This is a genomic window from Succinimonas amylolytica DSM 2873, from assembly GCF_000378405.1.
Lineage (GTDB): Bacteria > Pseudomonadota > Gammaproteobacteria > Enterobacterales > Succinivibrionaceae > Succinimonas > Succinimonas amylolytica.
This window is the reverse complement of sequence record NZ_KB899637.1, coordinates 31,851-89,521: the sequence shown is the minus strand read 5'-3', so window position 1 is coordinate 89,521 and position 57,671 is coordinate 31,851. Positions and strand designations below refer to the sequence as shown.

Genomic DNA, 57,671 nt, shown 5'->3' with positions numbered 1-57,671 from the left:
GGGATGTAATGCCATTTTAAATCCTTAAAAATAGGTCTGATTCTGCACTTTAGGTCTGTAGTCAGCTTAAGCAGCCGGTTTCAAAGGCTTTCCGAAAAAAGGTTTTCATACCGGCCGCCGATTATTGTTGTAATGCGCTAAATATACCACATCGGGGATATTCTGTAACATAGTATCCGGACTCCGGGGCATCAAAAAAACTTTACAGGCCCCGCAGAACGGAGTTTTCAGGAACTCAGCTGGTCAGCTTCCGGAAGCCGTCCTGGTTTTCCTTTCCCAGCCGGCCTCCTCCATATTATGAATGTTTTCACGGGAGGGAGAAAGCCGTACCGGTGCCCCGCCGTCATCATCCTCAAGAACAAAGTCCTCTCCGGCATTGGCCTTGGGATACAGGCTTCCGGCACATTCCTCGAAGCATATCTGGGCTCCGGCCGAGAGATGATCCGTCAGAGTAACAAAGGTATCTTCAAACTCCTCGCCGTCCTCCGCCTCGGACGAGGCCCGGCAGTAGCCGTCCAGATCCGACAGAAATTCCTGTGCCTCCCTGGAAAGCTTCCTGCCGCCGGGCTTCCGGCAGGAAAACCCGGTCAGAAAGCCGTGAGCCAGTTCTATCAGGCATGCCGCCCGATCCATAGCCGGAGTTCCGTCCCCGGGCAGCAGAAGATGCATCCCCTCTCCGGAAAGATACTGCTCTATGATGCCGCTTACGGTTTCTCTCAGCCAGGTCCGGACATTCCTGGGAAACTGTTCGCCGTCATTGACCAGATTGCGCACCAGCTCCTCAAAATCCCGTCCGTCCTCCCGGAACCCGGCCGCTATCAGTCCCATCAGGAGGCCGTAAACATCGGAAGGAGAGCCGTATATTCCGGCGCCCCGCATAAGATCCTCGGCATCCCTGTAGTTAAGAACAATTTTCATGAAGTAAACAACTCCGCTTTTTCCGCTGCATATGTCTTTATGCATCCTGTGCCGTCCCATTATAAAGCATCTCAAAAAAACTTAGTATAATTTGCTCAGGATCACATTATTCATGTATAATTCCGGCGGTGGTCAATAACTGTCCATCCGATCTTTAACCGTTTTTAATCAGCATCGAGTTACTATCATGGAAGCAACGTCCAAAGATACCCGCGGTTCCTTTGCCGCAAAGAAAACCCCCGCCACTCCGAAGGGACTTTTAAATATTGCTGTCAGAGCTGCCCGCGCCGCCGGCGAAATTATCAACAGAAACTTTGAGGATCGGGATCATATTACCGTACAGGAAAAGGCCAAGGACGATCTGGTAACCAATGTTGACCGGGAATGCGAGAACGCTATTAAAGGCGTGATTTCCCGCTATTATCCCGAGCACGGCATTCTTGCCGAAGAAAGCGGCAGCTCCAAAAACACCGCAGATTCCGACTATCTCTGGGTTATTGATCCCCTTGACGGCACCACCAACTTCTGCAAGGGCATTCCCCACATTGCAGTTTCCATCGGCGTCAAAATCAAGGGCATCACCTCTGTGGGCGTGGTGTACGATCCTATAAGAAACGAACTCTTTACCGCCACCAAGGGCGAAGGAGCCATTCTTAACAACAGAAAAATCCGGGTAAGCAATATCAAGGGGCTGGATACCGGTATTTTCGCCACCGCCTTCCCCTGCCGGAACCGGGAGCATCTGGAACATTACCAGAAGATCTTAGCCAGAGTATTCAGCCGCTGCGCTGATATCCGGAGAGCCGGTACCGCCAGTCTGGATCTGGCCTACGTGGCAGCCGGCCGCATGGATGGCTACTTCGAGCTCTGCCTGAAGCCGTGGGATTTCTGTGCCGGAGAGCTTCTGGTGCGCGAGGCCGGCGGTGTGGTTACTGATTTCGAGGGCAAGCCGGATTATGCCAAAAACGGCAACATCGTGGCAGCCAATCCCTATGCAATTCAGAATCTGCTCCGGGAAATCAAGGCAGCCGGCTGATAATTAAGCACTTGCGAACAAGGCCGGATCTTCCGGCTTTTTATTTGTCCCCTTAATCCGTCCTTGCCGGCATTTCCGCCTTCGGCTGCACAAGATACCGGATCAGGATATCGTTCTGGCGATTATCTGAGCGAAAAGCTTCTGCAAAAGCTGCGGCACTGCCTTCCGTCCTCTCCTCCGGGCTTCGTCTACAATAGCCAGTGCCATTCCAGGCTTGGTCATTTTCTTAAGAGCAGTTTCAATGATCCTGCTTTCCGTCTCCCCTCTTCCGGTAAGCCGGGAGGCCTGGCGGTAAACGGACTCGAAGCCGTTCTCGTAAAGGAAATGCTCAATGTCCCGGCACGGCAGCAGGGTCACCTGGTTGTTATGGCCGCCCTGAGAAGCCTGGGAGGCATACTTGATTCCGGCTTCGTCGCCGTCCGCCACCAGATGCCAGAAAATCCCCAGATGATTGGCCAGCTTGATAAGGGGGGCGGCACCGCACTGGGCGTATTCCACCAGCCGCACCCCTTCCGCCGGCAGCGAAACCCCGACGATGGAGGCGAATTCATTAAGAAGCCAGATTTCCGTTTCCCCTTCCACAAACACCCAGGATCTGGCAAACAGCGTCATGGGGCGGTTCAGGCGGACATGAAAGGCGATCTTCCGCAGATCGTCGCTGGTAAACTTCCGCTCGTCCACCTGGTAGCAGGCCGTCATATCCGATTTACGGGCACAGCGCCTGATATCCTGAAGGCTGACCGTGGAAAGAATGTCCCCGGAATTGGTAGTGATAATCTGCTGCATCGGAAGAAGATCCAGAATATTCCAGACATTGAAAAGCACCGTGGGATGCAGCCGGCTCTCAATATCCTCAAAAATCACAATGGGCTTGGCCAGTCTGTCAATCTTCCTTCCTCCGGCGGCGTCCAGCAGGGAGCCGGCCACATATGCCAGCAGAATACGCACCTCCCGGGGATTGGAATTCCGGATCAGCTTTTTAAGAGATCCCAGGGATTCACTGGAAATCGGTTTGGCAACAATATCCGTCAGAGTACGGTGGCGGACACCGATTCTCTTGCCCATAAGAGGCGGTATAAACGAAAAATAGTGGTCAAACAAACTGCTGACGGCCTGAATCCCCTCCTTGATAATCCTGACCGGAATCACTTCCCCGTCCGTGGTGCTTACTGCCCTGAACAGCTCCATCAGCTTTTCCTCGCTGGCCGGAAGGCCGTCAGGAATGCCGTCATCCCGGGAAAGGGGCTCGTCACCTCCTCCCTCCGTCAGGGTAACCTGCCTGCTGTCCCGAATCCGGAATACCGGGCTCAGGGACAGCAGGCAGCGCACCTGTCTCATGGTATTCCCGGGAATCATGACGCCGTTCCGATCCAGAAAGCCATGGGTGGTAAAAATGGTGCCGTTGGCATTCATGGACGCTCCGGCGTAGTAGTAGACGCGGCAGAAGCAATCCTTTCCCCGCACCCAGCACGGTTTCAGACGCGTCAGCTTCGGAGAGTTCATGGCGGAACCTAGATGCCCTTCACGGAAGGTCAGCACGAAGCTGAGCTGCCGCTCCCGGGGGATCATTCCGCCCTTGCGGTACTCCTGCCGGTATTCCTGATAATCCTTGTGAAAATCATCCTCGGTAAATTCATAGGGAACGTCTCCGTTTCCCAGAAGCGAAGCCAGTCCCCTGAGCAGCGAGGTCTTGCCCCAGGCGTTTTCCCCGATAAACACGGTTTTTTTGTTAAAGGGGACGGACATTCTTGCGATGCCGCGATAATTCTTGATTTCAATGCGTTCCAGAAACATATCGGCCCTCCAGAATTTCCCGGTTCCGGGATCCGTACCGGCAAACTCCGGAACCGGAGTTACAGCGACGGGAGATCACTTCAATTCTATCACGTTACTTACCCACAGCAATTTTCCGGAGCCGCCTCCGGAAACGGGAAAGTCGCGGCCCCGCTTCCGGAGACCGGAAGAACCGTTTTTCGGGGACTGCAGAACAGAGACTTCGGAAAACTTAAAAAGTGACAGACAAAATCGCCTTATTTCTTAAAAAACAACAGCAATTTTGATATACTTTCCAGTGTACCGTAAGAGGTACGGTCGGCATCTGGCTATCAGACTTAAAATGTCCCCGCTGTCGCCGATATTCTGGAGAAACGGATACGGATTCTCATTTCTCATAAAAGGTCATCATGAAGATTATTTCATCATTTTTAGCGGGCTGTGCCGTACTGGGACTCTCTCTGTCTGCTGAAGCCGCAACATTTGCCGCTCCGAAAAACTACAGTATCATCATCGTGGACGGAGCCAAAACCGGCGGCGTGATCTCGGATCCCCGGGAGATTGAGCTGACTCCGGGACAGCACCAGATCGTTGTTTTTTTCAAGGGGCTTTTCAAGCACGGCGGGGATCAGATTATCGCCTCGGCCTCGGATCCCATCGTAATCAATATTCCCGATGTTCAGGAAAACGACTCCATCACCTTTACCTACCCCCGAATCCGCGACTACGGCAGTGCCCAGGATTTTGCCGATCACCAGACCATCACTATCACCAACAACGGGGAAAGCGTCTCCAAGGACAAGGCCTCGTATTTTATTCTTCAGTCAGACAAGGGATTTCAGCTGGATCGTGATTTTCTGACTGAACTTAATTCTCTGGGGCTTCTCTACGTATCTCCGGAAAACACTGCAAAGCAGAATCGCAACGATCAGAAACTCTCAAACTGCCGGGACAGCGGCTTCAAGGATTGCCCGGACACCATCAGATCCACTGCCGAGGCACGCAATACCTACCTCAAGAATACTGAAGGCAACAGTCTCCGGACTCAGGACGGCATCCCTCTTACCTCTGAAAACGCCCTGGAATCTGCACGCAGAAATGAACCCCTGAACAAGCCGGCCGAAACCCCGAAGGTCAACGGACAGATGCTTGACGGACTGAAATCAATTTACAATAGTGCCGATCCCGCCACCAGAAAGGCTTTCCGGGAATGGCTTGAAAAGAACTGATTTCTGACAGCATTCCCCCCGTATCCCGTTCCTCAGGAACGGGATTTTTTATTTCCGGACCGTCCCGGATCAGCCACAGCTGTTCTGCATTTTTTCGTATTCGGAAAACAGCATCTTCTGGCTTTCGGTGGCGTAGAAGATCGCGGTTTTTACCAGTCTCTCCGCCAGGGCCGCCAGATTATCATCGTGGCGATCCAGCCCCATCAGCCGCTAATAATCACCTGAAGCTCCAGAACATCAATCCCAATACGGAATTTTTCCGGCAGGAAATCCACCGCATTCATGCTGAGAACCTTTTTCTCCAGCTTTTTAAAGAGCGGATCGTACAAATCATCAATGTCCATGATAACTCCGCTGACCAGAAGACTTTTAAGGTCTTTCGAATAAGTCAGGGACACATGGATTCCGTTAAGATCGTTTTCGGAGATTCCGGTCTCCCGGTCAAAGGGGCTGAGCGGAATCCCGGCTTTGGCAAATATCCCGTTAAGGTAATCTATCATCGCATTCCTCCTCCCCGGGGTGCCCCATCATAAATATATTCTCATGGGGCTTTCTCCGGAGACTTCCACTCTCCCTGCTCTTAAAACTCAACCTCGTAGCTCTTTGTGCTGTTTAAGGTCTCTTCTGCCGACAGACTGAGCTTGATAACTCCTCCCGCACTGATTCCGGCAGAGGTTTTGTCAATCTTCTTAACAGTATTGAAGACAATCTTCAGCGGAGTAAAATCCGCATCCTTCATGGAATCAACCCTGGAGCCGAGCTTTGCCGCAAAGCTCCCTCCTTCCCGGTGCAGCTTTCTGGATATTTTGGCCAGAGACGCCTTCTTGCCGGCCCGGACAATCTCAATGGACTCCAGGGACTCGTCGCCAAGCTGGATAACATTAAGCTGCGCAATGGCCTTTTCCATCTGTCTTTTGGAAAAGCCCAGCTTTTTCATGGTCTGGGACAGGAAACGGACGTTATTGGTTTTCTTGGTACTGGCACTTCCCTTTTCCTCAGGCTCGATCTTGGTCGTCTGCTCAACGGATCTGAGCTCATTCTGCATGAGATTCGTCTCATAGGAAGTGGCAGTCTCGCATATGTAGCTGGCACCCACATTTACCGCCAGAAGCTCACCGGAATCATCTCCAAGCTTAAGCCCCAGATCATACCTGAAGTTCGGAGTATCCAGCTTGTTTATCAGCCCTTCAAAAGAGGTTACCAGCTCGGAAATCTTCTCCTTGAATTCCAGGGCCTGACTGATACCGGGGATCTTCTTGCCCAGATAGGTCAGAAAGCCGTCAAAATCAGCTACTGCCTTATCAGTTATGTTGGTTTGCGCAAAATTCACAATGCTTTCCGCAATGTAGCGTCCGGGATCATGCTGGTATTTCTCAAAGTCATCCTTGGCTTTCCAGCTGCTATTGTCCGTGGGCAGATATTTTCTGCCGGAGAAGCGCTTCACAATCATCTCCGAAAAGAACTGATCATTAAGCGCCTTCTTATGATTGGTAAAAAGGTGCGCAATCTTATCCGCAGAACCGATATCCTTGCTGTCATCATTGTATTTCAGAAGCTCCGGATCGATCTCATCACGGGATTTCTCCCCCAGATTCCTGGTATCAGTGCCGTCATCTTCGCCGCTGTCATCTCCCATCTTTTCGGGATTAGCCCCGTCCAGAAGCTTGTTTTTCAGCGAAAATATCGCTTCAACTCCGACAGAAGCAGTAACGGTGACATTCTTAGTAAACTTATGGGAAGAGGTGCCAACTTCATGAGCCCATTCCCTGGACACCCCAAATTCCGCACTGGCACTGAACTGCAGCGGATCATAGCCGCTGGAATCATCATTCCCCGTTATTACCTGCGCAGAGCCCTTGGCATTTCCCTCTGCCGCAGCGCTGAAATCAAAGTTTTTAACAGTCTGCTTTCTGATATCCTTCGAATTCCGGAAATCCCCCTGATTCAGATTGCTGGCCATGATTTTTGCCAGAAACTCTACGGCCTCTTCTTCTCCGAAAGTTACGGAATAGCCCCGCTGGTAATTGCCGCCGAATTCTACCTTGGCAGCCAGGGTGGGATCAGCAACCGACCCCAGAGTGGCGCCAATGCCCAGACTGGCACCGAGAGAAGCGGACATCCGGAAAGTATATTCCCGGGCGGAAGTGCGCTCAACTTCAAGATTGGAACCGGCACCCAGACTTATTCCGGCACTGGCCCCCACCTGCAGATTTCCCACATTGAAGTTCTTCCCGGCCTCAACGGAAACCTTGTTGTCCTTGGTATGTACCAGGGTCTGCCCCTCCGCCAGGCTGGTCAGCACCTTACCGGAAATCGCCTCATAGACCTTCGCATCCCTGGGGGTACGGGTGAACCAGGATTTCATCGCCTTATATCCGGCGGAAACAGAAGATACGACCTTAGTTGACATAAAGGCTCTTCCGAAGCTTCTGACGGCCCTCCTGGCATATTTGCTCTTAGAAGTGGTGTCATTGCTGTACAGGTCTGAAGAGGTAAGCTGCCTTATCATCTTCTCGAGCACCACGTCATCAACTGCCAGATCTGCCTTCAGATAGCCTACGGCCTCTTTGATAACAGCATCGCGCCCCTTTCCGGCAATATTCGGGTTCTGTGAAAACTCAAACTTGAAATCGGCATAGGTACTGAAGTTATTGCTGTAGGCCACCCGGCGCAGAGCCTTCTCCGCCATCATGGAAACCAGCTCATTCTTCATAAGCTCGCTGACCGCCGCATCCCCGCTCCGGCTGCCGGCACGGAAGGTGCTCATCATCCCGGTAATACCGCGGGACACCTCGGCGGAGGTGCTGACCAGAGAGTCGCGCAGTCTTTGAACCGTTTTGCCGGAAGAAAACATATCATTGAATTTCCGGGTGATAAAGTTCTGGTGACTTTCTATCTTTGCTCCCTGGAACTCCTTCTCAAAATACGGGGTCAGATATACCAGGGCACTCGTAACGTTATGAGTGTTATCCCGGGCCAGACAATTCGAAATCTGGGTATAGAGCTTCCTGAGAACAGTATGAACACTGGCATTATCGTCCTTCAGCGCCTTTCTGGCATTGTCTATCGCCTGCTGAATTTTGCTTCTGATAGCCTCTCCCTCAGCCTTGTTGCCTACAAAAATATTGTTCTCCGGAACAAACATGTCATCAGTCAGAGTGAGCTTCTTAAGAGCTTCCCTGCGATCATTGTCGGAAAAATGCGCATCATTGATACAGAATTTCAGGAGCGTATCCTCGCTGACATAGTTATTGTCCAGCACAGCGTATGTCCGGAGAACCGGATCGTTGACCCCGTTCCGGTTACCGCCAACAGGGGCATCGGCACGAATACTGTTAATTAGCTCCCTGACCTGACGCTTGCCGACACGGGCATCTATCAGCTCCTGTTCAGAAAACTCTGCCTTGCCCGGGTTTCTGGCTGCCAGCCGTGACAGCTTTGCATAGCTCAGGAAGGCAAATTTGAAATCAGCGGTTTCCCGCAGATCCTGGGGAACGCTTCTGAGGGCACTGGCAATATCATTAAGCCTGGCAGGCTTCCTGAAATCATCCGCGGACAGGCCGAAATAGGTGTGTCCCTTGGGCAGGATATCGATAACCGTCCGGGCAAACAGATTCTCCACCGAGGCTGCCAGAAATCCCAGTCCGGCACTGCCCTGCATCTTTGCCACCTCCTGGAGAAGCTCCTCAGTGCCGGCTACGGATTTGATTTCAGCTCCCACCTGGGAAGATGCGGCGCGGCTGAATTTCACAAGATCATCCAGATGGAGATTTTCCATAAGGCGCTGACTGTCCCGAAGAGCAGTCTCGTTATGCTGTTTTATGCTGTCCAGGGTCAGTTTGTTGGAAGCAATAAAGAGCTCCGTAAACTTCTGCGTGTTGTTCTCGAAAAACGTCATGAGCTCGCGGGAGGTATTGCAGCGCTTGAATGCCGCATAGAATTCGTTAAAGCTCGCAGGATTAATGGCGGCTCTAAGCTCCCTGAGCTTCGCCTCGTCGCCGTTTGCCTCCTGCTTTTTAGTGTTATAGAAGCTGATAATTCCCTTAAAGAATTCCTTCATCCTGGGGCCTAGAGACTCCGTAAATCTTTCCGTAAGGTGCACGGCAGGAATTTTGGCACAGCTGTCAATAAAGTCGCTGTGGCTCATCATGACATTGAAGCATTTCAGGAACGTGGCCATCTCGGTATTTCTGATATTGACGGCTGTGGGATCGAAACCGTTATATCTGGCAACATTGATCTTCCCGCCCATATCGGTATCCGAAATATTCATGGCCTGCTGGAACCGGACATTGTCCTTAAAGGGCAGCCGGAATCCGTCAGTTTCGTCCTGCGCTGTCGGATGATCGGCAAGAAACTGATGATAGGCCGCCTTGATGATGATATTTTCAACAGTTCTGAGATCCTGCTCGCAGTGATTGTCCCTGAGAAGCTTCACAAGTCCGGGACCCGGATTGCACACTCTCCGGTATGCTTTCTGCAGATCCTTCATACTGATATTGAGCGGAGAACGGTTTTCGTCATGGCCGCTGACAACATAGTTGAGACAGGAAAGAACGTCCTTAGTAAGCTCTATCCTGACCGGCAGGTTTTGCATGATAACCTGGGCCGACGCCGGAAGCTCCTCCTGTGAGATGCCCCCCAGCAGGGAGGCAAGCATCATACTGTCAAAATCACTGTTCGGACTGTGAATAAACTGCGCCAGGGTATTAATGCTCTGTCTTACGGTGTCATCGGAAGGATTATCCTGCCTGAGAGCCAGAAGAGCATCCACGGCTCCGGCATTTCCCAGAAACTTAAACAAAAGAGCCGGCGCATAGTCAAAGGTTTTAAGGACATGCGCAAAAAGCTCCGTATCGGCACCCAGCTTTTCCAGGGAGGTTCCCTGCGCCCCTCCCAGGGCATCGTAGATATATTTGAGACGCGCAACCTCGGCTGAAATCCGCTCCTCATGGGAATGTCCGGCCCCGGCATAGAGCTTTTCGGCATCGGTTCCGGTAAGGAATCCTTCCGCATCCTCCTTCACCAGATTAAGCAGCTTTACACGCTCCAGCACGTCGGCAGTGAAATCCCTGATATCCCTCCTGGCCTCCGCATTTTCGGTCCAGTTATGGGGAATGCGATTCCGTAAAGCGATTTTTTTGGCTTCGAGGCCGCCGGAAGCTTCATCCAGATCCCCAAGCTCTTTCTGGTATTTTTCAAGATTTGCCTCGGAAAACTCATTCATAAGAGTACGGCATCCGGGGCTGTTGCTGATAGCCTCCCGGACACTCATTTCACCGGAGGTTACCTTCTCTGTAAGATCGCTGACCCTGATTCTGGGCATGGTGGCCACCTTTTCCAGATCCACCTGGCACTTTTTCAGGAGACAGCCCATTCCGAGAATATTTTCCGGGCTGTTAAAGCTTACTTTGATATTTGACTTTAGCGCCTTAGAAAGGTTTTGCAGCGCGATACTACGGTTTTCGACAATAGCCGCAAAACGGTTTTGGATATCGTTCAGAAGAGCGAGAGCTTCATTCTTTCGCTCCCCGTTTCCGGAAACAACCATGGCCTTTACCCGATCCACCGCAGACGCCAGCTCGGAAAGCACCGCTTTTCTGTCTATATTCCGGTAATTCCCCTTCATTATCTTCGCAAGAACATTGTCAATTTCCGTTTTCAGAGGGGGAACCTGATTAGGAGCGTGCCCGCCAAAACAGGTGGCGCCTACCAGCTTTTTAACCATGTCCAGCATGAAATTATCCAGAGCCACGGACTCTTTGGCATCCCTGAAAAGCGCCTTGTACTTTCCGTCCTGGGATTTTACATTCTCGGAATGATCCAGAAGAAGGCGTGTCAGATCCGCCAGGGTCATGTTCGCCCGGTCGGCAACAGCGCTGTCAACCTGACTTTCAATAGCAGCAAATTTTCTGCTCAGGGTCAGGGAGGATACGGAACGTTCGCTGGCCTTTATCTTGCCGTTTTCCATAAAAACATCGAAGCCCAGTCTGAGAGCTTCGAGTTCGTTATTTCTGACATTATTATTGATTCCTCCGGCATTATTGCCGTTTCCCGGAGCATTAACAGGTATCTGATTCAGGACGTTTCCCGCACCGTTATTATTTAAGCTGTTGACTCCGGTCATACCTTCCCTCTGTTTTTGTCATAATCCAAGCTGTTTCTGCCTGCAATGGACAGCACATATTCACACTTCCCGGTTTATTCTCGGGAATTTCCGATTTCGGTTAGTCCGGGATTAATTCCCGGTACCCCTGGTTAGTCATAAAACGATTATTTTCTGTAAGAAGTTACAGCATTGAAAAAAGTGCTTCCGATTTTGCCTCCCGGATCACAGATAACTGGCACTTTTGCCGCGGAGAGACAGCGGAAGCAGAATTCAGGCCTTTCTGCTTCCGAATATATGGACATACCTTCCCAGACTGACGAAATCGGGATGCCGGCACATTTTCAGCTCCCAGGAAAGAATTTCCTCCCCCGGAATTTCCGCAAGATGATAACGGGCCATATAGTCATGAAAAACCCGGACTCCGCTCATTTCAGTATCCGGAAATCCCAGACCGGACAAGGCCCTTCTTACTTCCTCAGGCACCAGAGGATTCGGAGGAGTCATTCTCATTTTGCTTTTGCGGCGCAGAGGGCGCATGCCGTTTTCAAGATAACGGTAATTTCCTACCACAAGACTTTTAAAAAGGAGAGCTGTGCGGTTATACACCAGAAGAGAGAGCCAGCCGGACTCCCGCACCATGCCGGCAAGCACCGGAAGCGCGTCAAAGGGAGCCGCCAGCCACTCCAGCACGGCATGGCAGATAACGATATCGAATGTTCTCCCGGGGAAAAGCACCGGAAGATCCTGAATGGCTCCCCGCTGAAAAACGATAGAGCCGCCGGTTCCGGAAAAATCGTGTCCCGCAGTATCCCGTCTTCCGATTTCCAGCATTTCCTCAGAAATATCGATGACGGTTACCCGGTGCCCGGCATACGCCAGCTCCCGGGAAAAGGCTCCGAATCCGCCGCCGGCATCCAGGATATCCAGAGACCCGCCCTCCGGAAAGGCCCGGAGAATTTCCTGAAAATCCTGTCTGAGAACGGCAAGTCGGATAAGCCCTCTGTCGGAACCGTATATGCGTTCCCGGAATTCCGCCGCCCGGTCGTCAAAGGACTGATCGCCGCATGTGCTCAGTTTCATTAAAAAAATGCCCGGACTATCTGGGAGAGCCGCATTCCTGCTCGAAAATCTTTTTCAGATCGTGAATATCGCGTCCCTTGAGAAGAGCCAGAGGCTTTAAGCATTTCCCCTGCTTTTCACACCAGCTGAATCCCTGACCGCAGCGATTGTTCGGAGTAATCACTCTGCCCTCTGGAAGCGCATCTCTGCTGATCTCGGGCTTTGCCGGAGGATCTTTCTCATTTCCGAAGCATCCCGCAAGAGCCCCGGCCAGTAATAGCACTGCTGCCATAGATATTTTTGCTTTCATTCCGTATTCCGCCGTTTTCCTGTTCATCCCGGCAGCACCGTCCATCTCCTGTACCTGGTATGGCTCAGCTCTCCTGCCGGCGCAATGTCTGAACATCTGATTGCCTTATGACTTGCTTCTTCTATTCTATCACCAGATATCACTGTCGGGCTACAGGTTCGACTGGGTCTGAAATCACCCCCTAAATTCATTCCGATTCAAAAAATTTCGTTTCAAACGATCTGTTATCCCCGATACTGCGGTATATTGCGCTATATTTTAATTCTGATGATCTGACAGTTCTCCCCGGACTCCCGGAAAAAATTTCCGGATCCGGCACTGATCTTCAGGTTACGTCCCTGCAGAAATGTCACTCCGAAAATGAATATCGCCGAACTGAAAAAGCTGACCGCAAGCCCCCTCTCCCTGGAAGCCCGGCTTCTTTATGCTGTAGGCATAAAGCCCCAGAGTCTGAACGGCCGCATTACCCTTGACTACAACAGACTGACCCCGTCCCTCACTGTTTCCGGCAAAGGAGAACGGGGCACGATCCGGGAATATCTCCCCCGGGCCGGCGATCTCAACAGCTTCGTCTGCGAGCTCATAAATGCCGGACTGATCCGCCCGGCCCCGGGAGCGCGGCTGCAGTTTGAAAACTGGTGGGACGGGGTACTTATGATTCTTCCGCTTCACCAGCAGTCCCTGGTCACGGATCGGCACACCTACCGGATGCATGACAGCTGGCATCCTGACAGTACCTTTCCGGACACCGCAAGACTGGCAGGGCTCGCCGATATCAGCTATACTCCGGGGCAGCTGGCAGAATTCACCTCCTACTGGACGGGACGGGACGATCTTCTGGACAACCACCGCTGGAATCTGCGTTTCATCTCCTTTCTGAAAAAGGTTCACAACAAGTAGCATTTACCGGGGATCCCCAAAATGCTCCGGAGTCCTCAGCCGGATGCATCACCACTGGCGGTTTTTGGTATAATTTCGATATTGATACGGCATGCAGGCTTTAATATGCGCGATAATATTTTTGCAACCAAACAGGAACGTGTAGGGGATTTTGTCTTTGACGAAACGGTGGCCAGCGTTTTTCCCGATATGATCAGAAGATCCGTTCCCGGCTATCCTAGCATCGTAAGCGCGGTGGGGATGCTGACACGGAGGTACGCTCAGGAAAACACCTGTCTTTATGACCTCGGCTCCAGCCTGGGAGCCTGTGCCATGGAAATGGCCGGAAACGCTCCCGACAATACCCGGGTCATCGGCATCGACTGCTCCGCAGCCATGGTACAGCGCTCCAGGGAGATCATCTCCTCCTACAAATACCGGGTGCCGGTGGAAATTATTCAGGACGATATCGCATCCTGCAGTCTGGAACCGGCTTCAGTGGTAGTTATGAACTTCGTGCTTCAGTTCATCGCCCCGGAGCAGCGCCTCCCTCTTCTGGAAAAAATCTCCCGCTCTCTGGTTCCCGGAGGGGTTCTTGTGCTCAGCGAGAAATTCTCTTTTACGGACTCCTTCATGATGCAGGCTCTTACCGATCTGCATCTGGATTTCAAAAAGGCCAACGGCTACTCGGATCTGGAAATCAGCCAGAAGCGCGCTTCACTGGAAAACGTTATGATTACCGAATCTCCCGCAAAACGGCTCCGGGATCTGGAGCTTTCCGGTTTCAGTCATGCCGGTCTCTGGTTTCAGTGCTTCAATTTCGGCTCCATTCTCGCTGTAAAGGAATGAACATGAACTGCTATGCCCCCTGGGATGAATTTCTGGCCCTGATTGCTCCGGACGAAAATCTGGCCCCCTGGCTAAGGGTACTTCCTGCCCAGCTGGAAAGGTTTATGGAATCCGGAGAAGGCAAAATCTACCGGAACCTTACCAGAAGACTCCGGCGCTTCAACGGCAGAAAGGCCGCCAGGCTCGATCTGAACTCCCGGACAGTCACATTTCAGGGACCGGAGGATATCTCGGAAGGTGAAAAGGCAGGCATCCGGAAGCTCCTTCAGGAGTTTATGCCCTGGAGAAAGGGCCCGTACGAAATCTTCGGAGTTCCGGTTCCCACAGAATGGGAAAGCTGGATGAAATGGGAAAGGCTGGAACCGCATATCACCCCCCTCCGGGACCGGCTGGTTCTGGACGTAGGTACCGGGAACGGCTACCATATGTGGCGGATGCTGGGGGCCGGAGCCCGCACGGTTATCGGCATTGATCCCTCCGGGATTTTTCTGTCGCAGTTCGCAGTCTTTAAGAATCTTATTCCGGATCCGGCTCTCCGCGCGAGGATTCATCTGCTCCCTCTCATCACTGAGGATCTGCCCCCGCTGGAAGCCTTTGACACCGTGTTTTCCATGGGTGTGCTGGATCACCGGAGAAGTCCGGCGGATCACCTCATCCAGCTTCTGAACCTCCTGAAGCCCGGAGGCGAGCTCGTTCTGGAAACGCTGGTTACAGAGGGGGATCGCCATACGGTTCTCCTTCCTTGCGACACCTACGCCAAAATGCCCAATGTCTGGTTTATTCCGTCTCCGGACTATCTGAAGGTGCTCCTGCACCGGGCTGGTTTTGCTTCCGCCGCCATGATCAGCATGGAAAGAACCACCCCGGAGGAACAGCATAAAACCGAGCTTATGACATTCGAATCTCTGGAGGATTTTCTGGATCCCCGCGATCCGTCCAGGACCGTTGAAGGGTATCCGGCTCCTGCCAGAGCAATTTTTATTGCGAGAAAAGGTTAACTAAAATATGAAGCTTAAACTATCTCTGCTGAAGTCAGCAGTCCTGTGCATCGTCCCGCTGGCTTTTTTTGCAGTATCAGGCTGTCAGAGCACCAGAGCCCCGGCAGCAGCCGGAGACGGCACCGACCTGAAAAACACAGTTGACGAAAACACCCGTCTCATATCCGAACTGACCCGGGCCCGGGAGGAGGACGCCAGAAACATGAACGAGCTCAAGGCCGCCATGCAGGAAAACACCGAAAAATCCGTCAAAACCCTGGAGGCCTGCACTGCCGTCTCCAGAAAACTCGAACAGGAAAACCAGAGTCTCCGGCAGGAAATCGGTGTTCTTTCCGGAGAGGTCCGGCAGAACCGGAGCCATGCTCCCAGAACCAGTGCCGGAGACACGGCAAAAGTCAGCAGCGATGCTACCCGTCTGGACAACGGCAAGATGATATTCGGAAATCAGGAATGGGTTTACATCGCCGAGGCTGACGCTTCCTTCGCCAGCCGTATCGACACCGGCGCCAGCGTTTCCTCCATCAATGCCATCAATATTGAAAAAATCGAGCGGGACGGCAAGGTCTGGTATAAGTTCGACATTCCTCTGGATGACGGCAATGTCATTCACCTCTCTGCCCCCCGGGTCAGAACTGCCGTCATTGTCCAGGCCTCATCCGACACCCCGGAGGAGCGTCCGGTGGTGAAGCTTACTGTGAAAATCGGCTCCTACACCGGAGTTAACGAGTTCAGCCTTAAAAACCGTGACAAGATGCAGTTCCCGCTTCTGGTTGGCCGGGAGTTTATCCAGGATATAGCCGTAGTGGATGTTTCCCGGGAAAACGTACAGAAAAAAATCGACGGTGGCGTGGCTGTGGAAGCCTACAAGGACGCAGGCCCCAAAAACCGGCAGAAGAAATCCTCCGGAAGCGCCCAGAAGAAGCCCGGGGCCGCTCCGGAAAAGCAGCCCCAGATCCTGGCCCATCCCAAGGATGACTCCGAAGACGGGGACAGCCAGGATTCCGATAACGGAAACAGGTAGCTTCCGGTTCCGCGCTCCCCGGATAAAACTCCGGAACGCGGAATTTTCCGCATGATTTTCAACAAGAGTCAAGAGGCAGAATTTATATATGATTAGCCGCGGAGTTTATTATATCGTAGTGGCCCTGCTCTTCATTATGGGCATATCCCTGATGATCTACGAGCATGTTACCTTCGATGTGCCATGGTTTCCTTCCTCCAAAAACATTGCCTGGGATATCGAGGCCAAAATCAGCTTCAACGCCCCCTACGATGAGAGCGTGCCGGTAAAGGTATCCTTGGCGATACCTGAAAGCCAGCCCGGTTTCAAGATCGTTTCGGAAAACACCGCCAGTCCGAACTACGGACTTTACTTCAATGACCGCGCCGGACATACCCGTGCGGAATGGTCCAACAGAGCGATTTCCGGGCATCAGATCCTGTACTACCGCATCGGGATACTGGCGGACAACTCCACCAAAAACAGCATGGTTACCGTCCCCAAGGTCGCCAGGGTAGTGCTGGAGGAGCCCTATCTCACTGCTATAAACCAGATCGGAAACGCCGCCTGGAGCAGAAGCTCTGACCCCATGTCCTTCACCCAGGCGGTATTTCAGGAAATCAGAACCCAGGAGGAAAACGCCCGCCTCCTGCTAACAAAATTCACCAGGCAGGATCTGCTAGTAAAGCTGCTGAACCTGCATGACATTCCGGCCCGCATTATCAGAGTGGTAAAGCTGGAGGACGGCCGCCGGAATCAGCATCTGATTCCCTACATCGCCATTTTTGATCCCGACAACTCCTACCGCATCATCGATCCGGAATCTGCAAAGGAACCGCAAAAAGGAACCTACTTTATCTGGGAAAGCAACGCCCATTCCCTTCTGGAAATCTCCGGCGGCGAGGATTCGCAGGTGGTATTCTCCATCATCAGGAACAACGTCAGCGAAAAGAAGGCCTTTGCCATGCGGCAGAACAGCCCGGACGCTGTGAGCCAGGACAAGTTCGATCTGTCGGTAAACGCCCTGCCGATTGAAGAGCAGGCCGTGTTTAAAAACATTCTCCTCCTTCCCATCGGCGTGTTCATCGTCGTTTTCCTGAGAATCATTGTGGGCATCAAGACCTCCGGAACCTTTATGCCGGTACTGATTGCTACCGCCTTCCTGCAGACCAATCTCGCCGTGGGACTTATCGGCTTTCTGACCATCGTCGGCATCGGACTTATCATCAGATCCTGGCTTTCCTACCTGAATCTGCTTCTGGTAGCCCGCATATCCACAGTAATCATTACCGTTATCGCCATCATCGGCACACTGAGCTTCATCACCTACAAGGTGGGGCTTACTGACGGCATCAAAATCACCTTCTTCCCGATGATCATCCTCTCCTGGACTATTGAAAGAATGTCCGTGCTCTGGGAGGAGGAAGGCTACAAGGAGGTGCTTATCCAGGGCGGCGGCTCCATGTTCGTGGCAGTAATGGCCTATCTCGCCATGTCCAGCCCCGCCATCCAGCACCTCTCCTTCAATTTCCTGGGCCTTATGCTGGTGATTCTCTCCGGCGTGCTGATCATGGGTAACTACACCGGATACCGTCTCACCGAGCTCAAGCGCTTCCGTCCGCTGGCCGAGGAAATCGCCCATCCGGTAAAAGAGGGAGAACTGGAGGCCGATCGGCTTAAAAAAGAAACCAAAGCCGTGAAGAAGGAGGCCTGAAATGAACCTCTGGCCGTTTAGGAAGTACTGCTCCCCGTTCAAGCTCAGCCGGCTGGGCATTATGGGGATGAATCAGCGCAACGTGAACTTTATCGGGAGATACAACCGGCGGGAGCTTTATCCTCTGGTGGACAACAAGCTCCTCACCAAGGAAATGGCCATGAAAAACCATGTCTCCACCACCGCGCTTATCGGCTCCATCAAGCATCAGTACGACGTAAAAAACTTTCCGGAAATCGTGAAAGGCCGGAACGGCTTCTGCATCAAGCCCACCCACGGCTCAGGAGGCAAGGGGATTCTGGTAATAGTCAGATCCGAAAACGGAGTCTACTACAAGCCCAACGGCCAGGGACTCACCGCTCTGGACGTGGAACGCCATATCACCAACATTCTGGCCGGACTGTTTTCTCTTGGCGGCAAGCAGGATTTCGCCCTCATTGAGGATCTGATAAACTTCGACGATGTCTTCAGGGACTACAGCTACGAAGGGGTGCCGGACATCCGGGTTATTGTATTCTGCGGCTATCCGGTAATGTGCATGATGCGGCTATCCACTGCCGCTTCCGACGGCAAGGCCAATCTGCACCAGGGGGCGGTGGGAGTAGGGATCTGCGTCCGCTCCGGAAAGGCCATCCGGGCGGTTCAGAAAAACGAACCTGTTCATATCCACCCCGATACCGGAGCCGACCTCTACAAGCTCCGGGTTCCCCTCTGGCAGCAGGTGCTTAATCTGGCCTCCAGCTGCTATGATATGTCGGGACTGGGCTATATCGGCACAGACATTGTTCTGGACAAAATCCGGGGCCCCCTGCTTCTGGAGCTTAACGCCCGCCCGGGGCTGGCCATTCAGACGGCAAACTCCGCCGGTCTTCTGCCCAGACTGCGCTTTATTCAGGCCTATATCAAAAAACACGGCAGTCTGCCTGCCGCGGAACGGGTAAAGGTATCCCAGGAGCACTTCGGAGTACTGGAAAACGATTAGCGGCTAATTTCCGGAAGTTCGTGCCCTGCTCTCAGTCCGGACTGTCTGCGCCGCGGGAGATTACTTCCGGAGATCCGGCGCCGCTTTCTGACTGCCGGATAAGATCCCGGATTTCCTGCACCGCCTCAAGAAAGCCCGGAGTCAGAAAATGCCTGTTATCACAGGACCATTCCGCGCCGTTCTCCCGCCGGAACAGATAATAACGGTTTTCCCGGTCAAGGATTTTAAAGGGAATCCGGGGGGAATACCTGAGAAGCCAGAAGACCTTTCGGTCAAAGATTTCCTGAATCCGGAGCAGACATCCTGCTGCCGCCGGAAGCCGCGTCTCCGTTATTTCCGGCTCCTCCCGGGGCATCCGGCTTTCCTCCCTGAAAACAGTCTCTGTGCCGTCCGGATTCCGGGAAACAGTTACCGCACCGTATTTTCCGGTCATCCCCCCGCCCCAGGATTCACGGTAGAATACCAGCCGGGAGCCTTTAAAGCTGCATAGTCCCATAATTATCAGTTACCTGTCATGCCCGGGTATCCCTATCAGTGCTTAGAAACCCCCGTCCTTCAAACAATGATTCTCCGCGGAACAGATAACCTCGTTCCGGATCTGAGTTCCGGCCTTCAGCCCTTCTTCAGCAATGCTTCTGACTTCCTTCATGGTGTTTTTAAAGCTCCGGGGCAGCACCCGCGCGGTGCTTACCGACCAGCTTACACCGTCCGAACACCGGAAATAATAGCTGGTATCCGGAGCATCCAGTACCTGGAATTCAGGATACGGGGCATCCTCCAGACGATAATCCACCCGGTTCCGGAAGATCTCTTCAATTTTTTTAAGATAGGCGATGTCAGTCTCATACACGCTTATGTGCTGCGGGGCACTGTGCCATTCTCTGACATCCCTGGTAATCCGGGCCCTGTCGGGGGAAATCCTTTCAATTTCGGTTCTGTCAAAGCCGCCCCGCATTCCGCCGCCGCTAACCACACGGAAGGCTATAACCTCGCTGTCCCTGGAACAGTAGTGTGCCGGCTTTCCGAACCGGGTTTTCAGGAGCCGGTACCCTATCATAACCGCTGCACGGTGCACCTCATAGACCGCCCGAAAACCGGCCGTCTCCTCCGCATGAGCCGGCAAAACTCCGGAAACCGCCATTCCCAGAACCCCCGCAAGGCCCAGAACCAGTAACCGTTTCATAGAACACTCCTGCACTTCACATGCGCCTTCTCCGGAGATCATCCGGGGCTGCCGGAACAACTACTGTTTATTGAAATACCTTATGCCGTTATTTGGCCGGAAATAGGTACGGATATAGCCATCCGCGGAAACCACCACAAAATCATTCCCGGATTCCAGATAGTAAACATCATCTCCGTCCTTTTTCTGAATTTTATGAAGGGCTGCCGGGTTTTGCACTACCCCCCGGGCTGCCCGTTCATACTCCTTCGGGGACGAAAACCCCATGGCCCGGCCATGGCGGCTGAAATGATCCTTGAGAAGATGCTCGTTTCTGAAGCGGAGCCCACTGGTTTTCCGGGAGCCTTCCTCTGCCGCTGCAGCCTTCGGGGGAGCACTGCCGGAAGCGCCCTCTCCGGTCAGATACTCCCTGGAAATGTTCTCCCGGGTTACGGGTGAAATGTAGAAATGGTACCCGAGAAAAAAAATTATCACCCCGAAAACCAGATAAATGCCATATAGAATCTTGCGCATGAAATTTCGAGCCTCCGGACTCTGAATCACTGCATGGCCGCCACGGAACGGCTCTGGCCAGAATACGCAAATTCTAGCACGGACAGGAAAATCCGGCCGGAAACAGTACAGAAGGAGCGGAGAACTTGAGACTGCTGTCGCATGAAAAAACCTCTTTTCAGGATATTTCCGGTTTATCCCCGAACCCGCCCAGCTTTGGAACTCCGCTTGCCGCCGGATCTCCGGCTTCTTAGGGAATGTGCTTTATCTGATTGTTTATGTAACCGGAATCAGGCAACACCGTTAACACGGTAAATAACGCGCCGGCTTCCTTTCAGGGGGCGAGCGGCACCCAGAAACTTCAAAAGGAGCCTATCATGTTCAATACCGATATCAAACTGGGAGATGTTCAGTCCCTCACCGCCAGTGACCTTGCCGTAAAAATGGACACTATCCGCGTAGACAGGGAAGGACAGAAACCCATGTTTGGCCAGACCGGCCGCATCATTATCGGCAAGAAGACCTATAACGTGTATATGAATGCGGATGCCAGCAAAATCACGGTATCCAGAAATTACGGCTTTTTCGGAACTCTTTTTGGAAAGAACGACCATACCAATACCGCTCTGGCCCTGGAAAGAAAAATTGCCGACCTGGTAAAATCCCGGGAGTACACCATTCTCCAGAACAATCTGACCCGGTTCAGACAGATTATCAGGGATAATCCCGATAAGAAGATCATCGAAATCGCCGACTACGGCTTCAAGCAGAACCGCGATCTGATTGCCGGATCCAGCATGATCACCCGGCTTAACGACTGCCTTGCCAAGGAAGGACGGATGATCCGCTTCAACAAAATCGACGAATACAACACCCGCTCGAACATCAGGCCGGACACCCTGACGATGGACAAGTATTTTCAGACAATGGACAAAATCGCCAGCAAAAAACTCGAGCTGAAGCCCGGAACTGCCGATCTGGAATACGTGCAGCAGGATCAGCTGGAAAAGTGGACTTCCTTCCTGGCAAAACCGGAAAATCTGAAAAAGATCAACATCCCTCTGAAAATCTACAGCCTGCTCCACCCGGAAAAGCCGGAAGACAGCGGCAAAGCCACCGGATGGCAGGCCGCCTTCAGCAAGGACAGCAAAACCGCCTTAAGAAGCTTTATCATCAAGAATCTTAGCTACAGCTACCGTAACCGGGTCTCTCCGGAGAAGATCCAGAAGCTGGCCGACAAGCTGGAGCAGTACGCTGAGCTGGCCGCCCTCCGCGAAAAAGATCCCCAGGAATACGAAAAGAAGCGGGCCGAATTCCTGCTAAGAAAAAACTGGGCCAGCAAAGATGAAGCCCTGGCTCATCAAAAAGACTCCTCAAAGTTCAAAAAGGTGGACAATATGGAGCTTTTCCAGATGTTCCAGAATGTCATTATCTATGCTACCTTCAGGCAGACCAGCAAGCTCGGACTCTCCTTCTTCAAGGAACAGCAGGTGCCGGTAATGTTCCAGTTTGCCGATTTCCACGGCAACACTCTCAAGGGTGAGGGCATAAACAAGGTTGCCAGCGACGATTTCTGGAAGGAGGGCAAATACGAGACAAACAGGATCGGATCCCCGATAACCCATTCCGAACTGAGACATGCCAGACGGATACAGCTCTCGGAAAAAGAAAACCATGTTAACGACGGCAGGCTTATTATAAAGCTCCCGGAAGGCGGCTCCATACCGGAGAATGCCCTTCCGGTATAGTAAAAGCTGTGGCCCAGCTTACGGTTCAGTCATATTTTTCTTTACACCAAAAGCCCCCGGACTATGATACCCGGGGGCTTTGCCGCATCCAGGCGACCGGCTTTAAGTCCCGAAAGCATAAGACCGGAAAGTTCCCGGAGCTTCCGGAGTCCCCTCCGGAAAACACGTTAACTGATTATACGGAAATCCCAATGACTGATATTATTAGCACACTTGCGAAAGCAAATGATTTAGATCCTGATGATTTCATCCTGAAAATTTCTGACCCAAACGGGAATTTCAGCGTCCCTGGCACTACCAACAAAAAAAGCGGTATTGTCATGGTAGGCGATAAATCCTATAAGGTCACTGTCAATACCGATTCAAAGAAGGTGCAGGTACTCAGACAGTTCGATAACTATCGGGATTTTTTCAGCCAAAAAACCAAAACTGCAATAGCTCTCAAGACACAAATAGAATCTTTTGTCAGGAGCTATAAATTTTCATTGATTACCAATAATCTTGCCAGATTCAGAAACATAATCACTGCCCCGCAGTATAAGGACGCTGACTCCATTGAGATCGCCAACTACGGATTCAGTAACTGTCGTTCCAATGTTAATGCGCCTCAGCTCATCAAACGTCTTGACCCCCAGAAGGAGATCAGTTTCAACAAAATTGACAGGTACAACTCCGGTATTAACATCAGCAGCACAACCCTGAAATTAGACAAATACTATAAAACTCTTGACGCGATAGCTCTCATTGCCTCAGACCAGCCTAGTGATGACAAACCGCAGCTTAAAGAATATCTAAACATTGATGAAGGTTCAAAAATCAGCCCAGAACAGCTTAAAAAATGGGCCACCTTTCTGTCCAAACCCGATAATTTCAGTAAAATCGATATTCCCCTGAAAATCTACCACTGGCTTCAACTCAATAATAACAATAATACGGCCACCGGAACCAAGGCCACAGGATGGGACGCCGCCTTCAAAAGTGACCCTGATAAAGCTCTTATGAGCTTTATAGCTAAAAACATTTCTACAAAAGATTGGCGTATTTCTGTCGACCAGGACGTTATCAGGGTAATCATAGATAAAATTAAAGAATTCGCCCAACTTTCAGCCATACGCAAAGATGACCGTGAAACCTATGACCAAAAATATCAGGATTTTATGAAATACGAAAGCTGGCTTCCAGAAAAAAATAATGAGAACGCTTCCAGTTCCAAAGATCAGACCCGCCGCGTCACAAATACTCCGACCTTCATGATGGTTCAAGATGTCATTATGTACGCCACCTTCAGAGAGACCAGTAAACTGGGACTATCATTCTTCAAGGAACAGGGGGTGCCGGTAATGCTCCAGTATTCTGACAATCACCTTAAATCGCTCAGGGGAGCAGGCTTTAACAGCATAATCAATGAGAATTCCTGGAAAAAAGGCACCCTAGATGGCGACAACAAGAAATCTCCCATCACCCACTCCGAGCTGAGACAGATTTACCGGATGCAGCAGCAGGAAGGCGTCAACAATAACGGCAATCCTGAACTCCAGGAAAACCTGGACGATAGCAACAGACTCCAGATACAGCTTCCGGAAGGGCTGACGGTATAGTTTTCCTTCTGACACCTTTTTAGAGAATGCGGGACAGCAGCAATCTGCCGCCTCATAATTACGCAATTTTTTTAATTTTCAGGTAATTTTAAATGCTTAATAACAATCATAAAGAAATATTCCAGAGTCTTTCCGAAAAGCTCGGCTGCGAGCTGGTTTTTGACGAGCAGGGGATCTGCGAGCTCACAGTCGGCGAGGAATTTATCGTTACCGTCGCCAGCAGAGAGGATGACGGACTCATCATTCTGTCCTCGGTGGTTGCTCCGGAACTTCCGGATCCGGTGGATTATCCCCTGGTGCTGGATCTTCTGAATTTCGGAATCGGTCCCTGCGTGTCCGGCGGCGGGAATTCTCCGGTAATCTCCCGGGATCCTGAAACCGGACTTCTGGTGGCCTACGAAGTTCTGACAGCCTCAGTGCTCGCAAGCCAGGACATTACTGAACTGTTTACCGGTTTTCTGGATTTCTGCATCGCGGCCTCCCAGAAAATCGCCGGGGCCGAAGAACAGGAAATGCCGGAGGATAGCGGCGAGGATACCGTACTCCATCCCGATCCGGCTGTCCCGCCCTCAGAAAACACCCCCTTCATGGAGGTGTGATCCCCTGTTCACCTGATGAAGGCTTTCGGGAAGGACGGCGTCTTTTTCCGGAAGCCCCGCCGGAACCGGTCCTCCGTACCGAAAATCCGGCTTCCGTCCGGAAGCTCCCGGATCTCCGGGAGATTTACCGGAAGAGCACCCTGAAGCTCCCCTTTCCCGAAAATCCGCTCCATGGCCGCAATCGCATTGCAGTTTCCGTCTGTCCGATCCGCGGTACCGCCTTCCCCGGCATCCGGAAAAATCCCCAGTCCCGATCCCATGTACGTGAGAATTATGGCATCGGCCTCAGGATAAAGAACGGCATCATAGGGGAGATGACCGCTTATGAGCACAAAGCGGCCGCCGCCGGAATGAGTAGCGGCAATGGCCCGGGAAATAGCCTGATATGAGGGGCTGCTGCGGTCCGGGAGTCTGCCGTTCCTAAGAGAAGAATAGCCGATAACAATATCGGACTCTGAAAGACTCTCCGCAAGCTCCGGAGGATAGTGAAGCTCGCTGCCCTCCGTTCCCTGCTCCAGGTAGTAAAAGGCGGCCAGCGCGGCATCCGGGCCGAGATACCCTGCTGCCTGAAGATTTTCTGCCGCATGGTTAAGCGTTGCCAGCGTCTCCCGGTCCGGAGCCAGCAGCGTCACCCGGTCTGCCCCGCCGTAGACCGGAATAAGGCCGGAGCGGTTTTTAAGGAGCGTGACCGCTTCCCCGGCAATACCGCATGCCGCCTCCTGGTGCGTCCGGGAGCCGACAGCAGCACCCCGTTTCCGGGGAAATCCTTCTGAAAAAAACGGCTGTCCGGAAGCCGGATTCCGGATATCAAAAAGCCCGTATTTCACCTTCAGCCTCAGAACCCTCCTGACGCTCTCGTTAAGCCGCTCCTCAGGAATAATTCCGGCCGTAATTCTGTCAGAGATGGCCGCAATGTAGTCATCATAAAATGCGGCAACCTCCGGATTTTTAAGGTCGGCCGGAAGAAGCAGCATATCGGATCCCGCATTGAGGATCGCTGCTGCAATATTGGCCTGGTATTCCACCGATCCCGGCGCCCCGGGCACCAGTCCGGCATTCAGAACCGCCTCCATTTCCAGAGCATCGGAAATCACCACCCCCTGATACCCCAGATCCCCGCGCAGAATATCGGAAATCATCACCTGAGACATGGTGGCGGGATAATACCCGACAGTAACACCGTCTCCCAAAACCTGAGGCTTATCTGCGCCGGGACAGGAAATATGCGCGGTCATAATCATCTCCGCGCCGTTACGCACCGCTTCCCGAAAGGGCAGAAGATCCGTTTTCATAAGCTCCGCCCGGTTTTTGAAGGACGAAGGCAGCCCCCGATGGCTGTCCGACACGGTATCGCCATGTCCGGGATAATGCTTGAAGGCGGGAATGACACCGCGCCCGGAAATGCCGCGGGCATAGGCAATTCCCAGTCCGGCAACCACTCCGGGGTCATCTGAGAAGGATCTGGTGCCGATCACGGGATTTCCGGGATTGCTGTTGACATCGATAACCGGCGCCAGATTCACGTTAAATCCCAGAGCGGAAAGCTCCTCTCCGATAATATTCCCGGTAAGCTCTGCATTCGCCACAGCTGCGGAAGTGGCGCCGATAGCCATGTTGCCGGTCATTCTGGTACCGTGACGCAGGCGGGCCACCTGTCCGCCCTCCTGATCCAGAAGCGTGAAATACGGAATACGCACGGCGGCCTTTCTCTCCCGGCCGTTTTTCTGAATATCCCGAAGCAGCCTGGCGGCATGTTCATTGTCCTTCAGGTTGGCGGCATAAAAAACAAAGCCGCCATAGCCATGGCGGTTAAGGACCTCTCCAAGCCCGGAAGCTGCAGCAAGCTCGGTAACCGGTTTATCGTTCCAGGATCTTGAGGCCGGAATAATCAGCTGCGAAATCCGCTCATCCAGGGACATCCCGCTGACCAGATCCGCAATCAGCTGTTCGGTTTTCTGATCCAGACGAAACAGGCTGCCCGATTCCCCGGTTCCGAATTTATCCAAAGTCTCGCGCTCCGGCCCTCCCGCAGGAGGCAGAATCAGGAGCAGTGCTGTCAGAAAAAGCTTTAGATATCCAGGCATTGCCATCCCCCGGTAGCATTCAGACAAAATCTCTCCTCTGATGATTATAGGAAATCCGGGACTGCCGGACAGCAGTCATGGCTCCGGGATTTGATTTCCGGCCGGATTTTGACATAAAAAAACCGCGGAAGGAGCCTCAAAAACTCCGTCCGCGGGGTTACCAGCAAATCCGGCTGCTGTCTCAGAAAACGTGCCGGAAATGCTTCAGGAAGCTATTTCTCTTCTATTGCTGCCTTCTGTCTTTTCATTTTGAGATTGTTGAAGTAATCCCTGGTATCACTCCAGATAACCTTCCTCAGCATAAAAAGAGCAATCAGATTCGGAAAGGCCATAAGACCGTTGGCAATATCCGAAAGTGTCCACACCGTGTTTATGGCCATCTTCTGGGTGGCATCTCCCATGTCAACAAAGAGCACAATGAGGATATAGGAAGCCACAAACATAATAAAGATAATCTTGAACGGAGTAACTGCCCGGGCTCCGAAAAGATAGATCACGCATCTGGAGGCATAGAAATTCCAGCCAATGATGGTGGTCATGGCAAAAAAGAGCAGGCTGATATTGATAATGTAAAGTCCGGCGGTGGATCCCAATGTCTGGGAAAACGCCAGAGTAGTCATAGCCACCCCGGTTTCCTCGGAAGACCACGCTCCGGTAAGTACCAGGGTAAGTCCGGTGAGCATACAGATAATCATGGTATCCAGGAAGGTTCCGGTCATGGAGATCAGTCCCTGCTCCACCGGGGAATTGGTTTTGGCTGATGCCGCAGCTATCGGAGCGGAACCCAGACCGGCCTCGTTCGAGAAGATACCTCTGGCAACGCCCTTCTGCATTGCCATGAGCACGGTGGCTCCGGCAAAGCCCCCTACGGCAGAAGTAGTGGTAAAGGCAGACTTCACAATCAGCATAATGGCGTCAGGAACCGCGCTGATATTAAGCCCGACCACCACGAGGCAGCAGACGATGTAAACCATTGCCATTACCGGCACCACAGTTCTGGAGGTATTGGCAATGTATTTCAGACCGCCGTAGATAATCCAGCCCACTATCAGTGTTACCGCTATAGCAGAATAAAGCCGATCCACTCCCAGCTGAGCCCCGGCTTCCACAATGGAATTAATCTGAGTGTAGGTTCCGATACCCAGACAGCCGGCCATAATACCGAATAATGCAAACATGAAGGCCAGCACTGCTGCAAGTCTGGGATATTTCTTTCCGATACCGTTGCGAATGTAGAACATCGGACCGCCGACATACCGGCCCCGGGAATCGGTTTCGCGGAAATGCACCGCCAGCAGACATTCAGCATACTTGGTGGCCATTCCAAAAAAAGCGGCTACAAACATCCAGAACAGTGCCCCCGGACCGCCGATACTGACCGCAGTGGCCACTCCGACAATATTTCCGGTACCGATGGTGGCGGCAAGAGCGGTGCACAGAGCGGCAAAACTGGTGAGATCGCCCTTTTTGCTGGCAGACTCCTTGTGCGGAGTAAACACCATTCTGGCAGCAAGAGGCAACCGCGAAACCTGAAGCCCCCGCAGAGAAACGGTCAGGAAAATGCCCACTCCCAGGAGAAGTATCAGAAGCGGAGGTCCCCAGACCAGATCATCGAACCATTCAAAACCGCCGGCTATGGCTGCAATTATTTCTTTCATGATAAAAGCTAACAAAAGAGGTTAAAGAACAAAAAACGTCCGTATTATACAAAATTCGGGGCCGGTAATGAACAAAGGAAGCCCTACGGCGTCAGGGGGGAACACTCCGGGATGCCGCATAACGGCGGAACCGCGCCGGATTCCTTTCATAATGCCTGAAAAGGTTCCGGAAAAATCCCCTCCTTAAAAAAATCCGGAATACTTTACTGCGAAACCTCCTCTGAGCGGCTATAATGCCCTCCTCAAATATCCGGCATTGCCAGAAACCTGCTTCTGGTGTCATGCTGACTAAAACAGGCAACTACACATGGTCGATAAACTGGCGCCCTTTGTAAAATGGGCCGGCGGAAAAACCCAGCTTCTTCATGAACTGGAACTTCGGATGCCGAAAACCTTTAAAAAATATTACGAACCCTTCGTCGGAGGCGGCGCACTCCTTTTTAGCCTGCATCCCGGGCATGCGGTTATCTGCGACACCAACGAACAGCTTATCAATGTCTACCGCCAGCTCAAGGCTGATGCCGCAGCCGTTATTTCCGAGGTCAGGAAGCTTGATGCCGAGCCATGCAGCAAGGAACGCTATCTTGAGGTGCGCAGCGCCTATAATGCCAAAATTCAGTCAGGCGATCTGGATGCGGCTTGCGCGGCTCTTATGATCTGGATAAACAAGCACTGCTTCAACGGACTTTACCGGGTTAACAGCAAGGGGCTTTTTAACGTTCCCTATAACAACCGGGTAAAGGGATCCTCCATCAGCGAGGAAAACCTGCAGGGAGTCAGCTCCTATCTCCGGGAAAACGATGTGGATATCCGGCTTATGGATTTTGCAGAAGCTCTCCATGACGTCTCTGAAGGTGACTTCGTATATTTTGACTCCCCCTATGTCCCCGTCAGCGACACCGCCAATTTCACCGACTATACCAAAGACGGCTTTACCCTGGAGGATCACCGGAGACTTGCCGGGGTTTTCCGGGATCTGGCGGCAAGGGGAGTCAAGGTGATGCTGAGCAACCATAATGTCCCGCTGGTTCACGAGCTTTACCAGGGCTTCCCTATCAGCGAAATCGCAGTGAAAAGATTTATCAACAGTGATGCCTCCAAACGTACCGGAAAGGAAGTCATCATTACCAGCTATTCCCCCGAATAAACTGGCCATCCCCGCCCGAAAGATCAGGGACGGCCGCCGTCCCTGGATATCAGAAGCACCGTTACAGATTCCCGACGGCACAGATCGTGAGTATTCTCACAGAATTAAACCGATACTTGATAAAAATCATACATACGATAATATCTCGTTCATAATAGATTTATGCCCTGAAAGCTTACCAAACGAACGAAGGAACTTCTATGCTAAAAAAGATTCTCCCGCTGGCCGCTGCCGTCGCCGCACTGGCCTTTTCAGCCGTTCCCGCCACGGCTGCCGCAGATGACACCCTGCGGCAGATATCCCGGTATGATACTTATTTCAGACCGTATTTCGGTGCCCGTCTGGGAACGGCCATAACCAGCGCCGATTCGGAATGTCACCGCTACAGCGTCTGCAACCTTGACGACGATGCCGTGTTCACTGTTCATCCGTATGTCGGCATCAATGTTCCCTATACCACCAGCGGCGTGGTAGGAGGCCGCTTTGAAGTGGAAGGCTTCTTTAACTCCAAGGCAACATTCCGTTACGACTCCCGGGACTACAACAGAATATACCGCGACCGTCTGGAGGTTTCCTCCAGCGGCCTCTTGCTCAATACCTACGTAGATTTCTACACCCTTGACGGCCTTATCGCCCCGTACGTGGGAGCCGGCCTTGGCATCGTCTGGCACAATGCCGACCTTTACAGTCAGGACAGACACTTTTCCGACCATCGGAATGACCTGGCCATGCAGGTAGGTGCCGGTGTCAATTTTAACTTTAATAAGCACGTGGGCGCCGAGCTCGGCATGCGCTACACCAGTATGGGAAGAGGCTGGAACAAAACCTATGTTGACGACATAGACCTGGATTCCCTGGATTTCATGGCCGGACTCAGATTCACCTTCTGACCTGAAAGGACTTCGTACTAAAAAGGGGCACTACATCGTGCCCCTTTTCTATCATCTCCGGACTCGCCCGGTCATCCCGCCATGGCGGCGTCCGGTTTATCCGGATCCGGCAGCTTCCCGACCCTTCTGAATACCAGCATGAAAATAGCCAGAGCGCCTGCCGAAGTGACCAGAATGTCTATTCCGAAAGGGATCATGGAGGATTCCCCCATAATTCCCATAAACGGCATGGCCACTGCCCCCATGGCATACACCAGAACTCCGAAAATCCCGCTGGCGGCTCCGGAATTCACTTTTCGGAAACTCATGATAACGGTGAAGGAACCGGCGTTAAAAATAACAGAAAGAAAGGTATAGCACATTACTCCAGCAATAAGCCAGACCGGATTCCCGGGAACAGTCACCGCCACAATAAAAATTTCCAGCGCCGGAATCAGGATTGCCATAAGAGCCGCCTTCACAAGCACCTTTTCAGAAAACTTTCTGGTCAGAAAGGCTATGACAAACGAAGCCAGCACCAGAATACTGGAATTAAGCGAAAAGAACAGAGCATATTCCCCCGGGGTAAATCCATAGGTTTTCTGCAGCAGAAACGGCGAGGCGGAAAGAAATCCGAAGAATCCGGCAGTCATCAGGCCGCTGGCAAACACCAGAACAATAAAATTCCGGTTCCGGAACTCGCTCAGGGGAGCAAGCATGCTCTCAGCAATTTTCCGGCCTGCCGGCTTAGCGGACTTTTCCGGAACAAAGGTTTCCGGAGCCCTGAAAAACGACAGTGCGGTAAGAATAACCCCCCAGAGTCCCATGGCAAAAAAGATGTACTCCCAGGAACAGTAGCTGATAATGAGAGATCCCGCCAAAGGCCCCAGCACCGGAGCAATAGAATGAATCCCCATCAGCATCGACATGGTACGGGTAAGCTCTCCGCCCTTAAAAACATCCACCGTCATCGCCCGGGCCAGCACCAGACCGCCGCCGCCGGCAACACCCTGAATGAAACGGCAGGCCACCATCATCGGAATGCCGGTGGTAAAAGCACAGAGCACCGAAGACAGCGCAAACAGTAAAAGAGTGGCCAGGAGCGGCCCCCGGCGGCCAACAGCGTCCGAAAGCGGACCGATAAAAAACTGACCAAAGGCAATACCCAGAAAGCAGGCAGTTAAAGTCAGCTGCACCGATGAAGGGTCGCTTCTGAAGAACTCGGTAATTTCCGGAACGCAGGGAAGATAAACATCCGTACATACCGGACCGAAAGCGGTAATAAGTGCCAGAACCGTTATATAGGTGAATCGCGACCAGAAGGAATCCCTTTTAAATGGCGGGTTCATAAACAAATAATAATCCTCAATTTCTCTAAAACTGCCTTCCCGGCAGCAGTCCCGGACAAACTATTTCCCGGCAGAATCTCTGCCGCTTCCCTGCTTCAGGAGCCGGGCCAGAACTCCGGCGTTCAGAAGATCCTTCCGGAGCGCCCCCAGTGTCAGCACCTCCGGAGTCAGCGGCACCGGCCGCACCGCCTTTACTGCCATATACCCGAGACGGCTGGAGTAAATTGCCGCTGCCACCCCCTGGCCCAGAGCCGCCGAAAGCTTGCCGGTAACACCGGCCCCCACGGCATCCACCACCGCATCAGTAGCCAGATCCGTAAGACCGATAAACACCAGATTTCTCGCAACTCTCCGATAGAGCTGCATCCGCCCCCAGACCCCGGGCTTAAAACCGTAAACCTCGGCCACCTCCCGGATCAGCCGGAGAGATCTGGCAAAGGTGAAAATCATATCCAGCCAGGCCAGAGGACTCAGCGCCACCACTGCACCGTTTTCTGCGGAACGTCTGACAATAATCTCCCGGGCCCGGCGATCCTGATCCGCCAGGATGTCGGTTTCATAAAGCCGGAACACCTCCTCTGCTGAAAAATGGCTCTCCAGCCGGGAAACAAACCCCTGAAAGGCCCTCCCGCGCCGGATTCCGGAGGCCTGGGCCATTTCCTCACAGAGCGCCAGAGCTTCATTGAAGCTGCCGTTTTTCCGGGCCTGCCTGACCTCTTCACGATGCTTGTCCGCCTCCTTAAGAAGAAGAACCGTGCCCAGCTCCCGGTACAGAAGCCACAGGGTAACCAGAAGGAGGAACCCCAGCCCTCCGGCGGCACCGTAGCCCAGATACGGAGACTGGGCATAGGCGTCGGCAATCAGACTTATGATTTCGAGAGCTCCCCATCCGAATACAAAGAGGAGTCCCCACAGCACCGGACTGGTCCAGAACCGGGCCTTTTCCGGTGCCGGATCCTCCTCGATGCCCAGATCTACGGTAGTGGCCGCGGAAAAGGTCTCCGCCGCCCCGGATACGTCTTCCAGATCCTCCGGAGCAGCATCTACCTCAAAGGAAGCAATATTGTCAGAAGCCGTTCTGTCCCGGGAGGATTCATTTTTAAGCCGGGACAGGAGATCCTCGCCAAAGACCTTCGGGGTATCCTTCTCGTCCTCTATTACAAAGCTCCCCCGCATTTCCTCCTTCATAGCTTGTCCCCCAGAATATAGTGCAGCACCACATCCAGATTCATTGCAGGAATAATTCTTTCCGGACCGAGCCTGGGCGGTCTCAATGTTCTGAAATCAAAATTCTTCTGAAAAAACTCCATATCGGCCCGGGTCCACTTTGAGGGGATACTCCCGGGAAAATACGGCTTCTCGTCCTCGTACCCGGTTACCAGAATATCCGTGTCCAGATCGCCCTTTTTATAGTGCCGGCATTCCGTGGCTCTGATGGACGACAGGGTGACAAACTCCGCCCGGGAGCCGGAGGCCCGCACATTCTGCATGGCTCCAAGCACCATGGATTTCAAAAGCGACAGGAGATTCTGGTGCTGATCATTGGTAATGTGATCCGCCTTGGAGGCCGCAAAAAGCACCCGGTCGATCTTCGGGAAAAACAGTCTGGAAAAGAAATCGCTGCTGCCGTAGCTGAAATGCTTGAGGAGCGTGTCAAAGGAATCATTGATGTCATAAAAGGTCTCGCGGCCGCCCCGGAGCGCCTTGAGGCAGTCCACCAGGACAATCTGCCGGTCCAGCCGTGAAAAGCATTCCTTATAGAACCTGCGCACAATACGATCCCGGTAGTAGTTGTATCTTTCCTTCAGCACGGCGTACAGCGAGGAGCTTCCGGCATCCCGGCCCGCCTCAGAAACAGGACAGGGGATAAACTCCAGGGCCGGAGCCCCCCGGAGCTCTCCCGGCAGCAGGAAACGCCCCGGGATCAAAAGAGCAAAGCCCTGCTCCTTGCATTTCCGAAGCCAGTCGGTATAGGCAGTAACCGCATCATGAAGCGCATCCTCATTAAGCTCGCCCTTCCAGTCCAGAGACATGGCTGCCTTAAAAAATTCGCCGCTGGGAACCACGCCGTCCAGAACCCGCAGTCTTTCCTGGCACTTGTCCGAAAAATCCTCGTACTCCATATCCAGCAGCATAAGATCCATCAGCCACTCTCCGGGATAATCCCAGATATCCAGAAATATGCGCTGCTCATCCCCCATGAGATACCAGTGGCTGTTTTTGTAGCGGATTTCCAGCCGGATCTCGCTTATGCCGTCAGTGGACTCCGGCCACACCGGAGGATCCTGCTCCAGCGACTTCATAATGGATCCGTAGGGAAATCTGGTTACTGACAGGTCGCGGGCCCTGGCAATGCCGCCGTAGGTAATGCCCATGGAGGTGTATTCCTGAAAACGGGGCATTCTTTCCTCGTATCCCTTGAGGCCGAATGCTGAAATGTTGTTTACAAGGGAGGTTATCAGCGCTGTTTTGCCGCCCCGGGACAGTCCGGTAACTCCCAGCCGGATTTCCCGATCCCTCACCAGGGAAATCCCTTCAGATATAGTTGCGCCAACCTTATCAAAAAGAAACATGATGCCACCACTCTATTATTTTCTGGAAAAAAGCTCCGGGATAATCCCCGGACTTCCACAGTTGATACCGGATTATCAGTAGTATTTTACAGTATTCGGCGGCCGCTTTCCCTCATTATGTCCCCTGAAAAGGGATATGCTCCCCCAGATATCCCGGAACTCATGTAAGATATTATTAAGATGTTTGTGAGATATTTGCCATAACAAATACGGAGATTTACACCAGAACCGTTTTCATAAAAATCACTTCATTTTCGGCATAAACCCTTGATAATCAAGGGCTTAAATGAATTATCAGGACTCTAGTGTCATAAAGTTATTTCAAAAAACGAGATCTTTGTCACAATGTATAGTCTGTCAAAACATATAGAATCCCGCCGTGCGGTGGAAGGAGCAGGGATGCTCCGGAGCGGATTTGCAGGGATGTAATACGCAACACCGGAAGTTTTCTGGAACAGGGACGTTCCTCCTATACGGGGCTTATGACAAGCCCCTTCCTTTTTTCAGCGTTACAGTTTTTCATTCTGACCGGAGTGGCTTTTCCTGCTGTTTTTCTCTTTGAACCGGTGAACCGGATATCCCTCCTTTAAGTATTTCCAGGACAGCCAGCAAATGAGCGCATTCCCGTCTCCGCCTTCCAAAAGCCTTTGCCAGATCTCTTTCTGACCGGAAACATCCCGGAAAAGGATCTATTACGGCAGTCTCCCTAAAAATGATAAAATATCCTGCGGCTCCGGATTTTTATTCTGAATTCTGAAACGGCTCCGGAACCTGTTTTTTCCGACACGAACCGGCAACTGGTACCCCCGACGATGAGATTTCTGCTGCTCCTTACTCTCCTGATCCTGCTTAACGGCTTCACTGGTAATGCCCCGGCCGCAGAGCATAACGGGGTGATCTACTGCTCGGAACACGCCCTTCCCTACATGAATCCGCAGCGCTACCAGTATTCCCCTATAGCCTCCACTCTTGCCAAGGCTGTCTATGAGCGTCTTATCGGCAGAGACAACAAAACCGGAGAAATCGTCCCCGGCGTCGGAAAACTCACCAGGCTTTCCCGGGATCAGGTGGAATATACATTTGTTCTGGACAAAACAGTCAGATTTCACAGCTACGGTTCCTTTATCCCCACAAGAGAGCTCCAGGCTGACGATGTCATTTTTTCCTTCAATAGAATGAGGGATCCCGGCAATCCGTTCTACGAACCGTTCGAAAACTTCCCCTACATTACCAAAACGGAAACTCTCAGCAATATCAAGGACATTGTGGCTGTATCTCCTCATATAGTGCGCTTTATCCTGAAGGAGCCGGACCCGGATTTCCTGGATTTTCTGGCCATTGACAACAGCGTTATTCTCAGCAAGGAATATGCCGACTACATACTGGAGCACGGACTGCCTCCGGAATATATCGACTACAACGCTGTCGGCACCGGCCCTTTTCAGGAAACCAGCTTCATAAGAGAGCGCTATGTTAAGCTGAAGCCCTTCCCGGAATACCGCTTTGATAAACCCCGGATTAGCAAGCTGGTCATCAACCGCTCCTGGAAAATCAATAAACGGCTCTCCCAGATGTTTACCAACGAGTGCCACATCATCTCCAACCCCTCGGCCAGTCAGCTGACCTTTATAGAACAGCACCGGGACCGGAATGAGCTTAATATCCTCAATCGGAAAACGGTCAACGCCACCTTCATTATCTTTAACACCAGAAAGGATGTTCTTAAAAACCGGCACACCCGGAGAACCATTGCCGATGCCATCAATATCCGGGATCTCAATGAGGCGGTGTATTTCGGACTGGGCCACTATATAATCGGAGCCCGGGCCGGAACCAACAACATATTCACCCCGGATACCGAACCCTCCAACGAGGAAAAGCTGGCCTCCGTACTGGAGCTTCGCAGAACTCCTCTCAGAATCTCGGTTTTTGAATCGGAAAACGGCGGCGGCAATTATCAAATCAAGATCGCCGAAATTCTGAAATCTGATCTGGAAAGCATCGGCGTCAAGTCGGAAATACATAAGTACCGAACGGATACCGGTCTGCGAAAACTCAGAAGCGGCAACTTCGACATGGCCATAATCAACGTTTATTCAAATCTGGATTCGGTCATTGCTCCGCTTCTGGCATGCCGGAAAACTGCACGCCGCAGACAGTCGGACACCGAGTTTATGAACAATTTCACCGGGTGGTGCAATGTTTATTTTGACAACATCATGACTTCTCTGAAAAACAGAAGACTCAGCGATCATGAAAAAATGAGCCTGTACCTCAATGCCAGACACATTCTTCTGGAGGAAATGCCCCTGATCCCGCTGCTCTATTCCAGTAACCGCTACGTGGCTCTGGGCAATCTTAAGGGACTTCGCACTACTGCCGCCGGCGGTCTCGATTTCAGGAATGTCTACTTTGATGATGAAAAGCCGGCTGGAAAATCCGGTACCGGTGCCTCCGGAACTTCTCTGAAAACGCCGGTAGTCCCCGGAGCCGGAGTCCCCGAGCCTCCCGGCACTGCCGCTGAAGCTCCGAAAACCGTCCCGGATTCCTCTCCCGGCACTCCTGCAGAAGATCCGAAAACCGCCCCGGGTTCCTCTTCCGGTAAAGACCGTCCGGCTCAGAAAACCGCCCCGGCCTCCTCTTCCGGCAAAGACCGTCCGGCTCCGAAAACCGCCCCGGCCTCCTCTTCCGGCAAAGACCGTCCGGCTCCGAAAACCGCCCCGGGTTCCGCTTCCGGTAAAGACCGTCCGGCTCAGAAAACCGCCCCGGCCTCCTCTTCCGGCAAAGACCGTCCGGCTCAGAAAAAAGGAGGCAGATGATGCTGAAGTTTGTTATCCGCAGAATTCTTATTCTGCTGTTTGTCTTCTTTATGCTGACCATAATCCTTTTTTGGATGCACATCAGACTTACTGAGTTTGATGCCGAAAGACTGGTCAGAGACTATCTGTATTTCACCAGTTCCATCGTACGCGGTAATTTTGGTATCAGCACCGGCTCAAAACTTCCGGTGATCTACGAGCTCAGGATGTATCTGCCCTCCACCCTGGAGCTGATATTCTTCTCATTTATCCTGTCCTTCGTGGCCGGCACAGTTACCGGAATCGCCGCAGGTCTCAACCATCACTCGATTTTTCTGAAGGGCGTAACGGCTATTCTGCGGCTCACCACCTCCTTTCCGGTGTTCTGGCTGGGACAGATGATGATAACCATTTTTGCCGTAGAACTGAAACTGGTGCCCACAGCCGGTAACATCAGTCTGTTCTGTGATGTCCCCCTGGTAACGGGAAGCATCTTCATTGATTCTCTCCTTACCATGGATTCCGAGAACATCAGCAGCATGCTGAAGCATCTGGTGCTTCCGGTAATAGTACTTTCGTTTATGCCGGCAACCCAGTTCTACCTTCTGGCGCGACGGGCATCCTTCACCATTTCCGAAATGGACTTTATCAGAATGGCTATTTCCCGGGGACAGAGTCAGTTTTTTCTGGCCCGAAAGCACATTTTTCCGAACATCATCCCCTCAATTCTTCCGAAAATAAAGATTATCCTGTGCAATCTGTTTTCGGCAACAATTCTGGTGGAGGTGGTTTTTGAATGGCCCGGCACCGGGATCTGGATCTCCACAGCCGTGGAGCATTCTGACAACGCTGTGCTGGAAACGGCGATTTTTGTACTGGCAATTATTTTTCTCCTGACAAACACCGTTATTGATATTATGGGAGAGGTGTTCTTTCCGGAAAAGCGCCGCATAAACCTCAATATCTGATAGCGGAAGGATGCCGTTTTTTTATGACACACTGCATGAAACAGCAAAACAGGCGTAAAATTATCAGGGGGGCGCCGGAACAGACCGCCCGGCGAAAAATCACCGACAACCTAACCGGGAGTCCGGAAAACAGGATACTTTCATGAAATACCAAAACTATGACAAGGTACTGTCCGACCGGCAGATTTTCTGGCATTTCTACAAAAAAAGCACTGCCGACGTCATCGGTCTTATTGTGCTGTTCCTGATCCTGACCGTGATTTTTGTAATCCCGTACTTTGTAAACATGGATCCCTATACCCAGGATATCACCAAAAGACTGCTGCCTCCCTCTTGGGTTGATGGCGGGGAACTGAAGCACTTTCTTGGCACTGATGAATTCGGCCGGGACTTTCTTTCCAGACTTTTGCACGGCGGAGCAAATACTATTTCCTTCGCATTTCTGGCCACTGCTTCCGCTGCCGTCGCCGGGATTGCCCTGGGCATTATTACCGGCATTGACAGACACCATATCCGCAGCAGTCTTATCAGACACTCCTTCGACATAATATTTGCGGTTCCTTCCATTCTGATTGTTTTTGTGGTGGTTTCCATACTTTCTCCGACACTTCCCCATACCGCTCTGGCCATCGCAATTTCACTTCTGCCGCGCTTTATCCACACCACCTACAATGCCGTAAAGCATGAAATTGTAAAGGACTACATCAAAGCCAACAACCTGGACGGCTCCTCATACCTGGAGCTTACCCTGGAATGCATTGTTCCGAACATCCTTTCAGTGATTACCATTAACTTCTGGGAGGCCTTTGCCGTGGCAGTGCTGGACATTAGCGCCATCGGCTACCTCGGTCTCGGGGCCCAGGCTCCGGAACCGGAATGGGGCAGCATGCTCATTTCCGGCATGGACCTCATCTATATCGGTAACTCCAAGGCCATCATTCCGGGTATTGCCATCGGCATTACCATTGCGGCCATCTCCCAGGTGGGACACGGTATTGGCAGAGTTCTGACCATGGGAGAAAAGAAATGGCTCTGATTGAAATTAAAAACCTCTCCATTTCTCTCAAAACCGCCAACGGCCTGGTTCCCATCTGCACGAATCTGGACCTTTCAGTAAACGAAGGGGAAATCGTCGGACTTATCGGAACTTCCGGATCAGGAAAAAGTCTCATCTGCAAGGCCATTGCCGGTATTCACAGCCGTAATCTGGAAATCAGCTTTGACCGCTACCGTTTTGACAATATCGACATAACCGGAAAGGATCTGTACCAAAGAAGAAAATTTCTGTCCGAAAGAGTTTCCATCATGCTGCAGAACGGCACCCGCAGTCTGGATCCTTTGATGACCATCCGGGAGCAGCTGACTGAGAATCTCCCGAACTCTGTCCGTCCCCGTAAAATCTGGAAACGGTTCTTTTGGAAAAAGCGGGAAATCGATATTCTGCTGCACAAGGTGGGCTTCAAGGATACCAGGGCCATCCTGAATGCCTACCCTCACGAGCTCTCGGAGGCCCAGTGCCAGAAGGTGAACATCGCCATGGCTCTGGGCCGCAAGCCCAGACTTCTGATTGCCGACGATCCCATAAGCACCATGACCACCCTGTCCCAGCTGCAGATTCTGCGGCTCATTGACAGTCTGAATCAGAATAATCACGTTTCAGTAATCTATGTGTCCAACGATCTGGGATCGATCGCCAGACTGATGGATCGCATCAATATGCTGTATTACGGAGAAATCGTGGAGCAGGGACCTACAGAGCAGATCCTTAAGAATCCGCACCATCCATTTACACAATTCATGCTGGACGCCATCCCGGACATGGGAGCCGGCTTCCACCGCAAAGCCTTTTTCAAGGCCCCCGGAGGCGATCATCCTGACTTTCAGCATCCGCCGGTAGGCTGTCCCCTGGGAAACCGCTGTCCGTATGCGGACCGGGAATGCAATATCAAGCCCCCGGTAACCCGGGTTAAAAACGGCTTCTACTGCTGTCATTTCCCTCTTAATATCTAGGATATGCGCCATGGCCTATAACATAACTCCGACATTTCTGCAGGTAAAAAACCTGTCAGTGTTTTTCAACACCGGCAAATACTTCTTTCTGCAGAAAAAGCGCTACGCCCTTTCTGATATCTCCTTCACTCTGAGTCAGGGGGAAACACTGGCCATCTGCGGCGACGCCGGTTCCGGAAAATCCACCCTGCTTCAGATACTGAACGACAGCTCTGCCGCCTCCTATGAAGGGGAAATACTGCTTTACGAAAAGAATATCCGGGATTATGACCGCCGGGATCGGGTATCCATCATCAGAATGATGTATCCCGACCCGGACACTGCTCTCAATCCTCACATCAGGGTATATAAAATCCTGGAAACCCCTCTTTCCAAAAATACCAGTCTTTCGCCCCGGGAAATCAGGAAGCGGATCAGCGTAACCACGGAATACGTGGGACTCCGGGAAGAGCACCTGAGCTGCTATCTCCATATGCTGACCGACATTCAGAAACTCCGGCTTTCTCTGGCCAGAGCTCTGGTATTGCGTCCGCAGGCTCTCCTGGTGGATTCCTCGGTGGAAAAGCTGGATGCCATGCTGCGCATGGATTTCTACAACATGTTTCTGGATCTCCAGAAACGCTACCGGATGACCCTGATAATCTGTCTCAACGATCTCTGCGCCATCAAGCATCTGGCAGACAAGGTGCTGATTCTGGATCGCGGCAAATCCGAGGAGATAGGCTCGGTGGCAAAGGTACTGGTCACTCCCGTAAGCGATCTCGCCAGAAGAATCCAGCAAAGCTACAATCATGAATATCGCAGCATCCACAGCTGATAGACTGCAGATCTAGGGGAATCCCGTTCGTTTTTGAGCTTGAAAACCGCCGGGATCGTCTTCATGCGGTTATTAATGCGGATTCACACCAGCATTGACGGAAATATCGGTAATTATCTGATACATCTCTAAAGCTGCTGAGATCATAGTTCATTCCATGATACTTATCTGGAGTCCCCTGGAAAAAGATTACTTTATCAGATAGCGTACCGGAACCTCTACCTCGTAGGCCTCACCCGGAATACCGGTATCAAAACCGGTGATTTTTTCAGCCAGATTCTCCAGAGCCTGATCCAGAAAGCGATTCCCGGTATTCCGAACTACCATGGCGGAATACACCACCCCCCGGGAATTGACGCGCGCCAGAAGGGCACCGCTCCCCTGAATTCCGTTTCTGAGAGCCCGGGGCGGATATTTCCGGAGTCGCTCAGCCTCTTTCCGGATCAGGGCTGCTCCTTTAAGATGCGAGCCTTCGGAAGATAAGGACCGGGAAGGAGGCTGCGGGGGGCTGCCGGAGGATATTTTTGTCGCATTCTCCGTCATCGCGGTACCAGGGATCGGCTTTTCAGGCAAGTTCCGCCGGACATCTGCATTAGCTTCCCGGAGGGGCTTCCGTTCCGAATGCGCCAACTGTCCGGAACGCCGGTTTTCCGGTTTTTCCCGACTCTGGCCCCGGCTCCCGCGGGCATGAGAATTCACCTGGGGTTTCGAAAGCGGCCCGGATCTGATTTCCATAGAAACATCTGGTTTCCGCGTTTCTTCCCTCGTTTCTTCCCTCTTCTTTTCCTGCTTCTTTTCCTCAGGTCTTTCCGCTTCCGGTACCGTCTTTTCTGCCACAGACTCCAATTCCAGGACAGGGGCTCCGGAATCTCCCGCTAGCTCAGTGTCTGCAGACTCCCGTACTACAGCCTCCGCATAAAAGCTCCCGGTTATCTCCGGCTGTGCAGTCTTCTCCTGAAGCACTGCCGGGACAGGTACAGCCCAAAGAAGCTCAGCAATATACACCGCCGGCACTGTTAGCACCGGAAACAGCGCCACCGCCGCCAGAGAGGCTGTCCGCTCCGGAAAATCTCCGGAAAAAAGCTTCACTTTGAACTCCCGGAACCGCTCCCGGCTTCCGGAGGATTTCCTGCCACAGCTATGGTGAACCGCCCTCCCCGTTCCCTTCCGGCAATCCGCATAACCTCCGCCACATGACGAAACGGAGCATCACGGTCAGCATGAATATCCAGTCCCCGATCCGGATACTGTCTCAGGAGATTCGTGAGCTCAGCAGGAGTGCAGGCGGCACCGTCAGCCAAAAGCTCTCCCCCGGCGGTGACCGCTACCAGGATAGCCGAAGTATTTCCCGGCCCGTAATCCCCGGAAACCTCCGGCAGATTCACCTCGAGTGCCGGTTTCATGAAGCTCGCGGTCAGCACCAGAAAAATAATCAGCATGAATACCACATCGATAAGCGGGGTCATGTCAATATGAAGATCGCTGTCTTCCTCCTCAAAATCCCATGGTTCAGTCATGCCCCGGGTTCTCCCGGCTCAGAAGCCCCCAAAGCCGCACGGATTCTGAAGGAGAAGCCCAAAGCCTCGGCCCGAAAATCCCCCAGCCGGCCGGAAAGATACCAGTATGCCAGACTGGCAGGAATCGCAATGAAAAGGCCCATCACCGTGGTAATCAGGGCCTGCCAGATACCGGCAGCCAGCACCGCAGGATCCGGCCGGGCCGCCCCGGAAAGATCCCGGAACACCGTCAGCATCCCCAGTACTGTGCCCATGAGTCCCAGAAGCGGAGAAATCACCGCTACCAGCTTTATAAAGCGCAGTCTGTGTGTTACCCTTCTCAGACTGCGGTTCAGAAAAAAAAACGCCAGGGTTTTAAAGTCCTCCAGTTTCCGGGGCTTTTCCAAAAAAGTATCCCTGATAAAAATAATCCCGGGATTCCGCCCCCGGTAATTCATAATGTCAGACATGAGCTCCGGAGATCCGGGAGTTTTTTCCCGGCCGGCACCCTTCTGGAAATCCCGGAAGCCGCGCCATGACACCACGGTATAGACCAGACACCACAGCGCCGCCAGAAGAAACAGCCCCCCGAAGACCAGCAGGATCAGTCCCACAGGACCAGCCATCTCAATAAAAAGCTCCACTTTCCCCCTCCCGTCTGTTTTTCCGGCTCCGCTTTCCCGTTTTCCCGCACATAAAAGCAGCTCTCCGTCTTCCCCGGTAATACAAAAAACACAGCCCCGGTCTGAAGCTGTGTTTCCGATTAATTATGCTGCCGGAGTTCGAAACCGTTACGCCAGTTCCCTGTCAAGGCTGGCACTGACTTCGTTAACCGGCTTGGTGCCGTCAACCTTCACAAAACGGCACTCGTTTCTGGAAGCCTTGGCATTGTAGAAAGCAACCAGTGGCTCAGTCTGGGAATGATAAACCTCAAGACGGCTTCTTACGGTAGCTTCCTCATCATCCTTGCGAACCACCAGATCCTCTCCGGTAACATCGTCCTTGCCGGGAACCTTCGGAGGGTTAAACACCACATGATAGGTACGGCCGGATGCAAGGTGCACTCTTCTGCCGCTCATGCGCTTTACGATTTCCTCATCAGGAACACAGATTTCCACTACGGCATCAATACCGATACCGCCGTTGTCAATAGCCTCGGCCTGAGGGATGGTACGCGGGAAACCGTCAAAAAGGAAGCCGTTCTTGCAGTCAGGCTCAGCAATTCTGTCCTTAACCAGACCGATGATAATATCATCAGAGACGAGCTGGCCCTTATCCATAACCTCCTTCGCCTTAAGTCCCAGAGGAGTTCCGGCCTTGATGGCCGCTCTCAGCATATCGCCGGTGGAAATCTGAGGAATATCGTACTTTTTTGTAAGATACTGAGCCTGAGTGCCCTTGCCGGCACCGGGTGCCCCGAGGAGAATAATACGCATGTTTCTGTAATCCCTTTTGGTAAAGCGTGACTAAAAGAACACCGTAAAAACCGATGTCTTCCTGAAAAACCGTACTATGATACTACAAAAACGCCCGGATTTATCGGAAAGGCCCGGAATAATTACCCGGAAAAATCCGCTATTTTTTTCAAAAAGGCGCATATTTCGGTTTAAACAATTATTTTATCTCTGATAAAATGACACCGGCATCGGAGATGCCGCACCTCACAATTACCGGTACTGCTTTTACCATATACCAAGGCTTTTTTTCAGATATGACACAAGAAAAAAATTCCTGCTGTCTTTCCTCCGAGGAAACAGCAAAAGCCGCCGAGCATATCACCGAGCATAAGGCCAACCGCCCCTCCTGGCAGGCCCTACTGATGGCAGTAAACGCCGGAGCCTTCATCGCTCTGGCGTTTATGTTTTACACCACGGCGCTGGCGGACGGCCACGGCAAGCTGGTGGGCGGTCTCTGCTTTTCACTGGGGCTTATGCTCTGCGTTATCCTCAGCGGAGAGCTCTTTACCTCCTCAACTCTGACTCTGGTGGCCCGGGCTTCGGGCCTGACCACCTGGCGGCAGCTCCTTAAGAACTGGGGGATTGTCTATTCTGGAAACCTTATCGGCGGCCTTATCATTGTCTCCCTGGTAATGCTGGCCCGGCAGTATGACGCCTTTCACGGACACTGGGGACAGGTGGTGCTGGATACCTCGCTCCACAAGATATCGCATTTCCGGGAGGGGGAAAGCTGGATTCGGGGCTTTCTGGAAGCCATGACCATGGGCATTTTCTGCAATATCATGGTCTGCCTGGCCGTCTGGGTAGGCTTTGCCGGAAAAACTCTGACCGACAAGATGCTGGCCATGATATTTCCCGTGGGCATGTTTGTGGCCTCCGGATTCGAGCACAGCATTGCCAACATGTTCATGATTCCGGCAGGAATCAGCATTGTCAACTTTGCCAAACCGGAATTCTGGAGCAGTACCGGACTGGACATTACGCACTATGAATCTCTTACCGTAATGAACTTTGTTGTTAAGAACCTCATCCCGGTAACCATCGGAAACATTATCGGAGGCGGCATCTTTATCGGCCTCTGGAACTGGTATCTCAATGTGAAGGCAGGGCAGAAGCACTGACAGAAAACGCCAGTCCGGAAATCTTTCCGGGCAGATCCTGGCAAAGCTTCTTTCAAGAAGGTACTCCGGGCCGCTCTTCATAAGGGCGGCTTTTTTAATGCCATAAATTAAGCAAAGCAGGCGCTACCACGCGCCCCCTAAAGAGAATATTCGCGGAAATTCCTTCTGTGCCCGGATCCTCGCTTTACTAAAAGAACACCGCAGCAGAAGCGGGCAAGGGAGCCCCCGGAAAGAAATATCCGGGATAGCGATGCTACATCAGCGGATTAAGCTCTTCTGTTTTCAGGATGAAATTCAGTCCGGCCTTTTCAGCCTCCGGGGTTAACGCCTTTATCACAAAATCATAGATAACCGTGCCACCGTTTTTAAACACGTATATCGCGGTATGATCCGGACAGAACATCTTTACCCCGCCGGAATAGGGATGCTCCGGCTTTTTGCCGGAGGTGCGGATTTCAGTCTTTACGGGATTACCGCACTGATAGCGGTTCTTCAGACGCTCCACAACAATTTCTGCAGTATCTCCGTCAAAATAGAAACCGCCCTTCTCAAAGATCACCCGAGCTCCCGTATCTTCATGGAGATAGGTGTAGGACATATCATCCACATCCTGACGGAGCAGAGTCCATTCCGGGAAATGCAGTCCCAGCACCGTGGGATCCACGGGATCATTCCCGGCAATGCTTTTTCCGACAAAACGCATCTTCGCAAGCGATCCGGCACGGGATGGACGATAGAAAAAGGCCCGATACCATTTTCCCTTGCCAATATAATGACTGTCCTTAAGAATTTCCACAAGCTCCCATTCATCACAGCCGGTAACTTCGGAACCGGCTTCGGAAATACCGCTGGAACAGCCTTTTAGAAGACTTATCTGCTTCATATATTCCGGAACCCGATCGGCACTGAGAGCAAACACGGACTCCATTCTGATTTCCCCCAGAGTCTCATGCGATATAAAGGCCTCCGCTCCGTCAAAGGCCATCGTCCAGCCGTCATTGTCCAGCCCCGGATTCCTGGAAAAAGCCTCCCACGGAAATAGCAGGGGCATCAGTGCCAGAGCATACTTCAAAAACTTCATCTAAAGCGCCTCCGCTGATTTTCAGAAAAATACCGGCAGGTGTGTGTTCTGCCGGAAGTCCGTACCGGTTACAGTGCCGGATTAAAAATTTCTGTCTTTCTGATAAATTCCTGTATCAGAAGGTCGTATTCCTCCTGTCTGCTATCACCGGACTCATTCTCTGGAGACGCATTCAGGCCTTCGCTGCCGGCCTTCTGAGAAACCTCTTCGGCCCCGCTGCCTTCAGCTGACCTAGCCTTCTCAGCAGGGGAATCGCCCGTACTGTCAGCCCCCCCGGCTTCTGGAGTGCTTCCTTTACCCGCTGAGGCGGGTAAAGGATTCTGCCCGGAGCCAGTTTCCGAAGCTTTATCCGGAGTCTTTGCCGCAGTCTGAGAAGTTCCGGAAGATTTGCCCTCCGAAACGGGTTCCTGAGTTTTAAGATCCGCCGGCGGAGTCGGAAGCTTTACCACATAGTCATAGAAGATTCCGCCGCCGTTGTCTGCCACAAACACCCGGATATTGTTGAGACACTCCATGGACAGGAGTTCGGTGTAGGGAAACTTCATCTCCTGCTTCTTCCGGTCTCCGGTTTCCTGCTCATTTTTGAAAAAGGCTTCCGGAACCTGAGCCGGAGCATTGCAGCCGTATTTTCGGGACAGCCTTTGCGATACATTTTGAATAGTATCCCCGTCAATTAGATAGCCGGAGTTTTCAAAAATAATTCTTAATCCGGTTTTGCCATGACTGAACGTATAGGTGTAAACCCCCGGTTTTTTAACGTGGTATTCCCAGTAGTCAATCTGATCATATTCATCCCTGAGCTGTTCCACTCTGGTCTGTTCTTCTCTGATTACCGCTTCCCGGGGGGAAAGCTCAAGCTTCCATCCGGAAAGGAAATCCAGAAATTCCGAAAAGCGGCCATCCCGGTTCCCGGAAAGACTGGCAACCACAAAATAGAGCTGTTCCAGACCGGCTTTGTCTTTCGGATTCAGGTAGTAAATGCCGGAAGGATTGTCCTCACCCAGAATACGGGCACTCTGCACCGCCTCGATCACCCTGAAGCCCCGGCAGTTTTCAGCCTTGACATAGTATTCCTTTTCCACCACCCGGCAATTCTCATGCTCCTCAAGGGCGTGGATAAACCGATAGGCATCCAGTGAATAGCGGTATTCCAGCATCAATGAACCGTACTGGCCATGCTGCATATAAACGGTGTCCCCGGCCCGGTTAAAGCTCCATCCGCTCTCAGAAGCTGCTATGCCGAAGGATGACAGCAGAAAAAGCATTCCCGAAAACAAGACGCCAGAACCGTATCTCACAAAAACCTCCCCTGACACGACCGAAAACCGCTGATCGGTATCAGATACAAACAGATCACTTCTTGCCATTTTAGCCGTCTTTTGCTCTCCCATATCAAAAACCCCGCATCCGGAAGCCGCATATTCATAACAGTGTCACAAACTCCCAGTCAGAAAAAGGATTTGCAGGCTCTCAGGGACTTCGATAATTCTGTCTCCCGTACCCCGAAACAGCGGCACAGCCCCCCGAAAAATATCAGATTCCATCAAAATGTTACGAATTGTGTCTTAGGAAACTTATTACCGGAATTCATGTCATAATTAATGAAGTCAGAGATTTTGAGTTATTGTAAATCTCGAAGAATTCGGCATTTTGATTCAAGCCGGACATCACCCCCACTCATAATTGGAGGAATGAAGAAAATGCGTAAGTTTTTATACATCACGGCCCTTCTTTTCGGGCTTATGGCAGCTCCATCGGCCTTTGCCAGTGCGTATGTTTGTGCCGGCCCCTTCTGCGCCGTGGCACCGACTCCGGTTCCGCCGGTTCCGGTAGTATACTGGCATCGCCCGCCGCCCCCTCCGGCCCCCTATTATTATCACCACCACCGGGGATGGCATCATGCGCCTCCGCCGCCGCACTACCATCACCACCATCACCACCATCACGGGTATCATCACCATGGCGGACCGGGACCGAGATGGCGCTAAGGCCCGGAAGCGGGAAATAGCTTAATATTAGAATACGGGGTTGACTAGTGAATCAGGCAGGCACCGAAGGGTGTCTGTCTTTTTTTGTAAAAAACGCAGCTATCAGAATAATCATAAAAGCAGTAATCAGCACACTTCCCTAACAGAACCTTTTTTCAGATTTCCGAAGAGACTGCCACGAATCAAAAGACTCGATTTTCAGGCAGAACACCTAATTCAGCAGTTTTCTATGAAACAGGATAAGGCACACTGCGGCTGACTGGCCGGAGAGTACGAAGCACTGCTGGCAGTCTTTCCCTCCGGCTTTTCCGGTTTCTGCTCATTATCCCTGCCGCTCTTTAAACAATTACAGCAAAAAAAGACCGGAATATTTCATCCGGCCTTTCTCTAATGCTCAGGTTTATCCGCTACGGGAGATCCTCATCCCGCCGCGGCAACCTGTTACTTATGGAGGAGAAGCGAGTTAACCAGCTTCACGTATCTGGCGGGTTCCTTAAGAGCCCCCTGATCTGCCAGAATAGCCTCGTCAAGAATCAGCTGTGCCCAGTCCTTGAAACGGCTCTCGTCAGTTTCCTGAGCAAGCTGCTTGACCAGATCGTGATCCATGTTGATCTCCAGAGTATACTTCTCGTCCGGAAGCTTCTGACCGCTGGCTTCCAGGAGACGGCGCATCTGAGCGGTCATCATCTGGTTGCCCTGACCGATTACGCAGCTCGGAGTGTCGGTAAGACGGTTGGTAACCTTGACATCGGTAACCTGCTCGCCGAGTGCCTCTTTAACCTTCTTCAGGAAATCCTCGTTTTCCTTGGCCTGGCTTTCCTGCTTTTCCTTCTCTTCCTTGTCCTCCAGATCGCCCAGTTCCAGATCAGAGGCAGTTACGGAGATAAACTTCTTCTCCTTGTATTCGGTAACCTGGTTCATTACCCATTCGTCAACACGCTCGGTGAGCAGGAGCACCTCGATGCCCTTCTTCTTGAAGGTTTCAAGGTACGGGCTGGAAGCAGCGGCGGCATAAGTAGCGGCAGTCAGGAAGTAGATATTCTTCTGCTTTTCAGGCATGCGGGAGATATAGTCCTTTAGAGAAACGTTCTGCTCGCTATTGTCGTTATGGGTGGAGGCAAAACGGATGAGGTCAAAAATCTCCTCACGGTTTTCATAATCCTCTACCAGACCTTCCTTGATTACAGAGCCGTATTCCTTCCAGAAGGTCTTATAGTTGTCCTGATTTTCATCCTTGGCCATCTTGGTAAGCATCTGGAGAGCCTTCTTGGTACAGCCGGACTTCAGCTTGGAGGTCAGCTTGCTGTCCTGAAGAATTTCACGGGAGACATTAAGCGGCAGATCATTGGAATCCAGCACACCCTTTACAAATCTGAGGTAGCCCGGCATAAACTGCTCGGCATCATCCATGATGAACACGCGCTGCACGTAAAGCTTAAGGCCGTGCTTCTGCTCACGGTTAAACAGATCCCAGGGAGCATGCTTCGGAACATAAAGCAGGGAAGTATATTCCTGAGCACCTTCCACATGATTGTGAGCCCATACCAGCGGATCATCATAATCATGAGAAATATGCTTGTAGAATTCCTTGTATTCGTCATCGGTAATATCTTTGGCGGAACGGGTCCAGAGAGCCTTGGCCTCATTAATCTGCTTCCACTCGGTGTATTCGGCAGTCTCTGCTTCCTTCTCGTCCTTGTTTTCCTCGGCGTCGTCCTTCTTTTCAGGCTTAACGGTTTCCAGCATTTCTACCGGAACAGAAATATGATCGGAATACTTGGTAACAGCGGAACGCAGAGTCCAGTCCTCCAGATACTCGGAATTCTCTTCTTTAAGAGAAAGAATAACATCGGTACCGCGATCTGCCTTGTTTACGGTGCTGACAGTATATTCGCCGGTGCCGTCAGACTCCCAGCAAACTGCCTGATCCGGAGCAGCTTCGGCAGAACGGCTGATTACGGTTACCTTGTCGGCCACAATAAAGGCAGAGTAAAAGCCTACGCCGAACTGACCGATAAGCTGGGAATCCCTGGCCTGATCGCCGGAAAGGTTCTTGAAGAACTCGGCGGTGCCGGACTTGGCAATGGTCCCCAGGTGCTCGCAAATCTGATCGCGGGTCATACCGATACCGTTATCGGAAATGGTCAGGGTCTTCTTGTCCTTGTCAGCGGAGAGACGAATATGAAGATTGGAATCATTGCCGTAAACCGACTGATCCTGAACAGCCTTGAAACGCAGCTTGTCAATGGCGTCTGAAGCATTTGAAATAAGCTCGCGGAGAAAAACCTCCTTGTTTGAATAGAGACTGTTGGCCAGAAGATTGAGAAGCTGCTTTACTTCTGTCTGAAAACCACGCTTTTCGGTATTGTCTGTCATTTTGCTATACTCCCAAAATACATTCCCTGTCCCCGTTTTTTCGGAGGAGACCTTTCAGGGATACTGATCCGTTACTGCACCTTAAATGGGGACTCTTTTTTGAAATTCAAGATTCTTTTCGGGAAATGGAACAGTCACTTCTGCCCGGAATAGGAAAAGACCCGGAAAACCGGGTCTTCTGTCATCACCAGAGGCCTGAAATCAGGCTGACTGCTCCGGAAGCTCCTTCCGGTTTTCAATCCGGTACTTCATAATCAGCCTTACCAGAATAATCAGACTCCCGCCCAGAATCATGAAAAACAGCCCCATATTCAAACGTTCCCAGCAGTATTCAAAATACTTGGTATAAAGCTCAATGCCGATAAAGGTCGCCCCGAAGCCGATAAGCCGGCCGCTTTCCAGCCGGATCCCTCCCAGAAGAGCGCCCACCGCCGCAATAGCCATGATCAGGGACCAGGCAATAAGCTCTCCGGCCTGTGCCCGATGCTCGCCAACACCCCAGATGGACGCAATCCACAGAGGAATGAACAGGGCCAGAAGCCCCCAGACCTGGGTTACCCCGTGAACTTCCCGGGATCTGAGCACGCCGGCGGAATAAGGCAGTAAAGACAGTCCCGTAAGGAATGCCCCGTACACCATGGACTGCAGCGGGTGCGAATCCATAAGCCAGTATCCGCCCCAGGAATAGCCTGTTTTCACCCCCATCCAGGAACTGAAGGACATCAGAGCAAACAGCCAGGCCAGGGATGACTTGCCATACCAGCCTATCAGACCGTAAATCAGGCACGCCGCAAGAAAAATGTAATGAGCACTGACGTCATTCAGATCCAGAGCTACCGCCACCTGGGTAAATCCGAGGCCGATGAAGACACAGCCCAGAAAGAGCAGAATGCCGTAGGTTTTAATGTGGGGATGATCCCGGAGTCTGAGACGGAATCCGAAAAACACCAGAAGCCCGGCCGTGACAAAGGAACTCACTGCCCGGAGTGCCGCCGGAGCATTTTCCAGAAGCGCCACAATAATATCGCTGGCCAGAAGTGCCACGAGGCCCGTAACCAGACAGACCGCCGCAATCCAGGTGGCATGAAAGGCCAGCCGGGACCAGTCAAATTCAACCTCAATAGAATCTCTGAGAGTGTCATGCTGCTCCTGAGAGAGCATTCCCGACTCCTGCCAGAAATCAAGAGCGTCACGCACCGCCCCGGCTCGTCTCCTTCCAATACGGTATTTAATCATGAGAATCATTCCTCCATTACAGTTAACTCCGGATTGACCCTGTCCTGTCTGCCGCCGCTTAAAAAAACACTCCCGCCTGCTAAAGAGGACGTCTTCCCGTAAAGGAGCGCATCAGAGTGGATCCGTCTATGGCATCCAGCTCCCCGCCCACCGGAATACCCCGGGCAATCTGAGATACCGGTATCTGATACTTTGAAGCGATATGACCGATAAAGTGCGCGGTGGCATCCCCCTCTACCGTCGGGTTGGTGGCCAGAATTATTTCCCGGTAGCGATATTTGTCAATCAGCTGCTCCAGAACGTCCAGATGAAGCTCCTTGGGGCCGATGCCCTCCAGGGGGTTCAGATGACCGTGCAGCACAAAATAGGTACCGTTGAATTCGGAGGTTTTTTCAATGGCCAGCACGTCAGAGGGGGATTCCACCACGCAGAGAAGCTTGCTGGCCTTACGGGATTCGCTCTGGCATATTTCACAGATATCTCCCTCGCAGTAGCTCTGACATTCACTGCAGTAGTGAATGCGGTACATGGCCTTTTCCAAAGCCCTGGAGAGGCGAAGCGCACCGTCCCGATCCCGATCCAGCAGCGCAAAGGCAATTCTCTGAGCGCTGCGGGGACCGATTCCCGGCATTATCTGCAGTTCATTAATGAGATTCTCAAGGAGCGGACTGAATTTCATAAAAATATCTCTGAAATTCCGGAAGCATGTCCGGTAGTGAATGCGGAAGCAAAAAAAACAGGGGAAACTCAGTCCCCCTGCCCCGAAAAAAAATCAGAACGGCAAATTAAATCCCGGAGGAAGCGGAATGCCGTTGGTAACCTTCTTCATCTTCTCGGCGGAAAACTCGCGAATGCGTTCAGCAGCATTGTTAAGAGCGGTGACCAGAAGATCCTCACACATATCCTTGTCATCCCCGAAAACTGAATCGGCAATTTCCACTTTGGTAACCTTATGCTCACCGGTCATGGTTACCTTTACAAGACCGCCACCGGCCTCCCCCTCGGCAACATAGGCGGCGATTTCCTCCTGCGCCTTCTTGGCCCGATCCTGCATAGTCTGAGCCTGCTTCATCAGGTTGCCCAGATTTCCCAGATTTCCAAACATAGTCACATCCTTAAAAAATATTTGTGCACATACTGCGGCAGCCCGCGGGATTTCCCGGTACCGCCGTTAAAAAATCATCTGTCCGCGGCTTTAACGTCCTTCCGATCCTCCAGATAGAACTGCGCCGATCCCAGATTAAGCTCAAGCCCCCTGACCAGATCCTGAAAAGACGGATTCCGGAGCAGGGATTCCCGTTCTGAGGCATACAGATTCCGGCAGTAGGCCCGGGCCAGAGCATCCGGACACCTGCTGAAATCAGCATCCTGAGTAAATTCGCAGCTGATTTCCACCGGATGGCCCAGCGCTCCGGAAAACTCCTGACTCATATTGTCAGTCATATCCCGGGTAACCAGGAGCGCATAGCTGTCGGGAAGTGCCAGATGCCATTTCTCGGCAGTGGAATCAGCCAGCCGCACGGCGAATATGATAACAGCCCTTTCCGCCTCCTGCAAATCAGTGCGCATTATATCCTGAGTAAAGGAATCCTGAACATCCCCCAGATAATGCCGGTGGCTGGTAACCGGTTCGCCCGAAAACGTCACCTCATCCCGCACCTGCTCCGGAGCGGCCGGAGCAGGGGAACCTCCGGAACGGATATTAAGATCCACATCCGTAAACACCATGCTGTTGGTAATATCCGTTTCGTCGTCCCCGTCCTGGGCATAGCTGACAATCTCTGCCTCCGGCATGACTTCTTCTCCGGGATACGGCACCTCGTCCTCCGGATCGGGCTGAAAGTCATGGGGAACCTCATTTCCGGATACCGGGAACGGCGGCACTGCCTCCCTGACCGGCATCTCCGGGGGATAAGCAGGAGCGGCAGCCCGGAGCGGCGGCACAGAATTCGGAACCGGAGCAGAAGAAACCGCCGGAGGGGGCGCTTCACAGGGAATACTGCCGGAGGCGGAAGCACTGCCGGAACTATTTCCGGCCGCCCCCTGGGAAAACGGAGCTGCCGCTGCGGACGGCGCTGCCGCCGGGGCCGGAAAATTCTCGCCCGCATCCGGCGTCCTGAGCTCAGGCGGCACCTCTGGTCCCATATTGCTGGAAATAAGAGACTCCATGCCCGGAACTCTGGTGTAGGTGGGCTCCATGATTTTTCCGGCAGGCCCGGCAAGAGAATCCTGAATCCGCTTTTCGGTCTGCATGGCGGCAGCTATGGGATTGGCAGCAAAGGCAAGATCCTGCGTGGACAGTTCCAGATTTCCCCGGATCAAAGCAGCGTTCTTGCGGCTTATGCGCTCCCCTTCCTCCTGCTGCCGGCGCAGCTGATTCTTCTTTTCCTGGTTAAAGCGATCCTCACGCTTCTTCTCCAGATCCTTTCCGGCCCTGGCGATGGCGCTGTCCAGAAGCGCAATATAGCCAAAAAGATTGGCATAGCGCTGCTCCAGCTCGCTGAAAACGGTGTTGCGGGCACTGTCGCTTTTCTGACTGCGGAGAGCCAGGGACTGGTTCGACACCCGGGGCGGCTGCCCAAGCCGGTCCGCCATCTGAGTTCCAAAACCGCTCTGCCGATCCCGGCGGGATTCGGCAACACCGCTTAATGCAGACAGGGGAGCTTCCGGAGCTTTTTTGGGAAGATTTTTGTTTACGAGCCGGGCAACCTCAAGAAGAACCTGCTCCTGAGATGAGCCTGCCAGGTCAGGAAAACGCACCCGCCGGCTGGCTGCTATTCTCCTTTTTTTTTTAAATTGAAGGCCAGAAGCCGCAGCAGAGTCATTTCAAAAGCGGCCAGACCATCCGGAGCATAGGGAAGCTCCCGGCGCCCCTCCAGCACAATCTGATAGTAAAGCTGGAGCTCCTCGGGCGAGAACTTTTTGGCAAACTCCGCCATAAGCTCCCCCTTCAGACAGTAGTGATCCTCACAGGGACCGGCCACCTGGTAAAGGGCGAGGTCATGGAATATCTGAGCCAGACTCACATGGAGGGTATCAAAATCGGGAGTCACCCCGGAGACTGTTTCCAGAACTCCGGCCAGACGGGAGCCGCTGTTCTCGGCAATAACACTGAGAATCTCCGTAAGATAGGAGGTATCCAGGGTTCCCAGCATGCCGGTAACACCGGCTACAGTAACCCGTCCGCCCCCAAGGGCTATAGCCTGATCCGTAAGACTGAGGGCATCGCGCATACTGCCCCGGGCAGCCCGGGAAAGCTCCGAAAGAGCCTCCTCCTCAAAACCGATTTCCTCTCTGGAAAGAACGGTCTTCAGCTGATTTCTGATTTCATCCAGAGTCAGCGCCTTAAGCTGGAACTGCAGACAGCGGGAAACCACTGTGACCGGAAGCTTCTGGGGATCCGTGGTAGCCAGAATGAACTTGACATACTCCGGCGGTTCCTCCAGGGTTTTCAGGAGCGCATTGAAGGAGCCTCCGGACAGCATGTGGACTTCGTCGATAATGTACACCTTGAAACGGCCCGCCTGGGGGCTGTACTGCACATTGTCCAGAATGTCCCGGGTATCCTCGACCTTGGTACGGGAGGCGGCGTCGATCTCAATAAGATCCGGGAAGGTACCGTTCTGAATAGCCTGACAGTTATGGCAGACCCCGCAGGGCCGGGAAGTGATGCCGTTTTCGCAGTTGAAACACTTGGCCAGAATTCTGGCGATGGTAGTTTTACCGACTCCGCGTGTACCGGTAAGCAGATAGGCATGATGCAGGCGTCCGGAATCCAGGGCGTTGGACAAAGCCGCAAGAACATGAGTCTGTCCCACCACATCCTGAAAGGTCTGCGGCCGGTACTTACGTGCAAGAACTGTATAGGAAGCCATAATATTCCGTCAAAAGATGTCCGTTCCGGCCGGTATTCCCCGCACCGGATACGCGCATCGCTGAAAAGATACCGGGCATTTTACAAAATTTTTCGGAAAAAGTTTACCGCCGGACAGATTCCGGGAAAAATTTCTGAAGGCTGCCGCAAATATCCGCCCCTGAATTTATGCTCATTCTTGCAATCTCCGGCTTCCGTCACCTATTGTCCTGCCGGAACAGCTCAACAGAGGATGACGATCCGTTCCGAAAAACATGTCCCACAATGGTAAAGCCGTTCTTTTTGGAAATACTGGTAAAGGCCCGGAAATTATCATACCGGGGATACTTATCATCCGGAGAGGAGTTTTTAGCCAGCCGGTTCGGCTTCACCATCCCCTCGAAAATCACATAATCAGTATCGTCTGCAAGCTCCCCGTCATAGAAAATTCTGATATGCTGCCCCGTGATCTCCGCAACGCATTCCCGTCCGAAATGCTTTCCCTTCCAGATTCCCTGCAGCATCTCCACCGTGGGATCATCATAAACCGGCTCGCTGGATCCGGCAGTGGTAAAGTCATAGCCCTGCCTCCTGGCTGCTCTTCTGAAGGCCTGGTAAATTTCCCGGGTAGCCGCATCATCCAGAAGCGGAAAAACATTGTTGCCCCGGTATATGGCCTCGCCGGAATCATATCTGACGCTCAGGATAGATCCGTCTCCGGTGGGGAGCCCGTCGGTATGACTGACATGGCCATTATCCCTGCTCAGATTATGCTTTCTGACAATCGTCTGAAGCTCTCTGGGAAGCCCGTCATCGGAAATCTCGTAGCGCACCACAAACCGGGAGCCGTCCCGGTGTCCGGTATTATTGCCGCCCCGGGCCACCACTCTGACAGCTCCCGAAGGGGTCCGGTCAAAAAGGACATAAAAGTTCGGAAAGGGTTCCGACTCACTGTCCGGACGCGCTTCTAAGGAGACTTCCGGCACTATAAATCCCGGGCCGGGGAAACTGTTATACTCAAAATGAACAATAGTTTCGGATTTAATATCCGAAGACAGCGACTTGTCCCAGTATTCATGATGCTGTCCGCATTCGGGAGGATCCCGGAAATCATCCAAAAACTGCGCCATGGCCACCCCTGTAGCGGCGACGCCGGACAGAAGCGCCAGAAACAGGCTTTTCCGTAACACTGTCATACGGCACATCACCTCCCCAAAAACTGCAAACGGACTCCGGAAAAAGCGCCTCCATTTTTCTGAAGAAATCCTCCGGACTCATTCTGTATCATTCCCGGATACCGGCTTTACGCCCCCTCAAAATTCAGGACGGAATAGGACTTGATTCCAAATTCCCGCTCCAGCATCCGGGCTCCGCCCAGATCCACCAGATTGATGGCAAAGGAAGCGCCCATAACTCTGCCGCCGCATTTCTGAATGAGATTGATGGCGGCCCTGACAGTTCCTCCGGTGGCAATCAGATCATCAACTACCAGCACCCTGTCAGCAGCAGAAATAGCATCCCGGTGTATTTCCAGCGTACTGGAACCGTATTCCAGATCATAGTTTTCCTGGTAGACCTCCCGGGGCAGCTTGCCCTTCTTGCGGATCATGACAAAGCCGGCATTAAGAGCGGCGGCAATCGGAGCTCCGAAAACAAAGCCCCGGGCTTCAGTGGCCGCCACCTTGGTTATTCCCAGATACCTGAAGGAATCCGCCATGGCCTCGCAGAGCATGGCAAACGCCTTGGGATTCTCGCACACCGAAGTAATATCCCGAAAAATGATGCCCGGTTTCGGGAAATCGGGAATTGATTTCAGGCACCCCCTAAGAAAATCCAAGCACTCTTCGCTGACCACGGAACCTTCCTCCCTGTTTTTGCAAAACTAATCAATCATAAGACCGAACCCTGCACCAATAATATCACAACGGCAGAATCCGGACATGACCGGATCTCTGGAAAGAGGATACTTTTCTGACCGTAGCCGCAAATCCCTGTCCGGAATAAATTTGAGGCCTCTTCCTCCGCCCTCCTTCCTCGGGAAATCCCTCTCAAATCACCCAGGGTATGGCCGTTTTATCCCTGACATACCCCATGAAAGAAAGTACTAGACCGTTGTAAGTTCATGGTCCGGTACATAAGTTTTCGCTCTTGAAACCTATAAGGCCTTAGAGCCTGCCCATGCATTTGAGATGTGGCCTGGTGGTGAAAGGAAAAACTTGGAGGCCATCCACGGTAACGAAATTTGAAAAGTGATACGATCAAAGACGGAGGTGGACTTGCCTGTAAACCCTGTTCTTTTTTTGGCATTTATAAA

The 57,671-nt window shown here is 52.3% G+C and carries 48 protein-coding genes and 2 pseudogenes (1 of these 50 only partly in view); 20 read left to right on the top strand and 30 right to left on the bottom strand.

Annotation, left to right across the window (positions count from 1 at the left end; genetic code table 11):
- Window positions 1-15: the start of a phosphoglucomutase (alpha-D-glucose-1,6-bisphosphate-dependent) gene (pgm, locus tag F557_RS0109715; RefSeq protein ID WP_019002038.1), read on the bottom strand. 1,635 nt of this gene lie to the left of the window's left edge; only the first 15 of its 1,650 coding nucleotides appear in the window; the start codon lies at window positions 13-15; its stop codon lies beyond the left edge, outside the window.
- 228 nt (window positions 16-243) lie between these two features.
- Window positions 244-918 carry a UPF0149 family protein gene (locus tag F557_RS0109710; protein WP_169335186.1) on the bottom strand — a complete coding sequence of 225 codons (675 nt, stop codon included), beginning with the start codon at window positions 916-918 and terminating at the stop codon, window positions 244-246.
- A gap of 187 nt (window positions 919-1,105) precedes the next feature.
- Between F557_RS0109710 and suhB the strand changes: the two genes are divergently transcribed.
- Window positions 1,106-1,954, top strand: a complete 849-nt coding sequence (suhB, locus tag F557_RS0109705) for an inositol-1-monophosphatase (protein ID WP_019002036.1) — start codon at window positions 1,106-1,108, stop codon at window positions 1,952-1,954.
- 102 nt (window positions 1,955-2,056) lie between these two features.
- Here suhB and F557_RS0109700 read toward each other — a convergent pair whose 3' ends face one another.
- The gene (locus F557_RS0109700) at window positions 2,057-3,748 is read right to left on the bottom strand and encodes a DUF2813 domain-containing protein (RefSeq protein WP_026297857.1); all 1,692 of its coding nucleotides are present in this window, start codon (window positions 3,746-3,748) and stop codon (window positions 2,057-2,059) included.
- 389 nt (window positions 3,749-4,137) lie between these two features.
- Here F557_RS0109700 and F557_RS0109695 point away from each other — a divergent pair, with 389 nt between their 5' ends.
- Window positions 4,138-4,956, top strand: a complete 819-nt coding sequence (locus F557_RS0109695) for a YccT family protein (RefSeq protein WP_019002033.1) — start codon at window positions 4,138-4,140, stop codon at window positions 4,954-4,956.
- Window positions 4,957-5,025: 69 nt separating this feature from the next.
- Here the strand turns inward: F557_RS0109695 and F557_RS23475 are convergent, their stop codons facing one another.
- From F557_RS23475 to F557_RS0109670, 5 genes are all read right to left on the bottom strand, one after another.
- The gene (locus F557_RS23475; protein WP_019002032.1) at window positions 5,026-5,160 is read right to left on the bottom strand and encodes a hypothetical protein; all 135 of its coding nucleotides are present in this window, start codon (window positions 5,158-5,160) and stop codon (window positions 5,026-5,028) included.
- Window positions 5,160-5,456, bottom strand: a complete 297-nt coding sequence (locus F557_RS0109685; RefSeq protein WP_019002031.1) for a hypothetical protein — start codon at window positions 5,454-5,456, stop codon at window positions 5,160-5,162. Before F557_RS0109685 ends, F557_RS23475 begins: the two co-directional genes overlap by 1 nt.
- Window positions 5,457-5,536: 80 nt before the next feature.
- Window positions 5,537-11,083: a hypothetical protein gene (locus tag F557_RS0109680; RefSeq protein WP_019002030.1), complete on the bottom strand. Its 5,547-nt coding sequence runs from the start codon at window positions 11,081-11,083 to the stop codon at window positions 5,537-5,539.
- A gap of 252 nt (window positions 11,084-11,335) precedes the next feature.
- On the bottom strand, window positions 11,336-12,145 hold the full coding sequence (locus F557_RS0109675; RefSeq protein ID WP_019002029.1) for a methyltransferase domain-containing protein: 810 nt from the start codon (window positions 12,143-12,145) through the stop codon (window positions 11,336-11,338).
- 16 nt (window positions 12,146-12,161) lie between these two features.
- Window positions 12,162-12,434: a hypothetical protein gene (locus F557_RS0109670; RefSeq protein WP_157617836.1), complete on the bottom strand. Its 273-nt coding sequence runs from the start codon at window positions 12,432-12,434 to the stop codon at window positions 12,162-12,164.
- Window positions 12,435-12,794: 360 nt separating this feature from the next.
- Between F557_RS0109670 and F557_RS21260 the strand changes: the two genes are divergently transcribed.
- The 6 genes from F557_RS21260 (at window position 12,795) to F557_RS0109635 (ending at window position 18,856) form a co-directional block, all read left to right on the top strand.
- Window positions 12,795-13,334, top strand: coding sequence for a DnaT-like ssDNA-binding domain-containing protein (locus F557_RS21260; RefSeq protein WP_019002026.1), 540 nt, complete (start codon window positions 12,795-12,797; stop codon window positions 13,332-13,334).
- 105 nt (window positions 13,335-13,439) lie between these two features.
- On the top strand, window positions 13,440-14,162 hold the full coding sequence (gene cmoA, locus F557_RS0109655; protein ID WP_026297854.1) for a carboxy-S-adenosyl-L-methionine synthase CmoA: 723 nt from the start codon (window positions 13,440-13,442) through the stop codon (window positions 14,160-14,162).
- Between the two features lie 2 nt (window positions 14,163-14,164).
- Complete coding sequence (gene cmoB / locus F557_RS0109650; protein ID WP_019002024.1) at window positions 14,165-15,160, top strand: tRNA 5-methoxyuridine(34)/uridine 5-oxyacetic acid(34) synthase CmoB; 996 nt, start codon at window positions 14,165-14,167, stop codon at window positions 15,158-15,160.
- A 7-nt stretch (window positions 15,161-15,167) separates the two neighbouring features.
- A complete protein-coding gene (locus tag F557_RS21255) occupies window positions 15,168-16,181 on the top strand; it encodes an ATP-dependent zinc protease family protein (RefSeq protein ID WP_019002023.1) in 1,014 nt (337 codons plus the stop codon).
- A gap of 88 nt (window positions 16,182-16,269) precedes the next feature.
- On the top strand, window positions 16,270-17,874 hold the full coding sequence (locus F557_RS0109640) for an inactive transglutaminase family protein (protein ID WP_019002022.1): 1,605 nt from the start codon (window positions 16,270-16,272) through the stop codon (window positions 17,872-17,874).
- 1 nt (window position 17,875) lies between these two features.
- The gene (locus F557_RS0109635; protein ID WP_019002021.1) at window positions 17,876-18,856 is read left to right on the top strand and encodes an alpha-L-glutamate ligase-like protein; all 981 of its coding nucleotides are present in this window, start codon (window positions 17,876-17,878) and stop codon (window positions 18,854-18,856) included.
- A 31-nt stretch (window positions 18,857-18,887) separates the two neighbouring features.
- Here the strand turns inward: F557_RS0109635 and F557_RS0109630 are convergent, their stop codons facing one another.
- Genes F557_RS0109630 through F557_RS19530 form a run of 3 tightly spaced genes read right to left on the bottom strand, consistent with a single transcriptional unit; the run spans window position 18,888 to window position 20,552 of the window.
- Window positions 18,888-19,352 (bottom strand): hypothetical protein, encoded by a 465-nt coding sequence (locus F557_RS0109630; protein ID WP_019002020.1) that lies wholly within the window; start codon window positions 19,350-19,352, stop codon window positions 18,888-18,890.
- A 42-nt stretch (window positions 19,353-19,394) separates the two neighbouring features.
- A complete protein-coding gene (locus F557_RS0109625) occupies window positions 19,395-20,039 on the bottom strand; it encodes a hypothetical protein (protein ID WP_019002019.1) in 645 nt (214 codons plus the stop codon).
- Between the two features lie 60 nt (window positions 20,040-20,099).
- On the bottom strand, window positions 20,100-20,552 hold the full coding sequence (locus F557_RS19530) for a hypothetical protein (protein WP_019002018.1): 453 nt from the start codon (window positions 20,550-20,552) through the stop codon (window positions 20,100-20,102).
- Window positions 20,553-20,908: 356 nt separating this feature from the next.
- Between F557_RS19530 and F557_RS0109610 the strand changes: the two genes are divergently transcribed.
- The 3 genes from F557_RS0109610 to F557_RS0109600 all read left to right on the top strand — a co-directional run bounded on the left by F557_RS0109610 (window position 20,909) and on the right by F557_RS0109600 (window position 24,476).
- Window positions 20,909-22,279: a hypothetical protein gene (locus F557_RS0109610; protein WP_019002016.1), complete on the top strand. Its 1,371-nt coding sequence runs from the start codon at window positions 20,909-20,911 to the stop codon at window positions 22,277-22,279.
- A 191-nt stretch (window positions 22,280-22,470) separates the two neighbouring features.
- Entirely contained in the window at window positions 22,471-23,877 is a 1,407-nt protein-coding gene (locus F557_RS0109605) for a hypothetical protein (RefSeq protein ID WP_157617835.1), read from the top strand.
- A 92-nt stretch (window positions 23,878-23,969) separates the two neighbouring features.
- Window positions 23,970-24,476 (top strand): CesT family type III secretion system chaperone, encoded by a 507-nt coding sequence (locus tag F557_RS0109600; protein WP_019002014.1) that lies wholly within the window; start codon window positions 23,970-23,972, stop codon window positions 24,474-24,476.
- 8 nt (window positions 24,477-24,484) lie between these two features.
- On the opposite strand, the gene F557_RS0109595 is transcribed toward F557_RS0109600, so the two are convergent.
- Both F557_RS0109595 and F557_RS0109585 read right to left on the bottom strand, forming a co-directional pair.
- Window positions 24,485-26,587, bottom strand: coding sequence for a glycoside hydrolase family 3 protein (locus tag F557_RS0109595; RefSeq protein WP_157617834.1), 2,103 nt, complete (start codon window positions 26,585-26,587; stop codon window positions 24,485-24,487).
- A gap of 185 nt (window positions 26,588-26,772) precedes the next feature.
- Window positions 26,773-28,206, bottom strand: coding sequence for an alanine/glycine:cation symporter family protein (locus F557_RS0109585; RefSeq protein WP_026297852.1), 1,434 nt, complete (start codon window positions 28,204-28,206; stop codon window positions 26,773-26,775).
- Window positions 28,207-28,525: 319 nt separating this feature from the next.
- Between F557_RS0109585 and F557_RS0109580 the strand changes: the two genes are divergently transcribed.
- The gene (locus tag F557_RS0109580) at window positions 28,526-29,365 is read left to right on the top strand and encodes a DNA adenine methylase (RefSeq protein WP_019002010.1); all 840 of its coding nucleotides are present in this window, start codon (window positions 28,526-28,528) and stop codon (window positions 29,363-29,365) included.
- A gap of 200 nt (window positions 29,366-29,565) precedes the next feature.
- Window positions 29,566-30,255, top strand: a complete 690-nt coding sequence (locus F557_RS0109575; protein WP_019002009.1) for an outer membrane protein — start codon at window positions 29,566-29,568, stop codon at window positions 30,253-30,255.
- Window positions 30,256-30,326: 71 nt separating this feature from the next.
- Here F557_RS0109575 and F557_RS0109570 read toward each other — a convergent pair whose 3' ends face one another.
- From F557_RS0109570 to F557_RS0109560, 3 genes are read right to left on the bottom strand one after another with little or no spacing between them, the layout of a single operon-like run.
- Window positions 30,327-31,583, bottom strand: coding sequence for a multidrug effflux MFS transporter (locus tag F557_RS0109570; protein WP_019002008.1), 1,257 nt, complete (start codon window positions 31,581-31,583; stop codon window positions 30,327-30,329).
- Between the two features lie 60 nt (window positions 31,584-31,643).
- The gene (locus F557_RS0109565; protein ID WP_019002007.1) at window positions 31,644-32,771 is read right to left on the bottom strand and encodes a YcjF family protein; all 1,128 of its coding nucleotides are present in this window, start codon (window positions 32,769-32,771) and stop codon (window positions 31,644-31,646) included.
- Window positions 32,768-34,156, bottom strand: a complete 1,389-nt coding sequence (locus F557_RS0109560) for a YcjX family protein (protein ID WP_019002006.1) — start codon at window positions 34,154-34,156, stop codon at window positions 32,768-32,770. The genes F557_RS0109565 and F557_RS0109560 overlap by 4 nt, the downstream gene beginning before the upstream one ends.
- 812 nt (window positions 34,157-34,968) lie before the next feature.
- Here F557_RS0109560 and F557_RS0109545 point away from each other — a divergent pair.
- The 5 genes and pseudogenes from F557_RS0109545 (at window position 34,969) to F557_RS0109520 (ending at window position 40,749) form a co-directional block, all read left to right on the top strand.
- Window positions 34,969-36,975, top strand: coding sequence for an ABC transporter substrate-binding protein (locus F557_RS0109545; RefSeq protein ID WP_019002003.1), 2,007 nt, complete (start codon window positions 34,969-34,971; stop codon window positions 36,973-36,975).
- Entirely contained in the window at window positions 36,975-37,922 is a 948-nt protein-coding gene (locus F557_RS0109540) for an ABC transporter permease (RefSeq protein WP_019002002.1), read from the top strand. Before F557_RS0109545 ends, F557_RS0109540 begins: the two co-directional genes overlap by 1 nt.
- 142 nt (window positions 37,923-38,064) lie before the next feature.
- Window positions 38,065-38,958, top strand: a complete 894-nt coding sequence (locus tag F557_RS0109530; RefSeq protein WP_019002000.1) for an ABC transporter permease subunit — start codon at window positions 38,065-38,067, stop codon at window positions 38,956-38,958.
- Window positions 38,949-39,857, top strand: a pseudogene (locus tag F557_RS0109525) (oligopeptide/dipeptide ABC transporter ATP-binding protein); the annotation flags it as partial. The gene F557_RS0109530 and the pseudogene F557_RS0109525, both read left to right, overlap by 10 nt.
- 85 nt (window positions 39,858-39,942) lie before the next feature.
- The gene (locus F557_RS0109520; RefSeq protein WP_019001998.1) at window positions 39,943-40,749 is read left to right on the top strand and encodes an ATP-binding cassette domain-containing protein; all 807 of its coding nucleotides are present in this window, start codon (window positions 39,943-39,945) and stop codon (window positions 40,747-40,749) included.
- Window positions 40,750-40,938: 189 nt separating this feature from the next.
- On the opposite strand, the gene F557_RS0109515 is transcribed toward F557_RS0109520, so the two are convergent.
- From F557_RS0109515 to adk, 4 genes are all read right to left on the bottom strand, one after another.
- Window positions 40,939-41,838: a TonB family protein gene (locus tag F557_RS0109515; RefSeq protein ID WP_019001997.1), complete on the bottom strand. Its 900-nt coding sequence runs from the start codon at window positions 41,836-41,838 to the stop codon at window positions 40,939-40,941.
- Window positions 41,835-42,266: an ExbD/TolR family protein gene (locus F557_RS19525; RefSeq protein ID WP_019001996.1), complete on the bottom strand. Its 432-nt coding sequence runs from the start codon at window positions 42,264-42,266 to the stop codon at window positions 41,835-41,837. Before F557_RS19525 ends, F557_RS0109515 begins: the two co-directional genes overlap by 4 nt.
- On the bottom strand, window positions 42,263-42,889 hold the full coding sequence (locus F557_RS19520) for a MotA/TolQ/ExbB proton channel family protein (protein WP_019001995.1): 627 nt from the start codon (window positions 42,887-42,889) through the stop codon (window positions 42,263-42,265). Before F557_RS19520 ends, F557_RS19525 begins: the two co-directional genes overlap by 4 nt.
- Before the next feature lie 147 nt (window positions 42,890-43,036).
- Window positions 43,037-43,681: an adenylate kinase gene (gene adk / locus F557_RS0109500; protein WP_019001994.1), complete on the bottom strand. Its 645-nt coding sequence runs from the start codon at window positions 43,679-43,681 to the stop codon at window positions 43,037-43,039.
- A gap of 275 nt (window positions 43,682-43,956) precedes the next feature.
- Between adk and focA the strand changes: the two genes are divergently transcribed.
- A complete protein-coding gene (gene focA, locus F557_RS0109495; RefSeq protein ID WP_026297850.1) occupies window positions 43,957-44,823 on the top strand; it encodes a formate transporter FocA in 867 nt (288 codons plus the stop codon).
- 253 nt (window positions 44,824-45,076) lie between these two features.
- Here the strand turns inward: focA and F557_RS0109490 are convergent, their stop codons facing one another.
- A complete protein-coding gene (locus F557_RS0109490) occupies window positions 45,077-45,904 on the bottom strand; it encodes a hypothetical protein (protein WP_019001992.1) in 828 nt (275 codons plus the stop codon).
- 68 nt (window positions 45,905-45,972) lie between these two features.
- Window positions 45,973-47,271 carry a hypothetical protein gene (locus F557_RS0109485; RefSeq protein ID WP_157617833.1) on the bottom strand — a complete coding sequence of 433 codons (1,299 nt, stop codon included), beginning with the start codon at window positions 47,269-47,271 and terminating at the stop codon, window positions 45,973-45,975.
- 333 nt (window positions 47,272-47,604) lie between these two features.
- Here F557_RS0109485 and F557_RS21815 point away from each other — a divergent pair, with 333 nt between their 5' ends.
- A complete protein-coding gene (locus F557_RS21815; RefSeq protein ID WP_084761607.1) occupies window positions 47,605-47,892 on the top strand; it encodes a hypothetical protein in 288 nt (95 codons plus the stop codon).
- A gap of 441 nt (window positions 47,893-48,333) precedes the next feature.
- Here the strand turns inward: F557_RS21815 and htpG are convergent, their stop codons facing one another.
- The 8 genes and pseudogenes from htpG to F557_RS0109435 form a co-directional block, all read right to left on the bottom strand.
- Complete coding sequence (htpG, locus tag F557_RS0109475) at window positions 48,334-50,268, bottom strand: molecular chaperone HtpG (RefSeq protein WP_019001989.1); 1,935 nt, start codon at window positions 50,266-50,268, stop codon at window positions 48,334-48,336.
- 201 nt (window positions 50,269-50,469) lie between these two features.
- Window positions 50,470-51,504: a hypothetical protein gene (locus F557_RS0109470; protein ID WP_157617831.1), complete on the bottom strand. Its 1,035-nt coding sequence runs from the start codon at window positions 51,502-51,504 to the stop codon at window positions 50,470-50,472.
- A gap of 79 nt (window positions 51,505-51,583) precedes the next feature.
- On the bottom strand, window positions 51,584-52,183 hold the full coding sequence (recR, locus tag F557_RS0109465) for a recombination mediator RecR (RefSeq protein ID WP_019001987.1): 600 nt from the start codon (window positions 52,181-52,183) through the stop codon (window positions 51,584-51,586).
- A 93-nt stretch (window positions 52,184-52,276) separates the two neighbouring features.
- Window positions 52,277-52,609: a YbaB/EbfC family nucleoid-associated protein gene (locus F557_RS0109460; RefSeq protein WP_019001986.1), complete on the bottom strand. Its 333-nt coding sequence runs from the start codon at window positions 52,607-52,609 to the stop codon at window positions 52,277-52,279.
- Between the two features lie 74 nt (window positions 52,610-52,683).
- Complete coding sequence (locus F557_RS19515; RefSeq protein WP_044143317.1) at window positions 52,684-54,264, bottom strand: hypothetical protein; 1,581 nt, start codon at window positions 54,262-54,264, stop codon at window positions 52,684-52,686.
- Window positions 54,265-54,290: 26 nt separating this feature from the next.
- A pseudogene (gene dnaX, locus F557_RS19510) lies at window positions 54,291-55,379 on the bottom strand (DNA polymerase III subunit gamma/tau); the annotation flags it as partial.
- Window positions 55,380-55,575: 196 nt separating this feature from the next.
- Complete coding sequence (locus F557_RS0109445) at window positions 55,576-56,553, bottom strand: hypothetical protein (protein ID WP_157617830.1); 978 nt, start codon at window positions 56,551-56,553, stop codon at window positions 55,576-55,578.
- 107 nt (window positions 56,554-56,660) lie between these two features.
- Window positions 56,661-57,212 (bottom strand): adenine phosphoribosyltransferase, encoded by a 552-nt coding sequence (locus F557_RS0109435; RefSeq protein ID WP_019001981.1) that lies wholly within the window; start codon window positions 57,210-57,212, stop codon window positions 56,661-56,663.
- Window positions 57,213-57,671: the final 459 nt, after the last annotated feature.

Bases quoted from the DNA above. Each gene is read 5' to 3' on its own strand.
- F557_RS0109460 (WP_019001986.1), bottom strand. From the start codon at position 52,609: ATGTTTGGAAATCTGGGAAATCTGGGCAACCTGATGAAGCAGGCTCAG.
- F557_RS0109635 (WP_019002021.1), top strand. From the start codon at position 17,876: ATGAACCTCTGGCCGTTTAGGAAGTACTGCTCCCCGTTCAAGCTCAGC.
- F557_RS19530 (WP_019002018.1), bottom strand. From the start codon at position 20,552: ATGCGCAAGATTCTATATGGCATTTATCTGGTTTTCGGGGTGATAATT.
- F557_RS0109675 (WP_019002029.1), bottom strand. From the start codon at position 12,145: ATGAAACTGAGCACATGCGGCGATCAGTCCTTTGACGACCGGGCGGCG.
- F557_RS0109605 (WP_157617835.1), top strand. From the start codon at position 22,471: ATGACTGATATTATTAGCACACTTGCGAAAGCAAATGATTTAGATCCT.
- F557_RS0109600 (WP_019002014.1), top strand. From the start codon at position 23,970: ATGCTTAATAACAATCATAAAGAAATATTCCAGAGTCTTTCCGAAAAG.
- F557_RS0109545 (WP_019002003.1), top strand. From the start codon at position 34,969: ATGAGATTTCTGCTGCTCCTTACTCTCCTGATCCTGCTTAACGGCTTC.
- htpG (WP_019001989.1), bottom strand. From the start codon at position 50,268: ATGACAGACAATACCGAAAAGCGTGGTTTTCAGACAGAAGTAAAGCAG.
- F557_RS23475 (WP_019002032.1), bottom strand. From the start codon at position 5,160: ATGGGGCTGGATCGCCACGATGATAATCTGGCGGCCCTGGCGGAGAGA.
- F557_RS0109610 (WP_019002016.1), top strand. From the start codon at position 20,909: ATGTTCAATACCGATATCAAACTGGGAGATGTTCAGTCCCTCACCGCC.
- focA (WP_026297850.1), top strand. From the start codon at position 43,957: ATGACACAAGAAAAAAATTCCTGCTGTCTTTCCTCCGAGGAAACAGCA.
- F557_RS0109575 (WP_019002009.1), top strand. From the start codon at position 29,566: ATGCTAAAAAAGATTCTCCCGCTGGCCGCTGCCGTCGCCGCACTGGCC.
- F557_RS0109630 (WP_019002020.1), bottom strand. From the start codon at position 19,352: ATGGGACTATGCAGCTTTAAAGGCTCCCGGCTGGTATTCTACCGTGAA.
- F557_RS0109570 (WP_019002008.1), bottom strand. From the start codon at position 31,583: ATGAACCCGCCATTTAAAAGGGATTCCTTCTGGTCGCGATTCACCTAT.
- F557_RS0109470 (WP_157617831.1), bottom strand. From the start codon at position 51,504: ATGATTAAATACCGTATTGGAAGGAGACGAGCCGGGGCGGTGCGTGAC.
- F557_RS0109670 (WP_157617836.1), bottom strand. From the start codon at position 12,434: ATGAAAGCAAAAATATCTATGGCAGCAGTGCTATTACTGGCCGGGGCT.
- F557_RS0109560 (WP_019002006.1), bottom strand. From the start codon at position 34,156: ATGTTTCTTTTTGATAAGGTTGGCGCAACTATATCTGAAGGGATTTCC.
- F557_RS0109485 (WP_157617833.1), bottom strand. From the start codon at position 47,271: ATGGCAAGAAGTGATCTGTTTGTATCTGATACCGATCAGCGGTTTTCG.
- F557_RS0109700 (WP_026297857.1), bottom strand. From the start codon at position 3,748: ATGTTTCTGGAACGCATTGAAATCAAGAATTATCGCGGCATCGCAAGA.
- suhB (WP_019002036.1), top strand. From the start codon at position 1,106: ATGGAAGCAACGTCCAAAGATACCCGCGGTTCCTTTGCCGCAAAGAAA.
- cmoA (WP_026297854.1), top strand. From the start codon at position 13,440: ATGCGCGATAATATTTTTGCAACCAAACAGGAACGTGTAGGGGATTTT.
- recR (WP_019001987.1), bottom strand. From the start codon at position 52,183: ATGAAATTCAGTCCGCTCCTTGAGAATCTCATTAATGAACTGCAGATA.
- F557_RS0109580 (WP_019002010.1), top strand. From the start codon at position 28,526: ATGGTCGATAAACTGGCGCCCTTTGTAAAATGGGCCGGCGGAAAAACC.
- F557_RS0109530 (WP_019002000.1), top strand. From the start codon at position 38,065: ATGAAATACCAAAACTATGACAAGGTACTGTCCGACCGGCAGATTTTC.
- F557_RS21255 (WP_019002023.1), top strand. From the start codon at position 15,168: ATGAAGCTTAAACTATCTCTGCTGAAGTCAGCAGTCCTGTGCATCGTC.
- F557_RS21260 (WP_019002026.1), top strand. From the start codon at position 12,795: ATGAATATCGCCGAACTGAAAAAGCTGACCGCAAGCCCCCTCTCCCTG.
- F557_RS0109710 (WP_169335186.1), bottom strand. From the start codon at position 918: ATGAAAATTGTTCTTAACTACAGGGATGCCGAGGATCTTATGCGGGGC.
- F557_RS0109640 (WP_019002022.1), top strand. From the start codon at position 16,270: ATGATTAGCCGCGGAGTTTATTATATCGTAGTGGCCCTGCTCTTCATT.
- F557_RS19525 (WP_019001996.1), bottom strand. From the start codon at position 42,266: ATGACTGAACCATGGGATTTTGAGGAGGAAGACAGCGATCTTCATATT.
- F557_RS0109490 (WP_019001992.1), bottom strand. From the start codon at position 45,904: ATGAAGTTTTTGAAGTATGCTCTGGCACTGATGCCCCTGCTATTTCCG.
- F557_RS0109695 (WP_019002033.1), top strand. From the start codon at position 4,138: ATGAAGATTATTTCATCATTTTTAGCGGGCTGTGCCGTACTGGGACTC.
- F557_RS0109565 (WP_019002007.1), bottom strand. From the start codon at position 32,771: ATGAAGGAGGAAATGCGGGGGAGCTTTGTAATAGAGGACGAGAAGGAT.
- F557_RS0109520 (WP_019001998.1), top strand. From the start codon at position 39,943: ATGGCCTATAACATAACTCCGACATTTCTGCAGGTAAAAAACCTGTCA.
- F557_RS0109685 (WP_019002031.1), bottom strand. From the start codon at position 5,456: ATGATAGATTACCTTAACGGGATATTTGCCAAAGCCGGGATTCCGCTC.
- cmoB (WP_019002024.1), top strand. From the start codon at position 14,165: ATGAACTGCTATGCCCCCTGGGATGAATTTCTGGCCCTGATTGCTCCG.
- F557_RS0109445 (WP_157617830.1), bottom strand. From the start codon at position 56,553: ATGACAGTGTTACGGAAAAGCCTGTTTCTGGCGCTTCTGTCCGGCGTC.
- F557_RS0109680 (WP_019002030.1), bottom strand. From the start codon at position 11,083: ATGACCGGAGTCAACAGCTTAAATAATAACGGTGCGGGAAACGTCCTG.
- adk (WP_019001994.1), bottom strand. From the start codon at position 43,681: ATGCGTATTATTCTCCTCGGGGCACCCGGTGCCGGCAAGGGCACTCAG.
- F557_RS0109540 (WP_019002002.1), top strand. From the start codon at position 36,975: ATGCTGAAGTTTGTTATCCGCAGAATTCTTATTCTGCTGTTTGTCTTC.
- F557_RS21815 (WP_084761607.1), top strand. From the start codon at position 47,605: ATGCGTAAGTTTTTATACATCACGGCCCTTCTTTTCGGGCTTATGGCA.
- F557_RS0109625 (WP_019002019.1), bottom strand. From the start codon at position 20,039: ATGAAACGGTTACTGGTTCTGGGCCTTGCGGGGGTTCTGGGAATGGCG.